Source organism: Glaciimonas sp. CA11.2 (assembly GCF_034314045.1).
Classification (GTDB): Bacteria; Pseudomonadota; Gammaproteobacteria; order Burkholderiales; family Burkholderiaceae_D; genus Glaciimonas.
On sequence record NZ_JAVIWL010000001.1, the window covers coordinates 230,687 to 288,357 of the forward strand.

38 protein-coding genes and 1 pseudogene are annotated in these 57,671 nt (G+C 48.2%); 15 read left to right on the forward strand and 24 right to left on the reverse strand.

Annotated elements, in window-relative coordinates:
* Positions 1–26: 26 nt before the first annotated feature.
* From RGU75_RS00990 to metE, 6 genes are all read right to left on the reverse strand, one after another.
* A complete protein-coding gene (locus RGU75_RS00990; protein ID WP_322232402.1) occupies positions 27–1,163 on the reverse strand; it encodes a DUF6396 domain-containing protein in 1,137 nt (378 codons plus the stop codon).
* Positions 1,163–2,698 (reverse strand): DUF6396 domain-containing protein, encoded by a 1,536-nt coding sequence (locus RGU75_RS00995; protein WP_322232403.1) that lies wholly within the window; start codon positions 2,696–2,698, stop codon positions 1,163–1,165. The genes RGU75_RS00990 and RGU75_RS00995 overlap by 1 nt, the downstream gene beginning before the upstream one ends.
* The gene (locus tag RGU75_RS01000; RefSeq protein ID WP_322232404.1) at positions 2,691–2,843 is read right to left on the reverse strand and encodes a hypothetical protein; all 153 of its coding nucleotides are present in this window, start codon (positions 2,841–2,843) and stop codon (positions 2,691–2,693) included. The genes RGU75_RS00995 and RGU75_RS01000 overlap by 8 nt, the downstream gene beginning before the upstream one ends.
* Before the next feature lie 7 nt (positions 2,844–2,850).
* Entirely contained in the window at positions 2,851–4,923 is a 2,073-nt protein-coding gene (locus RGU75_RS01005) for a phospholipase D-like domain-containing protein (RefSeq protein ID WP_322232405.1), read from the reverse strand.
* Between the two features lie 63 nt (positions 4,924–4,986).
* Positions 4,987–7,803 carry a type VI secretion system Vgr family protein gene (locus RGU75_RS01010; RefSeq protein ID WP_322232406.1) on the reverse strand — a complete coding sequence of 939 codons (2,817 nt, stop codon included), beginning with the start codon at positions 7,801–7,803 and terminating at the stop codon, positions 4,987–4,989.
* Positions 7,804–8,496: 693 nt separating this feature from the next.
* A complete protein-coding gene (gene metE / locus RGU75_RS01015; RefSeq protein WP_322232407.1) occupies positions 8,497–10,818 on the reverse strand; it encodes a 5-methyltetrahydropteroyltriglutamate--homocysteine S-methyltransferase in 2,322 nt (773 codons plus the stop codon).
* Positions 10,819–10,985: 167 nt separating this feature from the next.
* On the opposite strand from metE, the gene RGU75_RS01020 reads away from it, so the two are divergent.
* The 3 genes from RGU75_RS01020 to RGU75_RS01030 all read left to right on the forward strand — a co-directional run bounded on the left by RGU75_RS01020 (position 10,986) and on the right by RGU75_RS01030 (position 13,945).
* Positions 10,986–11,906 carry a LysR family transcriptional regulator gene (locus RGU75_RS01020; RefSeq protein ID WP_322232408.1) on the forward strand — a complete coding sequence of 307 codons (921 nt, stop codon included), beginning with the start codon at positions 10,986–10,988 and terminating at the stop codon, positions 11,904–11,906.
* Positions 11,907–12,062: 156 nt separating this feature from the next.
* Positions 12,063–13,232 (forward strand): elongation factor P maturation arginine rhamnosyltransferase EarP, encoded by a 1,170-nt coding sequence (gene earP, locus RGU75_RS01025; protein ID WP_322232409.1) that lies wholly within the window; start codon positions 12,063–12,065, stop codon positions 13,230–13,232.
* A 137-nt stretch (positions 13,233–13,369) separates the two neighbouring features.
* Complete coding sequence (locus RGU75_RS01030) at positions 13,370–13,945, forward strand: elongation factor P (protein WP_322232410.1); 576 nt, start codon at positions 13,370–13,372, stop codon at positions 13,943–13,945.
* 264 nt (positions 13,946–14,209) lie between these two features.
* On the opposite strand, the gene mmsB is transcribed toward RGU75_RS01030, so the two are convergent.
* The 3 genes and pseudogenes from mmsB to RGU75_RS01045 all read right to left on the reverse strand — a co-directional run.
* A complete protein-coding gene (gene mmsB / locus RGU75_RS01035) occupies positions 14,210–15,103 on the reverse strand; it encodes a 3-hydroxyisobutyrate dehydrogenase (RefSeq protein WP_322232411.1) in 894 nt (297 codons plus the stop codon).
* Positions 15,104–15,281: 178 nt separating this feature from the next.
* A complete protein-coding gene (locus RGU75_RS01040) occupies positions 15,282–16,790 on the reverse strand; it encodes a CoA-acylating methylmalonate-semialdehyde dehydrogenase (protein WP_322232412.1) in 1,509 nt (502 codons plus the stop codon).
* Positions 16,791–16,918: 128 nt separating this feature from the next.
* Positions 16,919–17,182, reverse strand: a pseudogene (locus RGU75_RS01045) (ABC transporter permease); the annotation flags it as partial.
* Between the two features lie 236 nt (positions 17,183–17,418).
* Between RGU75_RS01045 and RGU75_RS01050 the strand changes: the two are divergent.
* Positions 17,419–18,342 carry a LysR family transcriptional regulator gene (locus tag RGU75_RS01050; RefSeq protein WP_322232413.1) on the forward strand — a complete coding sequence of 308 codons (924 nt, stop codon included), beginning with the start codon at positions 17,419–17,421 and terminating at the stop codon, positions 18,340–18,342.
* A gap of 337 nt (positions 18,343–18,679) precedes the next feature.
* Positions 18,680–20,392 carry a peptide chain release factor 3 gene (locus RGU75_RS01055; RefSeq protein WP_322232414.1) on the forward strand — a complete coding sequence of 571 codons (1,713 nt, stop codon included), beginning with the start codon at positions 18,680–18,682 and terminating at the stop codon, positions 20,390–20,392.
* 111 nt (positions 20,393–20,503) lie between these two features.
* On the opposite strand, the gene RGU75_RS01060 is transcribed toward RGU75_RS01055, so the two are convergent.
* The 6 genes from RGU75_RS01060 to hemC form a co-directional block, all read right to left on the reverse strand.
* On the reverse strand, positions 20,504–21,835 hold the full coding sequence (locus RGU75_RS01060; protein WP_322232415.1) for a dicarboxylate/amino acid:cation symporter: 1,332 nt from the start codon (positions 21,833–21,835) through the stop codon (positions 20,504–20,506).
* A 409-nt stretch (positions 21,836–22,244) separates the two neighbouring features.
* Positions 22,245–23,549, reverse strand: coding sequence for a hemolysin family protein (locus RGU75_RS01065; protein WP_322232416.1), 1,305 nt, complete (start codon positions 23,547–23,549; stop codon positions 22,245–22,247).
* 405 nt (positions 23,550–23,954) lie between these two features.
* Positions 23,955–25,151, reverse strand: coding sequence for a heme biosynthesis HemY N-terminal domain-containing protein (locus RGU75_RS01070; protein WP_322232417.1), 1,197 nt, complete (start codon positions 25,149–25,151; stop codon positions 23,955–23,957).
* 4 nt (positions 25,152–25,155) lie between these two features.
* A complete protein-coding gene (locus RGU75_RS01075) occupies positions 25,156–26,424 on the reverse strand; it encodes a uroporphyrinogen-III C-methyltransferase (RefSeq protein ID WP_322232418.1) in 1,269 nt (422 codons plus the stop codon).
* A gap of 2 nt (positions 26,425–26,426) precedes the next feature.
* On the reverse strand, positions 26,427–27,209 hold the full coding sequence (locus RGU75_RS01080) for a uroporphyrinogen-III synthase (RefSeq protein WP_322232419.1): 783 nt from the start codon (positions 27,207–27,209) through the stop codon (positions 26,427–26,429).
* Between the two features lie 166 nt (positions 27,210–27,375).
* Positions 27,376–28,329, reverse strand: coding sequence for a hydroxymethylbilane synthase (gene hemC / locus RGU75_RS01085; RefSeq protein ID WP_322232420.1), 954 nt, complete (start codon positions 28,327–28,329; stop codon positions 27,376–27,378).
* Between the two features lie 359 nt (positions 28,330–28,688).
* Here hemC and ppc point away from each other — a divergent pair, with 359 nt between their 5' ends.
* Entirely contained in the window at positions 28,689–31,571 is a 2,883-nt protein-coding gene (gene ppc / locus RGU75_RS01090) for a phosphoenolpyruvate carboxylase (RefSeq protein WP_322232421.1), read from the forward strand.
* A 298-nt stretch (positions 31,572–31,869) separates the two neighbouring features.
* On the opposite strand, the gene tssM is transcribed toward ppc, so the two are convergent.
* The 8 genes from tssM to tssH all read right to left on the reverse strand — a co-directional run bounded on the left by tssM (position 31,870) and on the right by tssH (position 45,279).
* A complete protein-coding gene (gene tssM / locus RGU75_RS01095) occupies positions 31,870–35,808 on the reverse strand; it encodes a type VI secretion system membrane subunit TssM (RefSeq protein WP_322232422.1) in 3,939 nt (1,312 codons plus the stop codon).
* A 10-nt stretch (positions 35,809–35,818) separates the two neighbouring features.
* Positions 35,819–37,186, reverse strand: coding sequence for a type IVB secretion system protein IcmH/DotU (gene icmH / locus RGU75_RS01100; protein WP_322232423.1), 1,368 nt, complete (start codon positions 37,184–37,186; stop codon positions 35,819–35,821).
* Positions 37,183–38,532, reverse strand: coding sequence for a type VI secretion system baseplate subunit TssK (gene tssK, locus RGU75_RS01105; protein ID WP_322232424.1), 1,350 nt, complete (start codon positions 38,530–38,532; stop codon positions 37,183–37,185). Before tssK ends, icmH begins: the two co-directional genes overlap by 4 nt.
* A gap of 3 nt (positions 38,533–38,535) precedes the next feature.
* On the reverse strand, positions 38,536–39,009 hold the full coding sequence (tssJ, locus tag RGU75_RS01110; protein ID WP_322232425.1) for a type VI secretion system lipoprotein TssJ: 474 nt from the start codon (positions 39,007–39,009) through the stop codon (positions 38,536–38,538).
* Positions 39,010–39,225: 216 nt separating this feature from the next.
* On the reverse strand, positions 39,226–39,708 hold the full coding sequence (locus RGU75_RS01115; protein ID WP_322232426.1) for an Hcp family type VI secretion system effector: 483 nt from the start codon (positions 39,706–39,708) through the stop codon (positions 39,226–39,228).
* Between the two features lie 344 nt (positions 39,709–40,052).
* A complete protein-coding gene (gene tssC / locus RGU75_RS01120; RefSeq protein WP_322232427.1) occupies positions 40,053–41,552 on the reverse strand; it encodes a type VI secretion system contractile sheath large subunit in 1,500 nt (499 codons plus the stop codon).
* Positions 41,553–41,608: 56 nt separating this feature from the next.
* Positions 41,609–42,145, reverse strand: a complete 537-nt coding sequence (gene tssB, locus RGU75_RS01125; protein ID WP_322232428.1) for a type VI secretion system contractile sheath small subunit — start codon at positions 42,143–42,145, stop codon at positions 41,609–41,611.
* A gap of 314 nt (positions 42,146–42,459) precedes the next feature.
* The gene (gene tssH / locus RGU75_RS01130; RefSeq protein WP_322232429.1) at positions 42,460–45,279 is read right to left on the reverse strand and encodes a type VI secretion system ATPase TssH; all 2,820 of its coding nucleotides are present in this window, start codon (positions 45,277–45,279) and stop codon (positions 42,460–42,462) included.
* Between the two features lie 675 nt (positions 45,280–45,954).
* Here tssH and RGU75_RS01135 point away from each other — a divergent pair.
* From RGU75_RS01135 to RGU75_RS01170, 8 genes are all read left to right on the forward strand, one after another.
* A complete protein-coding gene (locus RGU75_RS01135; RefSeq protein ID WP_322232430.1) occupies positions 45,955–46,632 on the forward strand; it encodes a TagK domain-containing protein in 678 nt (225 codons plus the stop codon).
* Between the two features lie 119 nt (positions 46,633–46,751).
* Entirely contained in the window at positions 46,752–47,258 is a 507-nt protein-coding gene (tssE, locus tag RGU75_RS01140; RefSeq protein ID WP_322232431.1) for a type VI secretion system baseplate subunit TssE, read from the forward strand.
* Positions 47,259–47,359: 101 nt separating this feature from the next.
* Complete coding sequence (gene tssF / locus RGU75_RS01145; RefSeq protein ID WP_322232432.1) at positions 47,360–49,240, forward strand: type VI secretion system baseplate subunit TssF; 1,881 nt, start codon at positions 47,360–47,362, stop codon at positions 49,238–49,240.
* Positions 49,237–50,337 (forward strand): type VI secretion system baseplate subunit TssG, encoded by a 1,101-nt coding sequence (tssG, locus tag RGU75_RS01150; protein ID WP_322232433.1) that lies wholly within the window; start codon positions 49,237–49,239, stop codon positions 50,335–50,337. Before tssF ends, tssG begins: the two co-directional genes overlap by 4 nt.
* The gene (locus tag RGU75_RS01155) at positions 50,321–51,433 is read left to right on the forward strand and encodes an ImpA family type VI secretion system protein (RefSeq protein WP_322232434.1); all 1,113 of its coding nucleotides are present in this window, start codon (positions 50,321–50,323) and stop codon (positions 51,431–51,433) included. Before tssG ends, RGU75_RS01155 begins: the two co-directional genes overlap by 17 nt.
* 401 nt (positions 51,434–51,834) lie before the next feature.
* On the forward strand, positions 51,835–52,515 hold the full coding sequence (locus tag RGU75_RS01160; RefSeq protein ID WP_322232435.1) for a DotU/TssL family secretion system protein: 681 nt from the start codon (positions 51,835–51,837) through the stop codon (positions 52,513–52,515).
* A gap of 2 nt (positions 52,516–52,517) precedes the next feature.
* Entirely contained in the window at positions 52,518–54,230 is a 1,713-nt protein-coding gene (locus tag RGU75_RS01165; protein WP_322232436.1) for an OmpA family protein, read from the forward strand.
* Positions 54,231–54,479: 249 nt separating this feature from the next.
* On the forward strand, positions 54,480–55,163 hold the full coding sequence (locus tag RGU75_RS01170; RefSeq protein ID WP_322232437.1) for a response regulator transcription factor: 684 nt from the start codon (positions 54,480–54,482) through the stop codon (positions 55,161–55,163).
* A gap of 556 nt (positions 55,164–55,719) precedes the next feature.
* On the opposite strand, the gene RGU75_RS01175 is transcribed toward RGU75_RS01170, so the two are convergent.
* Positions 55,720–56,202, reverse strand: a complete 483-nt coding sequence (locus tag RGU75_RS01175) for a GNAT family N-acetyltransferase (protein WP_322240143.1) — start codon at positions 56,200–56,202, stop codon at positions 55,720–55,722.
* Between the two features lie 125 nt (positions 56,203–56,327).
* Here RGU75_RS01175 and RGU75_RS01180 point away from each other — a divergent pair, with 125 nt between their 5' ends.
* Complete coding sequence (locus RGU75_RS01180) at positions 56,328–57,383, forward strand: adenosine deaminase (protein ID WP_322232438.1); 1,056 nt, start codon at positions 56,328–56,330, stop codon at positions 57,381–57,383.
* The last annotated feature ends 288 nt before the right edge of the window (positions 57,384–57,671 follow it).

Sequence of the window (57,671 nt, forward strand, 5' to 3'; positions counted from 1 at the left end):
CTACTCCTAATTGTTTCCTCTATCGCTTAGTCCCATGGCACCTTGGGATATTCTGGCAATACCCATCCTTGAGGGATATGTGCACGGCCGGTTAAGTCCGCTCCAGGCGTGGGTGCCGGAGGGGGTGGGATTGGCACCACCTGTTTGGCGGCGTTGATCAGGTCTTCTTTGTTACCGTTCCATTGCGGCAGGTCGGCGGGCGGTAAAGGCAGCACTTTGTCCAGGTTGGGGAAGCGGAGGTCGCGATTGCGGTAAAGTGCATCGGTAAAGACCTCATACCGTTCACTTCGTGTTAAATCAATACCATCAGGCCCAAGCCCTGCAACTTGCTCAAATTCAATACTCAAATAATTTGCCGCACCCCAACTCCCGAATTTGACACCCTCGTGCAGGTAATGAAGTGCGCGCGGTTTGTCTTTTATGAAAAGGCTATATTCCATTCCCAGCGCCTCCGCGGCGTCCCCATTACCCTGTGAGAACGCACATTCGAGCATCTTGAGGGCCATCGGCACATTGCCCCACCGACCACGTTCAGGCGCGTCGCTACCAGAATTCAAACTGCGCCCAATCGTGAACTGGGCATAACTGCTCCCCATCTCGGCGGCCTGCTGCCAGAACGCCCACGCGTTAGTTGGGTCGGGCTTGACGATAAAGCCATCGGCGTAATAATTACCCATCACCGCGTAAGCCAGAGGTACGCCCATCTGCATCGCCTCTTCTGTCAGTGCCATCGCCACCTGCGGTTGTCGTGCCACCAAGAGTTTATCCGAATCGATCAACCCCCACACCCCGGTCTGATACAACGTTGCCAGATTGTTCATCGCCCTCCAGTGCTTGCGCTCCGCTGCTTTGGTGTACAGCGCCAGAATTTGCGGCCAGTCGCGGTCCTCCTTCCAGAGCGTGGGCGTGTCCAGCGCCACCGCCTGTTGATACCAGATTTCTGCCTGCGCATCCACCGGCGGCGTCACCGTCAATTCATGCTTGCAGAGGAACTCTGTACGGTGTGGAAAAAAAAGCGGGGGAATCTGGTGACGGGGAAGTGTGTTATCCATGGAGCACGATGCTACGGACAGCACGAGAAGCGACAGCACCATTGCCGAAGATAGCGTTAATAGTAGTCGATGAATAAAACGTCGCAGGCGATATCGCAGCGTCATACTCATCACCCCATCTCAATCAATCGCCACTTCACCGCATAGTTCGCTACATCCACCAGCCAATCCTGCTGCGGATCGGGAAAAGGTTGTCCCTTGACGGCCCAGGTTTGGCGCCAGCGCCAGTTAACCAGTGCTTTGAGGGGATGTTCGTCCGGCAAGAGCGGTTGCCAGATGCCGGTGTGGGGACAGGTTTCTGCCCCGTCACACTCAGTGCGGACCGGATTGGCCCGCGCTTCGCGCCATTCACCGCTGCTGAGTTGTCCGATACGGGCGGGGACCGGTAACTGCTCGGGATCGCCTCTAAAATGCCACATGATACGGCCGGATTTTGGCCCTAGAAAATGGCGCAGATTGTCGAACCCTTCGTTATCGGTATAGCGTTGCGGGGCCTGCTGGCGATCAAAAAGCATGTCCTCATAGCTGGTCCGCGCCAGTAACTGAGGCAGCCAATAGCCGCTAAAAGGCACTCTGACGCCCTCGTATTCCGATGACACATGATTATGCCCCTCTCTCAACAAAGCATAGGGTACCTTGGGATATTCTGGCAATACCCATCCTTGCGGGATATGTGCACGGCCGGTTAAGTCCGCTCCAGGCGTGGGTGCCGGAGGGGGCGGGATTGGCACAACCTGTTTGGCGGCGTTGATCAGGTCTTCTTTGTTACCGTTCCATTGTGGTAGATCGGCGGGCGGCAAGGGTAAGACTTTGTCCAGGTTGGGGAAGCGGAGATCGCGATTACGTCCGAGGGCATCGCTGAAGACTAGATAGCGATCAGCGCGTGAAGTATCGATCCCGTAAGGATTAAGATCGCCGACTGATTCAAATTCGCTACGTAAATAATTTGTGGCACCCCAACTCCCGAATTTGACGCCTTCGTGCAGGTAATGGAGTGCGCGCGGTTTGTCTTTTATGAAAAGGTCATATTCGATCCCCAGCGCCTGCGCGGCGTCCCCATTGCCCTGTGAAAACGCACATTCGAGCATCTTGAGGGCCATCGGCACATTGGCCCACCGACCACGTTCGGGCGCGTCGCTACCAGAATTCAAACTGCGCCCAATCGTGAACTGAGCATAACTGCTCCCCATCTCGGCGGCCTGCTGCCAGAACGCCCACGCGTTGGTTGGGTCGGGCTTGACGATAAAGCCATCGGCGTAATAATTGCCCATCACCGCGTACGCCAGCGGTACGCCCATCTGCATTGCCTGTTCTGTCAGTGCCATCGCCACCTGCGGTTGTCGTGCCACCAAGAGTTTATCCGAATCGATCAACCCCCACACCCCGGTCTGATACAGCGTAGCCAGATTGTTCATCGCCCTCCAGTGCTTGCGCTCCGCTGCTTTGGTGTACAGCGCCAGAATTTGCGGCCAGTCGCGGTCCTCCTTCCAGAGCGTGGGCGTGTCCAGCGCCACCGCCTGTTGATACCAGATTTCTGCCTGCGGATCCACTGGCGGCGTTACCGTCAATTCATGCTTGCAGAGGAACTCGGTACGGTGCGGAAAAAAGAGAGGGGGAATTTGGTGACGGGGAAGTGTGTTATCCATGGAGCAGGCTGTCAGTGTAAGTGAAATAAAAAGAAAAAGCGCTGATGACCAGCGGCCTAATCCGCATCGGGTCCGGTTTGGCGCGGGTGAAATAACGTTGAGCAAGGTGAGCATCCCATTTTTCCAAACCGGTTGCCCACTGCATTGGACTGTCATGCCAATGCCTCGTTATAGGTAGCGGCAGCAGGGGCTTGCGCCACGCGGACGCCAGTAACGCCAGTTCCCCCTCGCTGGTCGGAGTAGGTGACGATGAAATCCTGAATCCGCCCATTTTGTTTATCAACAAATTTGGCATTTTCTTTCATTTTTTTCACCCAACCTTCGTGAGTTTTTTGAATACTCAATGGGTTTCCATCACCACCATCCCACTCCTCTCCCGCCAAATTTCCCCATACCCTTTCCCGCGCGCCCCGTGCAAATTCCGCATTCACACAACTGATGTTGATTTCGCTATCCACCACCATGCTGCGCACATTCATGTTGGCGCTGCCGAGCGTTAAAAAGACGTCATCGATGATCATCAGTTTGCTGTGGATGTAAATTTCACGACATCGGTTCGAATGCGAATCCTGTGTATACAGCTTGGCGATCAGGACTTTGATGCCCATGTCATCGAGCTCCGCCTCGCTTACCGGTGCACGCGCAGCCGAGTCGACAATATCCGCCTTGGTGATCTCGTCAATTGACGGTATCAGCCTCCCAAGCGACATAAGCTTCTTGAAAGGAGTCGCAATCCATTGATTGAAAAAGCCCAAACTCCATTCACGTTGCTGCCTGACTGCCTCATCGTAGTTCTTCATGGTCTGGGCTTGGCCCAGTTCGGCCACGGTATCGTAGGTGCGCGGGACCATCCCGTGGCGCTCGGCTTCGGGAATGACGATAAAGACATATAAATCGGGGACATTGGTTCCCCATCCACATTCCCGCATACGCTTAACATAACGCTTACGCATGGCTTTCAGATGTTCTGCCCATGGTGTGTACTGAAAGTATTGATTTTCGATATAGAGATAATTGCGCGCCTGACTGGTGGCCAGCCAGTAGGCTTCCTGAATGGTTTTGTCCGACTCTTCGGGTTGCGTACGCACGATCTGCGCCATCTGCCGCGTTGTGCCGGAAGGAAGAAGCCTAAAAGCATCCGGCGTGATCGCCTCTCGCGTGGACTGCAACCGACCCGGTTGACTATCGCCTCTGCCCAGTTTGACAATCGGGCCCTTGAAGGTCTCGTCCAACATGTCTTTAACAAGTTTGGCACGGCTAGTATTGGAATTTTTCTTGCCCGTCTCTCCCTGTATGGCAGACACTTTAGAGGATTCAGGCACAGGGTCCCAGTTCCGTTTGGCCTTGTCCCATGCGGTCACAAAATTCCGGTTCAGGCAATGCAGCGCTTTACCCTTCACCCGAATCGCGTAGTCACGGAATGGTTTAAGTCCGAGCCCAGAATTGCGCTTATTCGCTCCGCCTTCGCGTTGATGCCCGCGTCGCTCATCGTTATAAAGGTGCGCAGGCGTATCCCAATAGTCGGTGGTGGAATTGAGTCCCATCACGTAGCCGACCGCTTCCTCTCGCAGTTCGACATCAATCAGAATCGGCTTTTGGTGATGCGTTGCTACGCGGATCAGGCCTAACACTTCAATATCCGTAAACCCTGGCGTTTCTCCTTTCAGGCTCGCCGTTATCGCTCCAGCATCAGCTGAGCGATAACGCACATGCAGATTGGGAATACGTCCAGCCATCGCATCATCCCACCAGTCTTCACAAAATTTGGCACGCGCATAGTTGGGATCTTTCTTGTCGGCCCGCCCCCATTTAGGATGACCGTAAAGATTGCTTGCCACACGACCAATAGGGCCAAACCATCCATCAGCGAACCACACCAGCAAACGCACCGTCACGCCGCTACTAGCTCTCTCACGCAATAAATCGCCGTAAGTGGTACTACGCGGCCAATCCTTTGCGTTGCGATCTGTCACTTCCATGCCGGGATCAAAACCCCAGCAGATCAGATCCATGCTTTTTATAGCCGCCTTGATATCTTTAACAATGTGGGGAAATGCTTCTGATGCGCAGATATAAAAATCGAGGTGATTGTCGACCGAAATCGGATGCCGACCAACACCATTACGATTCTCCAATAACCATTGCCGACTCATGGTAGCCCGACAGTTGACTTCATCAACATGGGTCGTTTCAGTAAAAAATAGGTCTTTGATATTCGGTGGCATGGAACTCCTGTCTTTTGGCTTTCAGGTAAATCGAAAAAATAGTTTGTGCTTTAGCTGTTGCTATTAGTTCTTGCTATTACGGACTTGCGAATCCCGGCCATCATCTGTTTTGCCCAATTGGCGCAAGCCTTTTCGCGACAGCTGGTGTTGTGCTTCGCCCGGCTGTGCGCTTACGGGCAAGGTGAAACGATTACCGTCTGCCCATTCCACCTCGTAGCGACTAGTCTTGGTATGGTTGTCAATCACGATTCGTCCCCATGCATCAGTGACGCCTTGATTGAGCAAGGCGCCATCGCGATAGAGGGCATAAGGTTCTGGCGCAAGCAGCTTTAGGCCAGCTACAGTGTGAAGATCAAAGACCATTTGCTCTTTCACCATTACCGGCTCTGGCAATATGGGTATCGTCACGTTCTTTGCGCCCATATTTGCGTGACTGGCGGCATGTGCGACCCAACCGCCGTTCGTCCCACTTTCAATTCCGTTGGCGCTCCATTTGGTATAACTGCCACCGCCATTGATTACGACCTCCTCTTTGGCGTTAATAGCGATCCGATTCGCGGTGAGGGTAATATTTAGTTTGGCGAGTAAATTAACGCTGTGTTTAAGCGCCTGAATGTCGATATTCCCATCGGCTGACGTGGCCTTAATACCGCCTTTGCTGGTGAATAGCCGGATGCCATTTTTCACATTCGCGATGAGCCGCTGTCCGACCGACAAACTTATATCCTGTCCGCTGGTGATCGCAACATGTTCACCGCTGGCAATGTGGGTCGATTGCGGCGTCGTGGTAGCGATCCCCGCTGGACTGGCGAGTATCAGATGCGGTGCGGTTAATTCGGGAAAGCTGCCGTCTTTGGCCTCGCCAACGGTCCCTTGAATCGCATCGTTCTGATCGGTGAGTGAAGTGGTGACCGCTTTGTGCTCATCGGCTTCAAGCGCACCATGTTGCTGCGCCAGTTCACCGAGGCTTTTCTGTTGGCCGTGCGCATCGATCAGGCGCTGTGCCGTCTCGCCCAGATCGGTGATGTGACGACTGGCATTGGGGCGACTTTCGGTGCTGATCAGCAGACCGTTTTTAGCGCGGATTGCGCCATGTCCGTCGGTGCGCAATTCAAATCCTTGCCCGCGTGCTTCCTGGCGACCGGTATGGTCTTCGATGCGCGTAATGTGGCCTAAACTTAATTGGCTATGCTGATGATCGCTTTTGAGCTGGCTCTGGATTTTGCCAGCGGTGTCATCCATGACCAGATGGTTGCTGCGTCCGCTGGCGGCATTGCCACCGTCAGGTGTCAGTTCGCGTGAGCGAAAGCCCGATAACGCGCTTTGACTCGGCAATGCCCACGGTGGCGTATTGAGTTGGTTGTACACCCGTCCGGTACATAGCGGCAAGTCGGGATCACCACCGAGAAAGTCGACGATGACTTCCTGACCGATGCGCGGAATATGCATGCCGCCGAGTTGATTGCCAGCCCACGGTGCGACGACGCGGACCCAGCAACTGCTCTGATGATTGTGTTGGCCGAGGCGGTCCCATGGAAACTGGAGCTTGATGCGCCCGAGGGTATCGGTCCAGATGTTTTGTCCCTGCGGACCGACCACGATGGCGGTGGCGGGACCGTGGGTCAACGGTTTGGGTGTAGACCGTTGCGGTCGCACGTTCTCGCTGGCCGGTTGCACCGTAAAGTCGACGTGGACGCGATAACGTTGCCGATGCGCATTGTCGGACGCCTGCGTTTCTTGCGCGGCTTCGTCGATCCTCAGTGTGGTCGATAGGATCACATACTCGGCATTGGCGGCGGTCTGCGGATGACGCGTTAGCGTAAAGATGCAACCGGGCACCATGCCGCGTAGATGGCCTTGGCCTTGCGCTCGTTGGCCGGCGCTGTGTAAGGCTTGCATGCGCAAACGGGCGATGAAATCGCCTTCGGCAAACGGATCATTCTGGCTTTCCGGGTTGGTGCTTGCTGAACCGGAACCCGCCTTCGGCTGGCTATAATGCGCGTCGGCATGCCATTCATAGACCGCTTGCTCACTGTGCGCAGTGGGGCGGGGATCGTAGCGGTTGGCGGTGAGATTGGCCTTGGGGCGCGTGTAGTCATAATCCCGCGTGGTGTACTGGCCGGAGGTAAGTTGATGTACGGGTGAAAAGGCATGAATACACTCTTCATCGATATGTTTGCCTTCCGTATGAAACTGCACCACGTGATAGGCGCTGCTGGGCGAATTCTTATGCGCGCCGATGCTGTCGATTAAGACCAGTCGATGGACGCCATTATCATGCTCGAAGAAATAGTTGATTCCCCATTCTTCGCACAATCGACTAAAGAACGTAAAGTCGCTTTCGTTGTATTGGGTCTGATAGTCGCGTTTGGGATAAGTCTCAATGAGACGCTTGTCGACTGGAAAGGCGTAGTCGGCAAACAGCAGATCGATGATCTCGATCACGCTTTGATCCTGAAATATCTTGCAGTCGGTGGTCAGTGTCGCCAGATGCAACCATGGGCGCAAGGTGACTTCGTACAGCGCGTGACGTCCTTCCTGGCGCAGCATGCTGGCGGCGGTAATCAAGCCGGAGATTTCACGCGTCCCAGCACCGATGTTGCCAAGCAGATTGTCAGCAAATGCGCTGTCGATAAATCCACCGCTGCCATCCAATGCAATCATGATGGTTAACTCGCGACCAATGAAATCGTCAAGATTGACATTGCCGATATCTTCACTCAGATGGATCAAGGATTCGGGTGTCATCAGCACGACGGTGTAATCGAATAATGCGTTCATGCCTTCCGTGCCAGAGAGACTAATCGGCACCAGCGCAGGTTGATTCAGGCGTGTTGGAATAGCGCTGCTAGATGCGCTGAGAGTGCGACTGCTGGACATTGGGGGAAGACCTTCCGCTACGAACGTGAGGACGATTTAATGCAATCTTTATCGCATCTTGCAATCGTGGAGGTGAAAAACTCTATGGCAATATTAAGCGGTAATGATCATCAATAGTGCTAAGAACTTTCTGAAAATGTATGCCATTTTCAAAATTAAGAATAATCCGCGATTATCTATTTCAGGGACAATCTTATCATCTCTATGCCGATACTAATCAACGCCATCCTGCCCGACTAATCTGGTGTAATTTATTGAAATACTATGTCGCATAATTTTTACGTCTCCACATCCGGAGACATTAAAAATGCATCTCAAAAACCACTGTATTAATGCAGTTCGTTCAGGGCGCCAAAATTCAATAGTGCCTGATTTTTTATATGGAATGGGTGGCATGGGGATGAGGCCTTACCAGACTAACGTGGTATAAGTCGCCACGATAGCCTGTAACTATTGATATTTAAATACTTCAATTGTTCACAAAAATACTCGTTGTAGCAGAGCTTATCCGAGCGACTAAAGCTACCTCCGATTTTTGCAATTATTCGCAGTGACTTACTGCGCCTTTACTGTACACTTTTGTGCATAAAAAACCCATGTAATGCACATTCACAAAACGAAATTTCAAATAGACGCTAGTCATAAAATAACTTCAGACATAGATTTATCTCTATTCTTTCCGAATCATCAAATCTAAGCAGCCTTGCGCTCGGCTTCCACCTCGGCCCGCAACCGCCTTGCTGCCGTGACCATGTTTTCCAGCGCGGCATAAGTCTCCGGCCATCCACGCGTTTTTAAACCGCAATCAGGATTAACCCATAGCCGCTGATCAGGAATCACACCGCGGGCTTTGCGTAGCAAACGTTCCATTTCGTAGACTTGCGCCACCCGCGGGGAGTGGATGTCGTAGACGCCGGGACCGATATCATTTGGATAGGAAAATTCACCGAATCCATCCAGCAATTCCATATCAGAACGAGAGGTTTCTATTGTAATGACGTCCGCATCCATGGCGGCGATCCACGGCAAGATATCGTTGAATTCCGAATAGCACATGTGTGTATGAATTTGCGTTTCGTCGGATACGCCAGCGGCGCTGATCTTAAATGCGCGCACAGCCCAATCAAGATAATGCTTCCACTCAGTTGCTTTGAGCGGTAAGCCTTCGCGGAACGCTGGTTCGTCAATCTGAATCATGCCGATACCGGATTTTTCCAGATCGTGCACTTCGTCACGGAGCGCTAAGGCAATCTGTAGCGCGGTGGTTTCGCGCGGTTGATCATCGCGTACAAACGACCATTGCAACATCGTCACGGGGCCGGTTAGCATCCCTTTCATAGGCTTGTCGGTGAGTGTTTGAGCAAACTGGCTCCATCCCACAGTCATCGCTTCTGGACGATACACGTCACCGTAAATGACCGGTGGTTTGACACAGCGCGAACCATAACTTTGCACCCAACCGTTGGCCGTGAATGCGTAACCCCACAACTGTTCACCGAAATACTCCACCATGTCATTGCGTTCGGGTTCGCCGTGTACCAACACATCAAGACCAAGCTCCTCTTGCTTTTGTACCACCAGGCGAATTTCATCGCGCATTTGATCAAGGTAATCCAGATGACCAATATCGCCGCGCTTGTACGCCGCGCGCGACTTGCGTATCTCTTGCGTTTGAGGAAAAGAGCCAATCGTCGTTGTAGGAAATAGCGGAAGCTTCCACTTTTCTTGCTGCTTATCGATACGTGTTTTAAATGCGCTGGTCCGGTGCGCATCGCCTTCCGTTAGTGCTGCCAGACGCTTCTGCACGAGTGGATTGTGAATCCGCGTTGAGTGCCGTCGGCTTGCCAATGCCGTCCTTGATGCAACAAATTGCGCATCGACTTCGCGTGTGCAGTTTGAAAGCTTATCGGTATTCAAGGCCAGTTTTAGAGCGACGATCTCTGATAGTTTTTGTGTCGCAAATGAGAGCCAGCTTTTCAACTCAACGTCGAGTTTATCTTCACATTTGAGATCAACGGGAACGTGCAATAACGAACAACTAGAGCCAATCCATAATCGGTCGCCCAATTGCGCCTGCAACGGTTTGAGTGTGGTCAATACGCTATCGAGATCGCAGCGCCATAGATTGCGCCCATCGACCACACCGAGTGACAATACTTTGTCGTCCGGCCAATCGTGGGTAATGGCATCAAGTTGGCCAGCGCCACGTACCAAATCGAGATGGACGCCCATTACGGGCAACTCGCGCAGCAGTGCGGCATGCTCTTGCACTTCACCGAAATAGGTGGTCAACAATAATGGTGGCGCATCCGGTTCCAGCGCCGCGTATGCCGGAGAGAAAGCCTGAATCCAGGTGCTATCGAGTTCCAACGCCAGAATCGGCTCGTCAATCTGAACGACTTCCACGCCGGATACCTGCAACCGACTGAGCAATTTTTTATAGCCGGCGAGGACGCTGGGTAACAAGTCCAGCTTATTATCGCGCTCAGCATCAACCTTGCGGTCAGACTTCACCTTCCCCACATGCAAAAGCGTCAGCGGTCCGACTAACGCGACTTTGACGCGGTAACCGAGCGCTTGCGCTTCAGCAATCTCATCAAATAACCAGTTAACGCCACCGTCAAACTGGCTATCGGCACTCCACTCTGGCACGAGATAGTGATAGTTGGTATCGAACCATTTGGTCATCTCCATTGCAAAATGCTGCTTGTCGCCTCTTGCCAAAGTAAAATATTCGGCCAATTTCAATTGCTTTGGATCAAACCCGAAGCGCTTGGGAATCGCACCCAGCAATGCCAAAGTACCCAAGACCTGGTCGTACCATGCGAAATCTCCGACGGTGACGAAATCCAGCCCGGCATCGGCTTGCGACCTCCAATGACGGGCGCGTAGTGTTGCCCCGGTCTCACGCAACGCAGTCTCGTCGGTCGTTCCTTGCCAGAACGATTCCTGTGCAAATTTCAACTCACGTTGAGCGCCAATACGGGGAAATCCCAAAACGTGTGCTAGTGCCATTATATTTCCTTAAAAACGATGCGTGGGTGCGCTGGAATGCGATGGCTGGTAGTTTGAGGTAACTTGCCGTATGATTCAAACGACAAATATTAAGAATCAACTTGAATTTTATTCATAGTCAAAATCAAGACTGCCAAAGCTACACAGATCACGAGGACACTTCGTCAATGCAATCTATTCTGGAACTACGTCATTTAAAGACCCTGAACGCCTTGCGAGAGGCTGGCAATCTGCTGCGCGCTGCTACGCTGCTGAATGTCACCCAATCCGCGTTATCTCATCAGATTAAGCAACTTGAAGATCACCACGGCACCAGTTTGTTCGAGCGTAAATCGATTCCAGTCCGATTTACGCCAGCGGGCGAAAGACTACTAAAACTAGCGGATACGGTATTGCCGCAGGTCGCCGAAAGCGAGCGCGATCTGGTCCGGATGGCACAAGGTGTCGCTGGACAATTACGGATAGCGGTTGAGTGTCACACCTGTTTTGACTGGCTGATGCCGGCGATGGATATTTTTCGCAAGCGTTGGCCCGAGGTCGAACTGGATATCGTATCTGGCTTTCAGGCTGATCCGGTCGGTTTGTTGTACGAACATAAAGCTGATGTCGCTATCGTGGCAGAAATCGATCTGGACGAGAAAGTCGATTATCATCCGTTATTCAGTTTTGAAATCGTGGCGCTGGTGGCGCACGATCATCCGTTGGCCGCACACGATTTTCTGGTGGCGGAAGATTTTGCCAGTGATACCTTGATCACCTATCCGGTTCCCGACGACATGCTCGACGTGGTGCGCCAGGTCCTTAAACCTGCTGGTATTAATACGGCTCGCCGCACGACTGAACTGACCGTCGCCATGCTGCAACTAGTGGCAAGTCGACGTGGAATCGCTACCCTGCCGATCTGGGCGGCACAAAATTATTTGAACCGCGACTATGTTTTATCCAAACGCATTACACCCGCGGGGTTGATTGGCAAACTCTATGCCGCTTGTCTGCCGGAAGCGTCGGAAAAGCCTTATTTGGCGGACTTTGTTAACACGACACGCGAAAGTTGTTATTTGAATTTGCTAAATGTCGAGCTGTTATGACGATTGAGAATATGCCGCGGTGGCGGCTGTGCGGCTATTCCCGATTACTTTTGCCCTGCTTGTAGCAACTTGCTATCTGCTCCCAAGATCGTTCGCCTCGCAGTGAAAACCGTTCAGCGAAAAAAATCAATTAATCTATATCGTAAATCATTAAAAATGCATCAAATAAAAACACAACCAACATCGCTGGCACTGTTCTGTAAAGTCGTTGATAACTTTGGCGACATCGGTATTTGCTGGCGTTTGGCCAGGCAGTTAGAGCGCGAGCATGACATCGCCGTCACTTTATGGGTGGATGACTTGCGGAGTTTTCAGCAGATTTGTCCTGAGGTCAGTGTGGAAAGAGAGACGCAGCAGATTGCGAACGTAACGGTGCGCCATTGGCGCGATCAAAGTGCGCCGTTTACGTCGGAAGATGTTGCCGATATAGTCATTGAATTTTTTGCCTGTGACATACCGCCGACCTACATTGTAGCGATGGCGCAGCGTTCGCCTAAACCTGTCTGGCTTAATCTGGAAGGTCTCAGCGCAGAAACCTGGGTAGAAGGCTGTCATAAGCTATCGTCGCTGCCATCGCAATCATTGACCAAGTATTTTTTCTTTCCTGGATTTACGGATAAAACTGGCGGTTTACTGCGCGAGTCAGAACTACAACAACAACGCCATGCCTTTCAACATGATCCTGCCGCAATGTCGGCTTTTCTTGCCCGATTTGGCGTAACACCGGCGGAGATGGCACCTCTCAAAGTCTCGCTATTCTGCTATCCGAATGCCCCCGTTTCGGCGTTGTTTGATAGCTGGAAAAATGGTAATACTGCGGTTACTTGCCTGATACCAGAAGGCGTCGCGGTGGATGCCGTGCAGGCATTTCTTGGACGGGATGCAATTGCGGGTGCCACTACGACCCGCGCCGGTTTAACCGTGCGGGTGCTGCCCTTCATGCCGCAACCAGATTACGACAAACTGTTATGGGCCTGTGATCTGAATTTTGTGCGCGGCGAGGACTCATTCGTCCGTGCCCAATGGGCGGGAAAACCGTTTATCTGGCAAATCTATCCACAAGACAAAGATTTACACCACGTTAAATTGAAGGCATTTCTGCAATGCCATACAGCCGAAACGGAGATTTCAACAGCTTTCTGTCTGGGCTGGAACGGTGCCACCAATGACAACCGTAACTGGACGTCGCATTTGCCCGAGAGTTGGCTTCTATTCGCAGCGGACCTGGAAAAAATTGCCATGTTGTCTATGGATTGGGAGTCTCAAATGATGAAAAATGGTGACTTCACCTCTAATTTACTCAAGTTTGCCGAAACAGTTCGGTAATAGAGGCTGGAAATTAGGTTAAAATGTAGGGCTAATTTTTAACGCATTTCAACATTCAATCAAACGTGGGCACGCGGCTCTTTGCCAGTGATCTACAGATGATTCTTCAGTAACCACCTTTTTTACGACTATTCGCTATGAAACCTGCAAAAGAAATTCGCGTTGGCAACATCATTATGGTTGACAGTAAGCCAATGATCATTTTGCGCTCTGATGTCAACGGTTCGAGCCGTACGGGCTTTACCTATAAGTGGAAGATGAAGAATCTTTTGACAAATAGCCCACAAGAAAACGTCATGCGCGGCGACGATAAGTTTGATGTCGTTGTGCTCGATAAAAAAGCAGTGACGTATTCATATTTCGCCGATCCTTTGTATGTATTCATGGACGCTGACTATGAGCAATATGAAATTGAAGGCGAGAACTTGGGCGATGCTTTGCACTACCTAAAAGACGGCATGGAATGCGAAGCTGTGTTTTACGATGGCAAAGCAATTTCAGTCGAACTGCCAACCACAATCGTGCGTCAAGTTGTGTACTCAGAGCCAGCAATTAAAGGCAATACTTCGGGCAACGTCCTGAAAGAAGCCAAGATTGAAAATGCTGTCGAAGCGCATCGTCACACCGTTCAAGTGCCACTGTTCGTGAGCCAGGAAGACATGATCGAAATCGATACGCGCACTAACGAATACAAAAAAGTTGTTCGTAACTAATGTCAGCTACTGTCAATTAATGCAAATACCGCTTAGCCATCCAAGAGTCTTTAGTAAGGCTGTTAAAAAGCGGTATTAACGTAGATAAAATGCCCCGAAGTCTCAACGACTGTCGGGGCATTTTTTTGTCAGCACTATGCGTGGTCCAATATGATCAACGCGAGTAAATCGATATCGCTTTACAAGCGATCGGCCTGCATCCTTATCGCCATCACCCATCACAAAAGAATGCAAGCGCGCGATCGGATTGGGCGAACCCTGTCCTTATTGCGCCTTGGCAAACATATTGAAAATGCTCGAAAAATCTAAACCGCCCGCTCCGCTCTTGCTGTGAATGTCGTAAAGATTTCGCGCTAACGATCCCAGTGGAATGCTGCTGCTGGTTGACAATGCATTTTCGGTCGCGAGGCCCAAATCCTTCAACATCAGATCGACACCGAAACCACCACTATATTCTTTAGATGCGGGGGCATTTTCCATCACGCCCGGACAGGGATTGTATACCTCGAGCGCCCAATTACGGCCCGAACTTTTTGACATGACTTCCGATAATACGTTGGGGTCCATACCGTTCGCCATACCCAAACGTATCGCTTCGGAGGTGCCGATCATCAATATCCCCAGCAGCATGTTGTTGCACATCTTAACGGTCTGACCAGCCCCGCTTTCGCCAGCATGAAAGATGGCTTTTCCCATGATCTCAAACATTGGTTTGGCGACGTTAAATCCGTCCTCAGAGCCGCCGACCATAAACGTCAACGTCCCCGCAACCGCCCCGCCCGTGCCCCCAGATACTGGCGCATCGACCATTGTGAAGCCCTTTTCGCTCGCGGCCGCGGCTACCTTGCGAGCGCTATCCGGCGCAATAGTCGAGCAGTCAATGAGCAGCGTCCCAGGCTTTGCCTGCGCCAAAATACCATTATCGCCAAAGTACGCAGATTCAACATGGCGACTGGCCGGCAGCATGGTAATAATCGTCTTGGCGACCTTGATTGCAGAAACCAAATCCGGATTGTTGTTGCCACCACCGGCGATAAATTTTTCAACACTGGTGGGTACCAAATCATGGCCGCTAACACGCATCCCGGCACGCACCAAATTCAGCGCCATTGGCAAACCCATATTGCCAAGACCGATAAAGACTACATCGCTATTCATATTCCATCTCCTTAACTACTGAACTCTACATTTAGCAGAACACCTAAATAACTTTAGCGTCGTATTTAGCCCGCGATATTGCTCTGGCAAACGGCTGATCAAAACCTGTCGACCAGAAGAATCCAAATGGTCGATCAGGAGACAGCACGCTGCCTTCGCTAATGATGTGCGTGCAAGCTTATTTCATTGAGATCGTGGTATTGATCTGACCACCATCATCGTCGGGTGCAAACCAGCGTGCCGTCACCGTCTTTGTCTGGGTCCAAAACTGAACGGCTTGTTTGCCGTTTGGCCCCAAATCCCCAAGCTTGGAAGCACGTGATCCAGTGAAGCTAAAGTACGCCACAGGCACCGGAATCGGGACGTTGATACCGATCTGACCAACATCAATTTCATTTTGGAATTTGCGCGCCGACCAACCCGAAGACGTAAAGATTGAAGTGCCGTTGCCATTAGGATTGGCATTGATAAACGCAATCGCATCGTCCAATGTCTCCATTTCGACTACGCACATCGCAGGCCCAAAAATCTCTTGCGTGTAAATATCCATGTCGGCTTTTACGCCGGAGAATATAGTCGGGCCGACGAAATTGCCATCCGGGTAATTAGCGACTTGGCAATTACGACCATCCAACAACAGATTTGCGCCTTGCTCTACGCCGGTCCCTAACAAACGTTCTGTGCGTGCCTTGGCCGCTTTTGACACCATCGGTCCGAGATCAGCAGTCCGGTCACTGCCCGGACCGATTTTCAAGGTGCGGGAGCGTGCCACAATCTCCGGCAACCAATCTCTTGCCTTACCAACCAAAAGAACCACCGAATTCGCCATGCAACGTTGACCAGCAGCACCAAACGCAGCGCCCAGCAAATTATTGATCGCTTGATCTTTATTCGCATCCGGCAGCACGATGCAATGATTCTTCGCACCCATCATGCATTGCGCACGCTTGCCGGACTCGCTGGCGCGGCGATAAATATGGGTACCGACATTGGTGGAGCCGATGAACGACACCGCTTTAATATCAGGGTGATCGCACAACATATTAGCGACATCAGGACCGCCATGGACGACGTTCAATACACCCGGTGGCAGACCGGCTTTTTGCGCCAATTCAACTAAAAACAGCGAGGAAGATGGATCTTGCTCGGAGGGTTTCAATACGAAAGTATTGCCACACGCAACTGCGACCGGAAACATAAAACACGGCAACATAACTGGAAAGTTAAATGCCGTGATTCCTGCACCGACCCCAATTGGTTGATGGATTGTATAAACATCGACGCCTGTCGCCGCATTTTCTGCCAATTCGCCGAGTTGCAACGAAGTAATGGAGCAAGCGTGCTCGACCACTTCCAGGCCGCGCATGATTTCGCCCTCTGCGTCTGGTAAAGTTTTCCCATGTTCACGCGTAATTAATTCAGCGAGCGGTGCAATGTTTTCACGCAATAGCTGCTGAAACTTCAACATGATGCGCATACGCTGACTAAGCGACGTATTGCGCCAAGTGCGGAAGGCTTGTTTGGCGGTAGCAACCGCCTCATCGACTTCGGCTTTGGTCGCAAACGGAACACGGGCGACGACTTCTTGCGTGGCCGGATTGACGACATCACGCCACTCTGTGCTGGTGGACTGAACTGCTTTGCCGTTGATGTACAGCGGCACGTTAGGGATATTTGTTTCAGACATGATTAACTTCCTTCAAATAAATAATAAAAATTAGGCGTGCAGAAATAATTCACATTAAATCGAGAGATAAACTTAATAACGAAAGCGAGAATGCTAATTAAACTCAGGATCACGCTGCGTTCACTTCTTTATTTCACCAGCGAGCAAGAGACATCCATTGGTTTAAATGCCGGATCTGCCGGAATAGTCGATAACAACTTCAAATAGTCCCAAGGTCCTTTCGACTCGGCTAGCGTTTTGACCTGATACAAATACACATCGTGAATCACCCTGCCATCAGGGCGAATTGAGGCGTTCCGCATCACCGCATCATTGATCGGAATTTCACGCATTTTTTTGGAAACAACATTCGCGTCGTGGGATTTTGTAGCAGCTGTTGCCTTGAGATAATGGTTGTCCCCTAATTTTATTGATATAAGATTTACGCAAAATGTTTAAGCAGCCCAACACTTCGTAGCTTTACACTCTCATAAAGTCTTCGTCGGTATGACTGGCCGGGACAATCTTGAATAAATCCTTCGATATTGTGTCGACACATTCTGCCTGTGCATTATTATTGGGACAATAGAAAATAATTCACAATGGCTTTGCATTTTTGCAAAGCAAGTATATTTAAGAAAATACAACGATGGCGGCACTAGATTGGGACAACCTGCGCGTATTTCTGGAGCTGACACGCAGTCAGGGCTTGGTTGACGCAGCAAAAAAACTGGGTGTAGACCATTCGACCGTATCGCGACGAATGCGGCGCTTTGAAGAACAAGTTGGTAGCCAGCTATTTGAGCGCAATAATCAAGGCTATACCTTGACCGCCGAAGGTCATCGCCTGATCGAATACGCAGAGCAGGTAGAAAGCACGGTGTATGCGGCGGCAGAAGAGTTGAGTGGACACAATAGATTGCTGTCGGGACAAGTCCGATTGGGTGCCACCGAAGGTTTTGGTACTTTTGTGCTGGCACCGCATCTGGCGCACTTTTGCGCCCGCCACCCGCATATCAGTGTTGATTTGCTACCGGTGCCACGTTTTGTTAATTTATCTAAACGAGAGGCGGATATCGGCGTCACCCTTGAGCGGCCGCAAAGTGGCAATTATGTCATGACCAAGCTCACCGATTACGTGCTCAAGGTATACGCAACTCCGGCATATCTGGCTAACCACCCCACTATCCGCACAACAGACGATCTGGTAAGCCATCCTTTCATTGGCTACGTGGATGATTTGGTTTTTTCGGAAGAGTTACGCTATAAAGAAAACGTCGCGCCCTCTGCATTTCGCGCTTTTCGCAGTACCAGCGTAATCGCGCAATATACGGCGGCATGCCGCGGCCAAGGCCTGGCGATCCTGCCTTGTTTTCTGGCCCAGCAAAGCAATGATCTGGTACCGGTACTTGACGGCCAAGTCGACATACAGCGCACGTTTTGGCTGGTCGCAGCGGCCGAAACCCGCAATGTAGCCCGCGTCGCCGCTTTGTGGAGCTATCTGCGCGACGTGATGGAACCTAACCGCGCCTACCTGATGGGTGAATCACGTGATATGGTTTGGTTAGAGTGACGAGAAGGTAAAAATCTTCCAGGCATATTGCAGTATTACCGCCCTGAAGTACCAACCAATCCGATGCAAACGTAAGGCTGAGCGAGGTCGACGATTATTGTAATGTCTCCTTGTATTCGCGGCGTGCATACTGTTATTGGTGGAGCACCGGGATAAATAAGGATACCCCAGATCATACGTGCACCGATTCTCGTCAGTCCGACAGGCTCCCGATACGTTATAATCGCGAGTTCCCGGTAATGCCCAATTGCAGCATCCGCTGCAGCAGCCCACGCGCATTTTCCCGTTTTCTGAAATCTATCAAGGCAAGCGACCGTAGTCGTTTGAAGCACGCATCATGCAAGAACCCATTTCCGCGCAACCGTCAGTCGATCAAGCCATCGCTCAGGGGATTGATCACGCCAGCGAGCAAATCAGCGATTCTGCCGAAGTTTCCGCAAATAACGTTTCGCTCGAACAAATCGCCAGCGAAGTTGGACGCCGCCGCACTTTTGGTATTATTTCCCATCCTGATGCCGGTAAAACCACGCTGACCGAAAAACTGTTGCTGTTTTCAGGCGCGATTCAGTTAGCCGGTACCGTTAAGGGCCGCAAGAGCGGACGCCACGCCACCTCTGACTGGATGGAAATTGAAAAGCAGCGCGGCATTTCTGTCGCCAGCTCGGTTATGCAATTCGAATACCGTGACCACGTGGTCAATTTACTCGACACACCCGGTCACCAGGACTTCTCGGAAGATACTTATCGCGTGCTGACTGCCGTAGACTCTGCATTGATGGTGATCGATGCCGCCAAAGGTGTCGAAACACAAACCATCAAGCTGCTCAACGTTTGCCGCATGCGCAACACACCGATCATCACATTGATGAACAAGATGGATCGCGAAACCCGCGATCCGCTAGAGTTGCTCGATGAACTGGAAACAGTATTAAAAATCCAGTGCGCGCCGGTGACATGGCCAATTGGTATGGGTAAATCATTCCGCGGCGTATATCACCTGCTGCGGGACGAAATCTTATTGTTTGCGCCAGGGAGTGAAAAAGCCGATCAGACTTTCGAAGTCATCAAAGGCATCGACAATCCACGTCTCGATGAGATGTTCCCGCGTGAGATTGAACAATTGCGGATGGAAGTCGAACTGGTGCATGGCGCATCCCATCCTTTCGATAAAGAAGCGTTTTTAGCGGGTATTCAGACGCCGGTGTTTTTCGGCTCTGCGATTAACAACTTCGGTATCCGCGAAATTCTTAATGCATTGATCGACTGGGCTCAGCCGCCCGGCGCACGCGATGCCACTATCCGCACTGTCGCACCGACAGAGAAACCATTCTCCGGCTTCGTATTTAAGATTCAGGCCAATATGGATCCGGCGCATCGTGACCGGATTGCCTTCCTGCGGGTCTGTTCTGGCCACTTCGAACGTGGCATGAAAATCAAGCATCTGCGCCTTAATCGAGAAATCAAGGTCTCGAACGTCGTGACCTTCATGGCGTCGAGCCGTGAACAAGTTGAAGAAGCATTCGCTGGCGACATCATCGGCTTACCGAACCACGGCAATATGCAGATTGGCGATAGTTTCTCAGAAGGCGAACTGTTGCAGTTCACTGGAATCCCCTACTTTGCGCCAGATTTTTTCCGCTCAGTACGGATTCGTAATCCACTGAAAATCAAGCAACTGCACAAAGGTTTGCAACAGCTAGGCGAAGAAGGTGCGATTCAGGTTTTCAAACCGGTTTCCAGCAGCGATCTGGTGCTTGGCGGCGTGGGTGTACTGCAATTTGAAGTGGTTGCCAGTCGCTTGATGAATGAATACGGCGTCGATGCCGTGTTTGAAGGCACCAGCATTAGCAGCGCCCGCTGGATTAGCTGCGCCGATAAGAAGATGTTGGCGGATTTTGAAAGATCATCTGCCGGAAACTACCTTGCTCACGATGCCGCCGGCAATCTGGCTTATCTGGCGAGTTCGGGCGTTAACCTGCGTCTGGCGCAAGAGCGTTGGCCGCAAATTACATTCCACGAAACGCGCGAACATGCGGTGAAACTATCCTGATCTGAAAGTGAAGGTTTATTCAGATGTAAAAAAAACGGTCCATTGGACCGTTTTTTTATTTGTCTCAAGACATAACGGCAAATGCCGTATCCCGTTTTACGTCTAGACATCTCAAGCTTTGTAAGCCCCTTTGTTATCGGCAGTGGCCAATTTAGCATTCTGGTACTCAAGTTCCTGCTCCGGATCGACCTTACCATCCAATTGTTGATGCAACCGTACTTCATCCAAATCGCCCGACCATTTTGCGACCACAATCGTCGCAATACCGTTACCGACAGTATTGGTCAAAGCCCGTGCTTCGGACATAAAGCGGTCGATTCCCAGGATCAGCGCTAATCCTGCGACCGGCACATGACCAACCGCGGTCAATGTTGCTGCCAGCACAATGAAGCCACTACCCGTCACGCCAGCTGCACCTTTAGACGTCAATAACAACACCAGCAGCAAGGTAATCTGATGCCAAATCGTCAACGGTGTGTCCGTCGCCTGCGCAATGAATATGGCTGCCATGGTCAGGTAAATCGACGTACCGTCCAAATTAAAAGAGTAGCCTGTTGGGATCACCAGACCAACCACCGATTGCTTGGCACCAAGGTTTTCCATCTTCGCCATCAAGCGCGGCAACACCGTCTCTGATGATGATGTGCCCAAGACGATTAATAACTCTTCCTTGATGTATTTAACAAACTTCCAAATACTAAAACCATGCAATCTGGCAACGGTGCCAAGTACAACGAAAACAAAGATGAGACAAGTTGCGTAAAACAACCCCATCAGTTTTCCCAGTGACAACAGTGAACCGATACCGTATTTACCAATAGTGAATGCCATCGCACCAAAAGCACCGATTGGAGCCACTTTCATGATCAGGCCCACAATGCCGAATAAGACATGTGACAGTTTTTCGATCAAATCAAAAATCAGCGTGCCACGACCGCCAAAACGATGCAGTGCAAAACCAAAAAGTACCGATATCAATAGCACCTGCAAAATGTTGCCTTGCGCAAAAGCATCGACAAAAGTGCTAGGAATAATGTGGAAGAAAAAGTCGCTGGTGGACTCCATTTTGCCAGGCGCTGTGTAGGCGGCGAGGCTTTTGGTATCCAGCGCGGTGACGTCAATATGCATCCCTGCACCCGGCTGAAAAATATTGATCATAATCAAACCGATGACCAAGGCCAGCGTGCTCATGATCTCAAAATAGAGTAAAGCCATCCCGCCGGTTTTGCCGACTTTTTTCATGTCTTCCATACCGGCAATACCAATCACTACGGTACAGAAAATAACCGGTGCGATGATCATCTTGATCAGTTTGATAAAGCCGTCGCCCAACGGCTTCATTGAAGCCCCGGTTTCCGGGTAAAAGTGTCCCACCAATACACCAATGACGATGGCGGTCAATACCTGGACGTACAGTGATTTATACAGCGGCTTTTTTGCCATTTTATCTCTCCATTTACACATATTGTGCTTAGATTTTTTCTGCCTGCGGCAATCTTTGTTAACTCTGCACCACATATCGGCAATAAGTCAACGACAGCCACGCAACAATATTCTTCCCTAATACCCTTTTCCAATTTTTGGTACTGCACTCGTTAATCACGAGCAAGCAAAGTTGCTTGTGACAGTAAAAGCCATAAAAATTAGGAAGTCCGCAACTTTAGCTGAACCAGACAGTATCGTTCAAGCTATTTGCAGAGATATGTGGAAATCACTTAGCCGCGATGAAAGCGAGCAGGAGAGCGTTAAAAAAGGAAAATTGAAGTATTTAGATGGCTGTGGCGCTGGCTGGCCATCGAGAAAGTTTCTGCAGGGACGCGCGCTCTCGTCCCTCGCCCTTTAGCGTTTGAAATTACTGCACGGTTGCCGGATATACTTTCACCAGCACGATACGTGGCCCGTTCATCTTTTTGACGACAATATCAAAACCATCGAACGCGACTTTCTGACCCTCTTGCGGCAGATTACCCAACTTGGCCATAATCAATCCGCCCACCGAGTCAACGTCGTCGATCTCTTCGATATCGCCACCCAAAATTCGCTCCAGTGAGAAGATCGGCAAACTACCTTTACCCACCAACGTACCATCCTCAAGACGCGTCCAATCATTGTCGTTAAGACGGAACTCGTCGCGAATTTCACCCACCAATGCACCCAACAGGTTATCAAGTGTAATAAAACCACGCGGTACCAAGCCTTTTTTGCCGATGATGGCAAAGTGCGGCGCGCCACTGCGTACGAGGCGAAATAAGGCCAAAGCAGACATGCGAGAGGAAATATACTGGACCGGACGCAAATACTCTTTCAAGCTTTCTATCGACTTCCCTTCTTGCTGCGCGAAGAAAAGATCCTTCATATGCACAACACCAAGAACGGTCACCCCATCATCGTCAAAATAAGGATAACGACTAAAGCGATGGCGATAAATAATTTGCAAATTTTCGTGGAGGCTTAAATTGGCATGTAGTGCCGCAACCTCATTAATTGGCCGCATCAGATCCGATACTTCGAGTTCACTGAAATCCAATGTTTGCGCAAGCACATTCCACTCATCCGGCGTGAACCTTTCGCTGGAGCGGCTGCTCCGTAAAATCAATTTCAACTCATCGGCAGAGTATTGCGTATCATGGCCGTGGCCTTGCGCTAAGCCAAATAATTTTAGTAGTCCGTTGGCGCTGGCGTTCAACAACCAGATTGCCGGGTACATCATCCAGTAGAAACCATATAGTGGCAACGCACTCCACATGCCCACTACTTCAGGATTACGAATGGCCATGGTCTTTGGCATAAGTTCACCGACCACGATATGTAGGAATGAAATAACAAAAAATGCGAAGATAAAGGAAGCGCCGTGAATAATCTCGGGAGATGCAATGCCAATCCAGCCAAAAACGGGTTCCAACAATCCGGCAAAAGCCGGTTCACCAATCCAACCTAAACCAAGCGAGGCCAATGTAATGCCTAGCTGACAAGCAGATAAATAAGCGTCTAGCTGGCGGTGCACCGTCGATAAAATGCGTCCGCGTGTCCCGTGTGTTTTGGCAATTGCCCGAATCCGCGTTTGACGCAATTTAACTAAACTAAACTCGGCGGCAACAAAAAAGCCATTGAGCGCAACCAAAAATAGCGCGGCAATGACTAATAACAAGTTATTCAATGCATCTCTTCCATAATATAAACAAGCACTAAGTATAGGCGAACGAACACAGTGCGGTGTGATGCGTTTTTATGGGATGCAAGAAATAAGCCGCAAAACAAGCGATTTAACGGGCACAAAGGGTGAAACCAAGAATAAATAAAACTTTGACCTGATGGTCAAAGAAATATATTCATTTTTTTGGATAGAATCTGGAAGAGATTAATATCTAAAATTTCTCCATAAATTATTAATTTAATAATTTAATATTTAATAATTTATGGAGGATTTCGATTCCGGATTGATTCAGGATTGATTCAGGATTGAAAATTCAGAATTTATCATCCGACTTGCTAGCAAGATGATTTTTAGTCCGGTTTAAAAATGGCAACAGAGTGTGGCTAATGTGTACATAAAACCTACAAACTACATCATCGTTGCTAACGCACATTGTCGATAATGCTCTGCTGCCTTTTCAGCGTTTTCCAAACCCTCGTGCAATTGCGCCAGTTTAAGGTGCGCTTCGCGCACGGTACGTGGTTCAGTGGCATTCGATAACGCCTGCTGTAAATGGCGCTGCGCCTTGCCCCACAACTTTTGTTTAAGGCAAAAGGTGCCAAGCGTCAGGGCTAATTCAGGGTCCTGCGGCTCTATAGCCGTCCAAGCCTCACATCGTTCAATTTGCGTCCGCAGCGCCGGTGTCCCTTCGCCCGCGACCGAGTCACGGTATACGCGCATCAATCGCACATCCCACTCAACCATCAAAGACTTCTCGATCATATTCCGCGCTTCATCCTGCATTTCGCGCTGCGTAAAGGCGCTAGCGGCGCGAATGACAAGGGACGGCTTGACACGATCCTCTGCCGGAATCGTCAACCATAGACGTTGAAGTGACTCCGCATCATGCGAAGCATCCTTCAACAAATCGTCATATGCCAACTCACGCAGCCGGCTCGACAGCACGGGATTCAATGCATCATGCTTATCGAGTGTTTTCACCAGGCGTAGGACTTCAGGCCAGTTCTTGGCTTGCTGGTTTGCTTTTAATGCCAGACGCAAAGCTTGAATATGGCGAATGCCGCTCGCATTAAGCTCACTCACCGCGACCAGCGCGGCTTGCGGCTTATGTTCGTCCACCAGCAAGTTCAGCGTCGTCATCAGGCGCGCCGTCTTCATCGCTTCTTTGTCTTCGATACTTGAGAGCCAGATATCGCGACGGTCAAACTGTCCCATGCGATGCGCGGCACGAGCGGCGATCAACGCTGCAACGCCCAAATTGTCGTTCAATTCGGCGGCACGCGTGGCGGCCTTTTCGGCTTGGCCAAAACGTCCCTCAAACAAAGACTTAAGAGCGTCACGAAGTGCTTTATTGGATCGCTCTTCACGCTTTTGACGGCGATAAGAGATCACTTTTCCTGGTAATTTTTGTGTAGTCCGAATGGCGCGGACCAATATATATAAGGCAATGAAGAACAACGCTTGCAATAACAGGAAAAAATTCAGCGACAAATCTATGCGCTTAAACGAATAAAACAACGCGACGTTACCAACGTTATAACGGGCAGCGACAGCCAAGCCAATGGCGGCGGCAAACAGGGCAATGAGCCAAAGAAAAAATCGCATAAACCTATCGCTTGTTTTTGTAAGTACGAATCGCAGCCAGACTGTCCAACGCTGGCATATTGATTGACAAATTATTACCTTGTATCTGCTTTAACAGGGCCTGCGCGGTCTGCGTCTGCTTGGCACGGGTATCAAAATATTTCGTGATAGTTTCTTGCGCTGCGATCAAATCACTGCGGAAAGCCGACTCATTATGTGACAACAAACCAAGCCTTGCATTGAGCAAGCGTAATTTCAGATTCTCGCGTGCGTAGTATGCTTGCGTGGGCGACAAGAGCAACGCATCGGGCGAATTGACCGTCCGTACTCGTATAAGCTGGCCAATTTCTACCCACATTTCGGCAGTCCAGCTTTGCCACGTCTGCTTAATTACGTCGCCCCAATTGGTGCGAAGCTGACCATTTATTGATGTTGTGTTATCAAAAGCGGTCTTACCAACCAAATTAGCATCATTAGCCTTAGACCCTTTCGATCCTACCGGATGCGATCCTTTGTTGCTCAGCTTCTCGACGGACTGATTGATAGGTGGACTGGCTGGCGCGTTAATTGGCTGACTGGCCACGGCTACCGGTTGCACGTCTGATAACAAGGGAAGACTGTCTATTTGACTAATTAAACTATCCAGGCGCACTGCAATGCCAGTGGTATCAAGCGTCGGTAGTGCCTTCAGTCTATCGATATCGTGCGCAATAGCACTACGAATGATGACGAATTGCGGCTTGTCGGATCGCGCCAAATTCTTATCGGCATTTTCCAAGGCGATCAATGCCCCCGACACGTTACCCGCTAATTGCAATTGCTGGCTGGCGGTAGACAAAACATCCTCGACTTCAGATAACGCCCAATCATCGCCATTTTTTGAAAGATCCTGATATAACTGCGCCAACGCAAGCTGCTGACTTTGAGACTCAACTTGCTTGTTTTCCAACACAGCAACTTTCGCCTGAAGCTCTTTAGTCCCGTCCTGAACCGATTTAACTACAACTTTAGTGTCGTTATTACTACTATCGCCCACTTGCAAACGTCGCGCCATCTCAGTGCGCAACTTCACATTTTCGTTGTGAGAACTCCACCATTGCGCGGCCAGCAAGACTGCAAGTATCAGCACGAGAACATAGACCGTGCGTAACTGCTTATTAGCACTTTTGCCATTATTCAATGCGTATGGCTGCAACACGGAAGTATGCGGCGGCGAAGACGACGCGTTAATTTGTGGACCAGCTGTAGGGCCAGCGGGCTGGTGTGAGTGGGGAGTGGATTGCGGTTCAGTCATAGTTAGAATTGTAACGCGTCGAGTAGTCGTTCGTCCCCTGAGCCTGTCAGGGTTACTGCAGTAAATCCTAGCGCATGTGCAGTATCGGCAATGCGGGCGTGGGGAACTAGTAAATTTTTCTGTTGCATTTTTACAACATTAGGATCATCTTGTGCAACGTTTTCCATGGTTTGCACCATCTGCATCAATATTCTAAGGGCTTCTGAACTTGTGACTATCCAGTCATTTTGAGTCATCAGCAATTCCTGCAATTGGGTCGCCACAGCAGGCGTCATCGCAGGAGCCTGACGGCGGTATGACGAGAGCGACAACACCTCAGCGCCAGCAGCGCGCAAACTATCGGCTAACAACTCACGTCCACTGTCACCACGTACGATCAATACGTGTCGCCCTGATAAGCCAGGTAAATCTAACGCCTCCAGCAATCCTTCTGAGTCCGTTTTTGCAGCGTCAGGTGGGCTAAAAATAATCGCATTTTGTGCGCTGACGCCGTGGCGTCCCAACGCCAGTCGGCTACCTTCACCAACAATGCCAATTGCCACGCCGGGCGGCCACTGCGCTATATACTTGAAAGCCGCATCAATGGCATTAGGGCTGACAAACGCGACCATTGCAAAGCGATCAAGCGTTACCAACGTTGCTTGTAATTCAGCATCATCGGTCAGCGGTAGAATTTCCAATAATGGAAAGATAACCGGTTCTCCACCTCGGGCCGTAATCTCTTGCGCCAGCAGTACCGCTTGCGCTCGCGGACGTGTAATCACGATCGGTCGCCGTCTACTCATGCAGATCAAACTCCTAAAATGGTTGCCCTGTTGCTTTGCTGCGTCGCTTTACTAGGTTTCTTGGGCTTCTCGCAAAACATCAAAAAGCCATTAAAACCGCTAAAACTATTAGCAGAAGCACCGACTCCTTCATATATCGCGTTAGAACCTTATTGGAATCCTCTGATTAAGCATCTTCCGCGAAATCCTCTTTACATGCAGCCAGAATCGCAGCAGCACCTTGCTGTTCGAGTAATTCGGCAATCTGCATGCCCAGCGCTTCGGGCGCGTCAGCAGCTCCTATGATATCGGCGGTCACTGATCGTAAACCATCAGGTGTACCGATCATTGCGCGCAAACGCATATTGGGACCTTCTATAGTTGCAAATGCCGCCAGAGGAATCTGACAACTCCCTCCAAAAACCCGCGACAAAGTGCGTTCGGCGGTAACCGCCCGAGCACTGGCTAAATGATTTAAAGGAGCGAGTGCTTGCTGCAGATCATCGCGACCCTCACAAATTTCGATGGCCATCGCGCCCTGCCCCGGTGCTGGCAGACTTTGTTCTGGCGCGATCACCGCCCTTATCCGTTCAGCTAATCCCAGCCGTTTCAAACCTGCTGCAGCGAGAATAATAGCCGCATATTCGCCCTTATCCAATTTACCCAAACGCGTATCCAAATTACCGCGCAAAGGTTTGATCACCAAATGCGGAAAGCGCGCAGCGATCAACGCCTGACGTCGAAGACTACTCGTTCCGACAATCGCGCCCGTTGGCAGTGTCTCAATAGATGCGTAATCGTTAGATACAAAAGCATCACGCGGATCTTCGCGCTCCAACACGGCCGCCAGCGCAAAACCTTCGGGCAATTCCATTGGCATATCCTTCAATGAATGCACCGCCAAATCAGCGCGGCCTTCAGCCATTGCCACTTCCAGCTCTTTAACGAAAAGACCTTTACCACCTACCTTGGACAACGTTCGGTCAAGTATTTGATCCCCGCGCGTAGTCATACCGAGAATTTCAACGACGCAGTCCGGATATAATTCCATTAATCTAGCACGCACGTGTTCGGCCTGCCACATGGCTAAGCGACTTTCGCGGGATGCAATTATTAACTTGGAGGGAGGAAATATTTTCAACACACGCTCTTTCATGTTTTATCAAAGTAGCCCAATACGGCCACACCCGCGTCGCAACGACGCAGGCTGTCAGGCCAAATTCTAGCATGCGCCCCTTCAGCGTCTGTACTAACAATCAATGGAAACCGTACTTAACATCCGGTTATTGGTAATTTTCGCGTTGTTTACTTGCGCTCCTGTCGTCGTTAAAGAGCATCTCAGAATACGAACACCACATTATTGCACCTTGGCATTGTCGATTGAACTGCTATTCCATCCCTATTTGAGTTAATGTCTTAGTCTTTGGTTGTAATCGGGCTAGCAAGTTATCGTTGGCCAATTTCTATCTTTCATTCAGAAAAGCAGACAGCACGTCCACCATGGCAAAAAAACTGATCCCCTCGACATCTCCCGCTCGCACCAAGAGTCCCCTTCCTAATAAAGACGCTCCGCTCAAAGAAGATATCCGGCTGTTAGGACGTCTGTTAGGCGACGTCTTGCGCGATCAGGAGGGTGATGCCGTATTTGACGTAGTCGAAACGATACGCCAGACTGCCGTGCGTTTTCGTCGCGAATCAGATCAACAGGCCGGCGCTGACCTTGATAAGTTATTGAAAAAACTAACACGCGACCAGACCAATTCTGTTGTGCGTGCATTTTCGTATTTCTCGCATTTGGCCAATATCGCTGAAGATCAGCATCACAATCGTCGCCGTCGCGCGCATTTGCTGGCTGGTTCAGCTGCGCAGCCGGGCAGCGTTGCACATGCGCTGACCAAGCTTGATGACGCTGGCGTATCCGGTGCGACGGTGCGTAACTTTCTAAAAGATGCCCTGATTTCGCCCGTACTTACCGCACATCCAACGGAAGTACAGCGCAAGAGTATTCTAGATGCTGAGCGGGAAATAGCCCGTCTGTTAGCCGAGCGTGACAAGCCGCATACACCAAAAGAGTTGCGTGACAATAGCGAACTTTTACGTGGTCGCATCGCCACCTTGTGGCAAACACGTATGTTGCGCTATTCGAAGTTGACGGTCGCGGACGAAATAGAAAATGCTCTGTCCTACCACCGCATCACTTTTTTACGTGAATTACCTGCGCTTTACGACGATATCGAATCTGAAATCGCCACCCAGTTCCCGACCCGCGCCCGCCAATCAGGTGCCGTCGCACCTTTGGCTCCCTTTGTGCAAATGGGAAGCTGGATCGGCGGCGATCGCGACGGTAATCCGAATGTCAACGCTGATACCATGAAGCACGCATTGCAACGGCAATCGACCACCATCCTCGATTTCTATCTGGAAGAAGTTCATCTATTAGGCGCAGAACTTTCGGTATCGACGCTGATGGTTGGCGTCAACCCAGAGTTAGAGGCATTGGCTCAGTGCTCGCCTGACATGTCAGACCATCGTTCCGATGAGCCGTACCGACGCGCCTTAATCGGCATTTATGCGCGACTCGCTGCGACCGCCCGCGATCTTGGTGCGACCAATATTTTGCGTAATGAAGTTGGCGCCGCGTCACACTACGTCACCGTGTCTGAGTTTACGCAAGAACTGCAAATCATCGAAGACTCGCTGGTCGCCAACCACGGCGGCGCACTGGTTAAGCCGCGCTTATCTACTCTAAAGCGCGCTAGCCAAATTTTTGGATTTCATCTGGCCTCGCTGGACATGCGTCAAAGTTCCGACGTGCATGAACGCGTACTCACCGAGTTATTTGTCCGCTCAGGCGTAGAACCGAAATACAACCAACTCAGCGAAGAGCAAAAAATTGCCCTGCTTTTAGCTGAATTGCATAATCCACGTCCGCTTTTCTCGCAATATATAAGCTATACGGACGAGACCAACTCAGAGCTTAGCATTATGCGGATGGCACGCGAAATCCGTCAACGCTACGGTGCACGTGCGATTCGTAACTACATCATCTCGCATACTGAAACCGTCTCTGACTTGCTAGAGGTCATGGTCCTTCAACAGGAAACCGGATTGCTACGCATCCAGCTGGACACTACCGACAACAGCGCTAAGGCAGTCGTCAACAGTGAGCCTGAGTTGATGGTCATTCCGTTGTTTGAAACGATTCCCGACCTGCGCGCTGCAGCCGACATTATGCAGCGCTGGATGTCCCTACCACCCGTCGCGAAGCTGATTGTAGAACAAGGCCGCTTGCAAGAAGTCATGCTGGGATATTCCGATTCCAATAAAGATGGCGGTTTCCTGACCTCAAATTGGGAATTATATAAAGCAGAAGTCGAACTGGTTCGCGTCTTCGATGCTGCGGGTGTCAAACTTCGCTTGTTCCATGGACGGGGCGGCACAGTTGGTCGTGGCGGCGGCCCAAGCTATCAAGCTATCCTGGCGCAACCACCAGGCACGGTGAATGGTCAAATTCGGCTAACCGAACAAGGCGAAATTATTGCGTCAAAATTCTCAAACCCAGAGATTGGTCGCCGTAATCTGGAGCTGCTGGTGGCAGCAACACTAGAAGCCAGTCTGATGCCGCATACCGCTGTCGGTAAGCAAGCCAAAAAATTGAGCGAATTTGAACAATTAATGGATGGCTTATCCGACCGTGCCTATCAGGCTTACCGCCACCTCGTTTATGAAACCCCCGGATTTACGGATTATTTCTTTGAAGCGACACCCATTGCAGAAATCGCAGAACTAAATATTGGCTCGCGTCCAGCTTCCCGCAAGTCGACCCGTCGGATTGAAGATTTGCGTGCCATTCCGTGGGGATTCTCTTGGGGTCAATGTCGCTTGTTGCTGCCGGGCTGGTATGGATTCGGCAGTGCATTATCAGGATGGTTGAACGATGCCGATGCGAGAACCAAAACGCAAAAAATGACACTGTTGCGTACCATGTATAAAGAATGGCCGTTCTTCGCCACACTACTCTCAAACATGGATATGGTGCTATCTAAAACAGACTTGGCTGTTGCATCACGTTACGCAGCATTAGTAACTGACCGGAAATTGCGGAACAGTATTTTTAAGCGGATTGTGCAAGAACATGAACTCACCAGCAGCTTGCTGTCATCGATTACCGGTGCCAAGGAGCGACTGGCGAATAACCCATTGTTGGCACGCTCAATAAAAAATCGGTTCGCTTATCTCGATCCGCTCAATCACTTGCAGGTGGAATTAATCAAACGTCACCGTAGTGTCACGGCATCGGGCAAGACAACTGAAGAACGGGTCAAACGCGGAATACATTTAAGCATTAATGGTATTGCAGCAGGATTACGGAATACGGGTTAAACAAAATACTTCTGTTTGTCGTAGACAATATTCAATACAAATAAAAAGTAGGCTGAATCAATGCATTGATTCAGCCTACTTTTTTATTCCAAGCAAATTGGAAGCGTAAAGGTATGCTCTCGATGGTTCAATGACGTGTTACTCATCATCCGGTCAAATGATCTCAAAATCCACCACATCAGATTATGTTAACTGCGGATTCAGAGTCGAATTCTGTCAACCTTTCACGCAAAAATAAACTCCCATGGCTTTGCATTACTGAGCCATAGTGAAGCCGCCTTACTACAATTTACCGCGCTCATATGATTCCGGTTGGGCAATGAAAGCCATCAAATAACTTACCAGTCAGGGGATTCGGCAAACTGTCAGTTTGTAAGTCAAGCACGACCTGCCGACCATCAAATGTGTATTCCACTGCAACCCGATTGGAAGAGGCCGTCTCAATTGCGCGACCACGCGCCACCAAGTGAAATAGTGCCCATGGTCCATCAGTCCGATCGGATGAAGTATCAGGACGCACCCGTGGGTTAGCCGAGATCTCCGCCATTGCGCCACCGCGTGGACCCGGCCAACTCACCCTAAAAGGTAATATTGGTCCGTGTGAATATCGAAATGCCTGCCCGTCAATATCCACCAACAGTTGTGTAATTGCTGGATCAATCGAGGCTACTTTTACATTCATTTTCCATGACATTCGTTTCGAGCCTGGATCGCGGAAAAACACTTCGCGGATCGCCGCTGCTCGCTCAAATGGTGCTAAATCGGGACCACTCACCACCGGCAGCGCCGAATCGACTACTTTATAACGCCAAGGTTTTATACTGCTATCAACAAGTCCCGTGAGATGTTTCTGAAAGAAGTCGTCAATCAGACCACCGCTAGAAAAGACACGAATAAAGTCCTCAATATCAACCTCCTGATTACTTGTCACGAAAGGATATTTCCCCTCGATCGCAGTCCGGCAAGCGTGCCCTACCCCTGTTTCTATTTGCATTGACAACAATGCCACGGCTTCCTTCAATTTGGCAGTTTGTAATCGTTTAATGTCATGCCGAACCGTTTCGGAAGCATGTTCGGCAACACCGTACAATACCGCTTGGAAAGGCTGCGGGAGGCGTGCCGACTCCATCCGCAGCTTGTCACCAATATCATTAACCAACGGCAACTCACTATTGGCGAGTGCATTGTCAGCGACTACCAATAGTGTGTATTGCTCGTTAAGCAAACCGACAATGGCGTCTAATTGTAACGCTCTTTCAACCACGGGAATAACCCGCAAAGCTGGTCCACTTCCGGTATCTGCCTGACCAGTCACTACCTCACGCAGCGCGGCGAATCGATTGTCCACCAATTCTTTTTCCAACTTTAGATTTCCCCTCCCATTAGCATTCAATGTATTAGGAAGTGAACTTGGGGTTCTAACGCCTTCTGATGTTTTACCAATAATTGCCAAAGCTTTATCGGTCAAGGATTCATCCGCAGACGAAGCGAGAAAGGACAGCGAAGTTTCACTGGTTGCAGCACGTGCAAGTCGGACCAACGGTGAATCGGGGGCTGCCAAAATACGCAGAGCCTGAACGTCAAGAGCCAACGAACCGGTCGTGACATTTGCAATGCTGGAAAGTGGCCGAATATCGTCCAAAAATTGATACCAGTAATTCCCGTAATCCGTCAGGTACTGGCGGCGGATATCATTAATGGTCCGAGTAGTTAGCGCATGAACCCCATTTCCCTGAGCCAAATAAGCCTGCTTGACATCCCCGCGTCGCCCCATCACCCATGCGTCCGCTATTTGTGCATGACTCACAAATTCTGGCAAACGCTTATTAAAAACATGATGGTACCCGTGATAAGAATACAAGCCAGGCACTCCGCGTTCCAGCGACGAACCATTTTTCATCGTCAGGATAACGTTCGCCTGCGGACCAAGTACCCGCAACAACGTAAAATTGTCGGGAGCCTCTTTTTCCATTGCAGCGATAGCACGCTTATAAAGTCGAGTCGTAATGGGATTATTATCCAAAAAAGTACGCGCAACTCTAATAAGATCCTCATTTTTTGGTGACAAAGATTGTACTTGCTGCCCTTCTGCAAAAAGTGCAGTCAAATGAGGCATCAAAGCCGTCTGACCACCAAGTTCCTCGGCACTATCAAAGCGCTCCCAGTCATGTAATACCCAACTTTTAATCGTCTGTCCATTGAAATGGTCTTTATCGAACAGCATCAGGTAAGCCGCAAGCGTGTCATAAACGGCGTCCGCGTCCCTTGCCTTGATATTAGCAGCCAGAGCGGTATCAATACGTCTGACGATTTGTGGCAATAGCAATTGTTGCTGTAGAGACGCGTAAGTTTTTTGTCCTGAATGTTCAATCGCGGGCGCGGCATAGAGGCCGTAACGATAGGCACCGCCTGGGCTCTCTACATTGAGGTCTTTATAGCGCGACAAATCACGGGCCGAATCAAGCACTGTTGAAATCTCCCATAGATTTGGGTTTTTTCGGTAAGACATCACAAGCTCTTCCAGCGCAAGAGTCTTGCCTTTAATTGTTTGCAAATATCTGTGGTTATTGCCGAAACTTCCCACTAGTGCACTTCCGAACCAGACAAAAAGTGTTATCGTTAAAAAATGCCCTACCATTCGTATCAGTCGAAAACGCCATTCCCAACGTAAGTTGGGCCGAACCAGATGTGCCTCCGGAATGATAACGTGTCGAAATAAGTTATTCAGAAAAAAACTGCGATTGTTTGTTCGACTGCTGCCTTGCGAGTTGTTACCAGGTTGATCACCGCCGAGCGTCTTCAACTCTTCAAAACCACGCCGAAACCGCTGAAATAATGTTGCGCGATCTACAGCCAAAATTTCACCTGTTTGCGCTGTGCTGGTAAAGTAGACACCACGTAACCCACTGCGAAGTTGCGTATCGTCATAGAGAGAGTCGAGGAAAACCTGTCCGAGGAATTCTGTTAACAGGACAGACAAACTCCGAAATTCCTGAGGTAGGGCATACAGCTTCTTACGTCGGACGAGATCATATTCCTCTTGTAGACGACTATCGACACCCGCCTCAAGGCGTAGTCCCAGCAACGCAAGCTCCTGCTCGTAGTTAGCACCGGTTTTTTGAAATACGGTCGTTACACTTTCTTTATGATAAGGAAGCGTGAAACCCCATATTTGGGCACGCTGCTCTACTGTCAACGATTGAAAATACTCAGAAAATCCAGGCAAGAAATCCAACTTGGTGATAACGACATAAACAGGAAAGCGAATCCCAAGATTACTGCGCAGTTCAGTGAGTCTCGCACGCATCGTTGTTCCTAAGATGGCACGGGATTCAGATGTTCTTTTGAGTAAGTCAGGAACGCTTACCGTCAGCAGCACGCCATTGAGCGGTGCACGCGGTCGATATTTACGTAATTGCCCTAACAAGCCAGTCCATTCGGCGGCATTCACATTCTTAGTTTTTCCACTCTTTTGATCGTCCTGCTCAACGTAGCGCCCTGCGGTGTCAATCAGCACAGAGTCGTTCGCATACCAATAGTCACAATTATGTGTGCCGTTTTGCTCCGTCAAAGCGGCCTCACTCGCCTCGTTGACCAGGGGAAACTCAAGACCAGAGTTACGTATAACTGTGGTTTTTCCCGCTCCGGTGGTACCAATTATCATGTACCAGGGAAGTGCATACAAATATCGCTTTCCCTCAAGCAGTCCAGTTATTCCACTAAGGCCACGCATCATCTTCAATTGCCGAATAGCCTTCGAGACAACTGACCTAACCGCATGTATCTCAACACGGGCAACGTCTGATGACTGATTTTTTATGGGATGAAAGACTTTCCGCAATAAATCATCGTCACTACGCATTGCCTGTACTAATTTATAAAGCCAATACGTTCCATAACCAATCACTACCATCGATACAATGAGCACCCGCAGCCATTCGGATGCTAGCGGTTGCACATCACCTAATACCAGCAGTGGTCCGGCATTCCAAATTAGTAAACAAAATGCAGCAACGCCAACGATACTTGCGGGCAAATGCATTAGTCTGCCAAGCAAGGCTGCCAGTAATAAAACAATCAGCGTCACGCGCATAGCAGTGCCAACCATCGGGTAAAGCCCGCCGAATCCAAATAACGGGCCCACAAACCAAATAGCCAGGGCGATTAACAATAAGGCGACAAATACAAATACTTGTCGTGAAAAAATCAAATCAACTATTCTTTTAAGAGAAGACATTGCGTTCCTGTTACTGCTTAACTACGATATCTACGCGGCGGTTGCGCGCGCGTTCTGCTGCGGTTGCATTACCAACAATGGGCTCTGACGCACCCCTCCCAATGGTCACTATAAGGTCTCCGGAAATCCCGTGAGTTTTAAAATATTGACCAACGAACCCGGCACGCTTTTCAGATAGCACCTGATTATCAGGAAATTCAGCGGTGTGAATACGTTGACTGTCGGTATGACCGATGATGGTTACCTGTCCACCCATACGGATAATTTCACTCGCCACTTTGTCTAAAGTCGGTCTGATATTATTCTGCACCGAACTCTTCCCTTGAACAAACATCGTATCTCCCTGGAATGTGACGATACTACGATCGGCCTCGTCAGATACACTTACCAAGCCAGCCGAAATTTCAGATTTCAATAAAGCAGATAGACGTAAAGGAATCACCTTGGCTGGTGTCGGCGACACCCGAGACGGTTGTAGTGACTGTTTAGCGATAGCAATAATATGCCGTTCGATTTCGACGCTTTTTTCAAGTAAATGGTATTTGTACCAAAAAAATAATCCAAACAGGACCAGGCCCAGTAGCGATGCCATAGTCCATACCGGCAAACTACGTAAGAGCGACATTCGACCTGCTGGTTCACCCTGCCAATGCTGCGACAATCCCGGTTTGAGTGGGTCGCGCGCGCTATTAAGTAGGGTCAGAAGTCGCTGACGAATATTGTCAATATGACGTCGTCCATCGGCTATAACGCTATAGCGCCCCTCAAAACCAAGTCCGAGAATATGCAATAAAATCTCGATGACACTTTCGTATTGCTGCGGGTCACTTGCCAGACGTCCAAGGAGTAAAAAAAACTTCTCCCCGCCATCATTTTCACCCTCAAAGGTGACTAACAAACTTTTCAGTGCCCATTCGCCTCCAGCCCATTCAGTGCGATTGGCGCTTTCATCCAAGGCAGTACAAATACAATACCGCACTACCGTCACGTGCTTCCATGGAAGATTTGCGGTATCGCACAAAGTCTGAAAATCAACAATTTCGCGCACTAACAACAAATAGAGTGCATCGACTTTTTCCCTCTCTGTGAGCTTTTCAGGCATGTCGGCTAATGCGCGTAACAAAGGTCCGGCGGCTTCTAGCAACGGATTTATGGCCGCCTTTACTTTGATTAGTCGACTCTGAAGACTATTCGCCAGATCAAATTCATTGGAAACCTCTGCAACCGATTCGGATCTTTTTAGTTCCGACTCTTCGGCATTCCACAATAATGTAGCGGATAAACCAGCTTGTTTTACGCCCCGCGCTGGATTGATAGTTTCTCCGCTTGACGCATCTTCACGTTGGTCGCCGCCATCACTTTCGGCTGACGTACTCATTTATTTCGCACTCCCCATAATTCAATTTGAAGCTCTGGGAAAACTCCTGCAACATGCATAGCAAGTCCACCATGCTTCGCTATCTGCTCCCAGAGCGGCCCGCTACGTGCCAGCTCAAAATATACATACCCGGCATTGAATGGAATTTGCCGCGGCGGAACGGGTAATGGGATAAGCGACAAACCAGGCAAGTGCGAGCGGACCAGTTCCGGTAAGCGTTGCGGTGGACCAATTTTTGTTTGTGCAGCAAAATGCATTTTTAATGTATCGGCTGGCATTTGCGCGCTAACGGCCAGTACCAAACTGGTGAAACCAGCCAATTCTGTGGGCAACATCGCAGCATTCCGAATTCCATGCGCCTGGTCAGTCAAAGGAATGGGTTGTGCACTTCGGATGAGTACCTGGCTCAGTAGATCGTATATATTGTCAACGAGCGGCTTAATACTTCCGTATATGGACATGTGGTTGTAACCAGGTGCGACAACAGGTCGACGGGTCTGCGGACGCACAAACGTTGACAGCTCGCCTGACAGCATGATGAGTTGACGGTACAGTTCAACCGGGGCAATTTCGCCGATCTGGCACATGTGCTCCAGCAATGGTTCATACCGGTTTAAAATTTGCAATAAAAGGTAATCAGAAACCTCAGCACCAGCTCCGGCCTTACCATCACTACCGGAAAGGCGAGCCGAAAGTGCATCAGCCCGTAATTTAGACAAACCGTGCAATTGCAATATCCACTCGCGAAGTAAGCTATTCGCGGAGCAACCCGTCACAGGAGGAATATGATCGTTGTCATGCAGAGTAACAGCACCATCCGACTTTAACGACTTGATGCGAGTTAACGCGATGCCAATCCACGACTCAGTTAGCTCGCTCTCGGGAAGGAGACGTAAGCGCAAATGACATAACTGAACGGGTTTTGGTCCTTGCCCAATTGCGTTACTGTCGCGCAGTTCATCGTCGAATGCGAGGTAACGAGCCAATGATCCTCCTCGATCATCAAAAGTCGTCTCTTCTGCATTCGGTAAGCGCAATGGAACGGCCAGATAGATCGTCTGATTTTGATGTTCAGGAACAATCGTCAATGGCGGCGGTGGCGGTGTATGAATGGGAACATCAAACGGTGTGCCGTCTGAAAAAATACCGGAGCCACTTTTAAATACTAACTTTCCAAACAGTAAGGTTTCTCTATCAATTTCATACTGATTGAATCCCCAAAAAAATGGACTTAGCGACGCCGTCCTTTTATGAGAAAAATGTTCGAAATAACGTTCCTGCTGCTGAAACAATTGTGGTCGTAAAAAAAGTCCTTCGCTCCACACTACTTTGTTATACCAACTCATTTTTTAATCCAGTTCAGTGATCGAAACAGTCTGCTCATCGAGATAGATCTTGAGCCTCGCCTTGTCAGCGGGAATTGCGGCTCTGTACCATGCCGCATCCGGCGCAACGTCCAACGTATGAATCACTCTCCACACAGATTTCCCCAAATCACGAAAGCCTGCCAATACAGCAATAGAAGTGGTTTCTGGATGTGTTTTTCGCTGGATTATCTGCTTGTTACCGGGACGCAGAATGAACTCATCCATGTGAAGCAAGTCCGATCCGATTACATTTTTTCCATTATTTTGTAAAGAAATAAAATCCGCATCGTCAAAACTTGCAGCCGACTTAAGTTCGTACACTCTCACCATAACCGGCGCAGATCGACCTCGGTCGTCTTGATTAACATGTCTACTTGCCTCAATCTGAAGGTCCAGTTTAGTTTGCTCTTTAATAGGTGATCCGCTACTACATGCCATCAGCGTCGATATCAGCAAGAGTGCTCCAAAGTGCCTTAACACAATAAATTGAAATTGGTGTTTAGGAAATAAATCTGAATACATTTGTAGTAAGAAAAATAGGGCAAAAAATGGTTGCCCACAATGCCCTGAAAAAACAGAACACTCTGCCCAACCTTCTCAAAAAAATCCGCCAGAAAATTCTCCGGCGAAAAAAATCTGCATCACCAATTGGAAAATGCAATAAATTTAATTTTAGGCCACGTTCTTTTTAATATCGAACGTTGCGGTGATTGCGCCTCCGCTGCCACCTTGTGCATTCTGAACCACATATTCGTGCTTCAATCTAGAGAACGACAAACGCACCGTTTCTTTCGGGCGCGTCTCATCAATGCTGGTGCCCGAAGCCGCAACACGCGTAACCAAAACGTCGTTCATGGTCAGCTTAAGATATTCCAGTGGATTGCCGCCTGCTTTACGCACGACAAGAACTGACTCATCAATATGTTTACCGCTCAGGCAATATTGAATTAAGTTAGGACTAGCACGATCGATATAGTGTTGAAACTCCAAATCGTCAACGGTCGCTTTACCAGCACCGCCGCCGGAACCTGCATGCATATTTGACTGTTGGGAAACACTCCACGACCAACTTAAGACTTCAATTTCCGCTTTATGACTTTTGTCAGACGATTCGCCGTCAATGCCGTTAATCTTAAGAAACATATCCTGTGCCATGCGCGTTATTCCTTTTTTCTTTGGTTAAAAAAACTTCTAGGTGAGTGATTTGAAAAATTCCGTCATACCAATTACTGGAATTATTTTTTTTTAGGCGAGCGCCGCATCGCTCCGTTTCTTTAACGATGTGTCTAAATAGAAACCACCGCTTCGCTCATCAAAAATATTACTATTTATTTAGCGCTAAATAGGTTGTAGCGCTTCTCCGCTCCATAGCTTTTAAACTGGTTTGAAAGCTGGCCACGATTAACCAGGTATTCCAGAATCGGAGTTGGTATGTTCAAACCAAATTCGTCATGAGGCCCTTATATATATGGAAATCCACGCCATGTATCCTGAGTTGGTTATGGCGCCTCCTTAATTAAAGGTAACTTTGCCACCAGGCGTAGAGAAACCGTCAAACCCTCTAACTGAAAGTGCGGCCTCAAGAAAAATTTAGCTTGGTAGTAACCAGGGTTGCCCTCGACATCTTCTACAACCACTTCGGCGGCCGCTAATGGACGGCGGGCCTTGGTTTCTTGAGACGAGTTGGCAGGATCTGCGTCAACATAATTCATTACCCACCCGTTCAACCATTGCTGCATTTCTTCACGCTCTTTGAACGAACCAATTTTGTCCCGAACGATGCACTTAAGATAGTGAGCGAAGCGAGAGCAAGCAAACAAATATGGAAGACGCGCCGAAAGATTCGCGTTCGCGGTAGCATCGGCATCATGATACTCAACAGCTTTTTGGAGTGATTGCGCCCCGATAAAGGCTGCATAATCTGTATTCTTTCGATGGATCAATGGAATGAAGCCATTTTTTGCCAGTTCCGCTTCACGACGATCCGAAATCGCAATTTCGGTAGGGCACTTAATGTCGACTCCGCCATCATCGGTAGGAAAGGTATGGCAGGGCAAATTTTCTACAACGCCACCGCTTTCAACGCCACGAATTAATGTGCACCAGCCATAACGCTTGAATGAACGATTAATGTTCACTGCCATTGCATAGGCCGCATTTGCCCAAACATATTTCAGGTGATCAGCGCCATCTGTGGTTTCTTCAAAATCGAATTCGTCCACCGGATTGGTATTAATACCGTATGGCAGACGCGCTAAAAACCGCGGCATAGTCATCCCGATATAGCGCGCATCTTCTGAATTACGCAACGCATTCCAGGATGCATATTCCAGATTCTGAGTAAATATCTTCGTCAGATCGCGCGGGTTAGCCAGCTCTTGCCAGGAATCCATTTGCAGCACAGACGGCGACGCCCCTTTAATAAATGGCGAATGTGATGCAGCGGCGACCTTGGCAACAGAGGCTAAGAGATCGACATCCGCCGGCGTATGATCAAAGTAATAATCGGCAACGAGACAACCATATGGCTCACCGCCAAGTTGCCCATATTCTTCTTCGTAAATCTGCTTGAAGAAAGGACTTTGATCCCATGCCACGCCTTTATAACGTGTCATGGTACGCCGTAATTCGTCCTTCGAAACATCCATGAATCGAATTTTTAGATTCTCATCTGTTTCGGTATTGGTGACCAAATGATGCAAACCTCTCCATGCACTTTCGACCTGTTGAAATTTAACATGATGCAAAATCAGATTGATTTGCTCCGATAGTTTATGGTCAATTTCTGCAATGATTGTCTGAATGTTTTTGTAAGCATCATCGCCTATCGTGATCGCATTTGCGAGCGCTTGCTCGGCGAGTGTTTTGACGGCACTCTCTACCGCCTCACGCGCCTGCTCGGTTTTTGGTTTGAACTCTCGTGACAGTAAGGCACTGAAATCAGATTGCGACACTGCAGCATCCACTGCAGGTCGAGCTAACGTTTCACGTACAGCCATATTTTCCTCTTTGAATTAATTAATCACTACAATTTGGCGGCCGAATAACTTTGTTGCTATTTGGAATCTGGCGTCTTTGGAGATGCTTTCTGGGATTCCGGTTTTGGGGCATTTGCCAATATGTTGAGTAATGCAGGATCCTTCAGCACACTAGTGACAAGACTTTCTGCGCCGGCCTTTCCATCCATGTATGTCTGTAGGTTTGCTAGTTGGGTCCTGGCTTCTAAAAGCTGTGACAACGCCGAAACCTTTCTGGCGATGGCTGCAGGAGAAAAATCTTCCATATTTTCGAATGTCATATCCACCAGGAGTTGGCCATTACCGGTAAGGGTATTAGGTACTGAAAATGCCACACGCGGGTTCATCGCTTTCATACGTTCATCGAAATTATCCGTATCAATACTAAAAAATTTTCGATCGCCAATTGGTGGCAAGGCGTCAATTGGCATCCCAGATAAGTCGGCGACAACGCCCATCACAAAGGGAAGTTCAACTTTTTTTTCCGAACCATAAATTTCGACGTCATATTCAATTTGTACTCGAGGGGCACGATTACGTGCCATAAATTTCTGCGAACTATTAGATTCAGACATAGGACCTTTAAATGACGTTGATAAATAAATAAACGTGTTACTCGTAAAATTTCTGGAATTAGTAATGAAAAAATCTGCTTGATTCGATTAATTCGATTAATTCGATTAATTCGATTAATTCGATTACTTTCTGTTGCGCCATACGAACTAATTAATATAAAAAATAGTTAACATGAATTTAGCGCGCTATCCGGCTAGCGCGAGAAAAATTCCTGCGCCAGGATTGCACTGTAAAAGGCATTGGTATATAGGGAGTCAATCAAGCTATTTCAGAGAAATCGAGTCTGTAAAAAAGCCAAGCTTGATAGTCCTAATCATTCCGGATGATAGACAATTTTCCCCGACTCCATATCGATTCGAAGCCGCTTTATTGGCAGACCTTTGCCTTGCATATCCAACCAATATCGACTGATACCAGGTAAAATTTTTTGCTCAATAAAACTAATCAACGTACGAGCGCCGGTTTCTTCAGTGGGGCAGTGAGCGACAATATAGCTCACCACTTGCGAACTATATTCCAACGTAATCTGATGAGTTCGTTTCATACGAGCGCAAACACGATCTAGTTGCAGACTCACAATATGAGCAATGCTGTCGTCCATTAACGGAAGATAAGGAACGATACAAACACGGCCGATAAATGCAGATGGAAAAATACTTAACAACTCCGGCTGCAAAGCATCCAGCAAATCCTGAACTTCAGGAAGTTGATCCAAGTTTTCGCATACATTGGAAAGCAATTCGCCACCGACGTTGCTGGTAAGTAGCAGCACGGTGTTTCTAAAGTCGATGACACGACCTTCGCCGTCCTCCATCCAACCCTTGTCAAAAACTTGATAAAAAACTTCATGCACGTCTGGATGCGCTTTCTCTATTTCATCGAGTAAGACAACGCTGTATGGCCGTCGACGGACCGCTTCAGTTAACACTCCCCCATCACCGTAACCCACGTATCCTGGAGGTGCCCCTTTTAACGACGAGACCGTGTGCGCCTCCTGATATTCACTCATATTGATCGTAATTAGATTCTGCTCGCCTCCATAGAGCATCTCCGAGATGGCAAACGCGGTCTCAGTTTTCCCAACACCCGATGGTCCCACCAACAAAAACACACCAATTGGTTTTCCTGGGTCGCTCATGCCAGCGCTTGCGGTCTGGAGCCGTTCGCTGATTAACGCCAAGGCTGCAGACTGACCAATCACCCGCTGCGCCAATTGATCAGGCAACTTCAATACGGCATCAATCTTATCTTGCAACATTCGCCCAACTGGAATACCCGTCCAATCAGCAACGATAGAAGCAATTACTGACGCATTAACCTCAGAATGGACCATCGGCGTATCTTGTTGAAGCTCTCTTAGTTCAGCTTCCAATTTACGCAATGCCTCTTGAAGGTCCGCCTCTTCTGGCTGATCCGACGGTTCGTCCGTCTTAACGGCAGCGTCGAATCCATGAATCGGCCATCTCGCTTCTGAAAGTTCCTGCACTCCTGCAAGTGTGGATACGGATATTTTTTCCTTTATCGAACCTATCGACGCTTTTGGTAGGGACTCGACAATATCCGGATTTGACTTAACTTCTTGAGTTAAAGTGCTTCCGGCTAACTTCTGGCGTATCAGGAGCAGACGTTCTGTTAACGCTTTTTCGGCTTCCCAACGGAATTCTTGCGTTTTGGCGTCCTGCTGAAGCTTAACTATTTTTATGTGTAATTTCGCGATTTTTTCTTGATTCGGCCTACCAAGACTTTGTTCTTTTTTTAGCATACCGGCTTCAATCTCAGCCGCAAGCAATTGGAAGCGCAACATCTGCAGGGCTGCTGGTGGAGCATGAAAGGTGATCGCAACGCGCGCGCAAGCAGTGTCTAGCAGTCTAATTGCCTTGTCGGGTAATTGGCTAGCGGGAATGTAACGATGCGAAAGATTAACGGCCGCCAGAATCGCCTCATCCAATATCCAGACGCCGTGATGTTTTTCCAATGTACTCACCAAGCCTCGCAACATCGTTATGGCGCTCGCTATCGCCGGCTCCGGAATTTGTACTACCTGAAAACGACGCGCTAGCGCTGGGTCCTTCTCAATGTGACGCTTATACTCACTCCATGTAGTGGCACCGATAGTGCGTAAAATCCCGCGTGCGAGCGATGGCTTCAATAGGTTGGCAGCATCGCCGGTACCCGCAGTGCCGCCAGCGCCAACAAGTGTATGAATTTCGTCAATAAACAAGATCACCGGAGACGTGGCAACGATCACCTCTTCCAACACGCCTTTCAACCTTAATTCGAATTCACCCTTCATGCTCGCACCAGCTAATAATGCCGCAACATCAAGTGATAATAATCTTGTGTCAGCAAGGGACGGCGGCACTTCCCCTCTCGATATGGCAAGCGCAAAACCTTCAACCACTGCGGTTTTTCCGACCCCGGCATCGCCAGTCAGAAGAGGATTGTTCTGCCTCCGTCTTAATAAGATATCGATGATGGTACGGATTTCATGCTCACGTCCAATCACCGGATCAATTTTTCCTTCACGCGCCTGCTGAGTCAAATCCGTACAGTAAAGCGCCAAACTATTTTGCGTGGGTATTCGCTGGACCATTGCGTTGTTGACTTCACCCGGTAACGCGCAAGGAAATCCGCCGCCATCGAACGAAGTTTCCCCTTCTTCAATTGATCCTTGGGTAATGACAGGAAGCATGTCAATCAGCTCCTGAATTGGAATATTTTTGAATCCAATAAAAATGCCCGTTAACACCCTACGCAGCTCGGGTGTAGATAACAATGCCACCAGGAGATGACTACTACGTATCTTTCTTTCTTCGAACTCTAATGACGCATGAATCCAGGCTCGCTCAATCACCAACTCTATGTGATGTGAAAAATCAATTATTGAACTAGCATCGGTAGGAAGATGACTCAACGCCTTTTCCAATCCGATTTCCAAGCAATCCGCATCGATTTGAAAATGTTTAACAATCCGTCTTAAATCCGAATCTTTAGCTTTAACAATATGGCATAGCCAGTGTGCAATTTCTACGTATGGATTACCACGAAGCTTGCAAAAAGTGGTTGCACTTTCAATGCTTTTGAAAAGCGTTAGATCAAGTTTTCCGAACAATAATTGACGAGATAAAGTCATATATTTTTGTATTGTATAAATGAGATTTGAAGAAAAAAATTTACGTCATCAACTTTAGCGGCGCTATGGTTTGACGTATTCAAGTTCGAGCATAGTACACACATGCTGATACTTTTTGAGCTAAGAAAATTCTAGTTCTTTAATTTGATGAACAGAAAATATTTACGAAATACTTAATTTTTGTGCGCCGTTGAACACTATTTTTTACCTATGAAAATCACTCTTTATAATTAAATTTTTTTATATTTTTTCTTCATATATTTTATGAAATATAAAAAATAATTCTGAATTTTCAGAATCTTCTTACATATAAATAACGATAAATTAGTCATAATTGCGGAAAGCAACTTTGAACGAATATCTTTTTGGAAAAAATTCGACTGAAATGTGATTGATATTTATTTATTCTTGCAATCACATGTTGTGTCGACACATTGAGCTGGCTTGAAGATTGCAACACGCGGGCTATCACATGTTGCAAACACTATTTGAGAGAGGGTTTAGTGAAGCGAGTATCAATCAAATTTTCGGGCATTAAATTGTTTGATGACGGATCACTTTGCTAAGTGGCCGACTATCCGACTAAAAAAATTAGCACTCGTAGCGCATGACGATCTCTGTCTGAAGAAAAATGAGATTGATAGCGTAAAACTTACTATTGAAAGACCGTATTAGATGCTGATAAAAACTGAAAAATCATCCGATAATTTTGATACTAAAAATGATTATGTAGACGCTCTACGCAACGAAGAAGACTTCGCACTTGTATTAAATACGACTGTAATCGACGATCAAAGTTTCAGCGATTTGATTGTCTCGAACGGTTCAAATCTAGAGTTAAAACAAAGGCCGTCGTTTCATTCAACGCTAAGAACTCCAGGCTGGATGATAAACAAGGAAGGTGCTGCTGCAGCTATTCTTTCGCAAACCGGCCTCGGGAATCCAGATGATCTTTTAGCATCTTTAGCAGCGGAATATGGGCGTGCATTGTTAGGGCATGAAACCGATAATACATTTGACCTCGCAATCCACGGAGTGCCAAGTCGTAGTTTAGCTCCGGTGGACCCTTTTTTAGACAGTTCACCAGACTTTTTAGACGGCTCATTGCTGCAAGATCTGCTGGGAGAAGATTTGGCGATTAATACAATTCTCTCAGACCTGGATCAATTCAATACTGAAGCTTTATTTGCCGAGGTTGAACCACAAGAAATACTTCGCCTGCTTGCTCCAGGTGACACAGCAATCCTTCCTGATCGAAAAACGGGGCTATTAACCCAGCGCGAACATCACATGATTAGTCTTGATAGTTATTTACCTATTTTGGGAACGACATTGGACAAAAAAAAGGATTAAGCATGATGCATGCTACGACGAAAAGAACTCCTGGCAATACAAAAAATATCGACAGCAAGGAATTTTTATTTTAAAAAAAATTTTCAAAATACGGATTAAAACGTGGAAAGAAATCGCCCATGAGCCAAGCAGATAAACTGCATGCAAGTACGTATCTTCCAACGTTGATTGATCGCCTGCAAGATGATGCTCCGAACATCCATACGGAGCCTCCCCATAAATACTTATTTGGGACACAGGCCATGCGTAGCGTTATTAAGCGAGATCTCACGCTATTGCTTAACACCACCAATCTTAGTAATGCGATCGATGAGAAAACGCTCTCCGCCGTAGCGAGTTCGGTGATGAATTATGGCATCCCTGCCCTATCAGGCGAATACATCGCAGATCGCAATTGGATTAAAGTAGAAAGAATGATACGTAAAGCGATTGTCGATTTTGAGCCGCGTCTACTACCAGATTCGCTTTCCCTCAGGCCGCTAACCGACAATGCGAATTCCAATCATTACAACATATTGTTCTTTGAATTAAATGCATTGATTCATTGGTCTCCGTATCCTCTTGAGTTTCGTATTCAGAGCGCATTTGATCTCGAGACCGCTAAAGTAAATTTTCTACAAATCTAAAATCTGCATGGCTACTTGTCCGTAAAAAAAATGTCGAATTCGTTTGTGACGCGTTCGACACACATATATCAACCCAGAAGGCGTTACGCCTGAGAGCTTTAATGGACCCCAAATTTCTTGAGTACTATAGTCGTGAATTAACTTACATGCGAGAGATGGCATGTGAATTTTCAGCGCAACATCCAAAGATCGCAAGCCGACTGGGAATGCAAGGCATTGAGGTAGCAGATCCTTATGTGGAGCGATTAATCGAATCGTTTTGCTTTTTATCTGCACGCACGCAGTTAAAGCTGGACGCTGAATTTCCACGCTTTACGCAGCGCCTTCTGGAGGTTGTTTATCCCAACTATGTCGCGCCAACTCCATCTATGTCTGTAGCACGTCTGCGGCCAAGCCTCAAGGAAGGAGACTTTACCAGTGGGTTTAAGGTCCCTCGTCACAGCGCTCTTACAGCCGCTATTCCAGCGGGAGAAAAAACCGCTTGTGAATTTCGCAGTGGACAGGATGTCACGCTCTGGCCAATCGAAATTATAGAAGCCAAACTAGCAGCAGTCCCTCCGGATATTCCGGATGTAGAACGTCATTTGGTTTCCAACGTACGTTTGCGAGGGGCGCTTCGCATAAAATTACGTACCACGGGCGAGGTCAATTTTTCCGAACTAAAAGAATTGGATCGATTACCAATATTCATTAATGGAGACGAACGTATTGCTTCGCATTTATTTGAAATGGTGCATGCTGGAACCATCGCATCGGTAATACGTCAATATGGCGCGGCACATGGCGAGGGCCATATAGTAAATAAAGGTGCCGTCGAATTTGAGGGTTTACGTCCAGATCAAGGATTACTTCCACTACCGTGGAATACTTTTCATGGCCATAATCTTCTCCATGAATATTTTGCCTGTCGTAGTCGATTCTATTTTTTTGCAGCAACCCAACTCGCTCCCGGCCTCGCTCAAATTCACGGTCGTGAAGCTGAAATTGTCATTTTATTGGATCGGCTACCTCTCGCATTAGCGACCCACGTTGAGGCATCACGTTTCCAGTTATTTTGCACACCCATCGTCAATCTATTTCCAAAGCGTTCTGATCGCATAGAAGTCGATCGCGGCTTAACCGATTTTCATTTGATACCCGACCGTAGTAAACCGCTAGACTACGAGGTATTTTCGGCATCGCGGGTGCTGGGACAACAAGGACAGGACGCCAACGAGATTACCTTTAATCCTCTCTATCAAACATTGCACAGCGACGCCGGTAACAACGGTCGCTATTTCTCGATCCGGCGCGAACAACGGCTGACGTCAGTCAATACACGTAAGCAAAAAGCTGGCACATCCTATATCGGCACCGAAGTTTTCGTGTCGTTGGTTGATCAGGCTGAGGCGCCTTACTCGAATGATATAAAGTATTTATCTGTGGACGCACTTGTAACCAATCGGGATTTACCTCTCCTTATATCCAAAAATGGTATTAACGAGCTGAATATGGCCGAATCTATTCCGGTAGATGGCGTTAGTCTGATTTTCCCACCCAGTGCACCGCGCGCACCATTCGCCCAAGGAGAAACTGCATGGCGGTTGATTCGCCAGCTAAGTTTTAACTACATGCCACTTTCAGACCTCGATCATGCCGATGGTGGACAAGCAATGCGTAATATGTTGCGCCTCTTCGTTGCCTCGGGAGAACGCGAACAAAATGTTCAAATTGATAGCTTAATCAGCACCAAGACCGAACCGGTAGTGCGGCGCCTCCCGGGAAATGGATTACTCGTTTACGGTCGCGGAGTAAGTTGCAGCTTGACTGTCGATGAAACCGGATTTTCGGGTATCAGTCCGTACCTTCTCGGATTGATCCTGGAACACTATCTGGCCCGTCATGTCGCTATCAATGTGTTCACTGAAACCGAACTGCACTCTCTTCAAAGGGGGCTGATTACAAGATGGCCGGAGCGTATGGGCGGACGAGGCAACGTATGACGTTCCCAATAAAAGAGTATAGCGAGACGAAAAATTCGTCGTCAAGCGATAGCGTCACACCATTACCGCTGGAAACATTAAAAGCGTGGTTCAATGAAGCAACCCCGTGGAAATCAGGCTTTCTGAGTTTGTTGCGAGCTGTTGCTGCCCGTGACCCTATGGCGCCTTTACCAGGGACCGCCCACCTTCCTGACGAAGAGTTGTATCGCCTTGGCCAGCAGCCAACAATGATCTTTGCGCCCCGTGAAATTGCATCCATTCAGGTTCGTCATGGCCGACTTGGTATCCGCTTATATGGCCTTGGTATATGGGGTGCACAAGGGCCACTACCGCTCCATCTGACCGAGCTCGCCTACACGCGAATTGTTGGCCATCATGACGACACTTTGATGCGCTTCGCCGACCTATTTCATCACCGGGCACTTTCGCAATTCTATCGGGCCTGGGCATCCTCTCAAGCCACTGCATCACTTGATCGTCGGGGCGAGGAAACCTTCTCCCTTTATGTTGGAAGCTTGGGGGGAATTGATCCAAAGGAAGCTGAAGACTCCTGTCTTCCGGTGCATGCAAGGCTGGCGAGCGTCGCCCATTTGGTCCGCGAAGCGCGCAATCCCGATGGAATCTCGGCAACACTCTCCTATTATTTTGGCGTGCCGGTATTGATCCAAGAGTTTATCCCGCATTGGATAGACATTCCCACGTCTGACTACAGCCGATTAGGCCATCCTGGAACGCCCTCAGTCCTTGGCGAAGGCGCTCTGCTCGGTACCACGATTGCTGATAGTCAACACAAATTTCGTTTAGTCCTGGGTCCGCTTGAACTTGATCAATATTTACGATTCACGCCACAAGGCAACGATTTACAGGCACTTATCGAATGGGTACGTGCCTTTATCGGCTATGAGTATGCCTGGGATGTAAAACTATTAATAAAGAAAAATCAAGCACCTTCTGCATGCGCCGATACGGTCCATAAATTAGGCTATTCCACTTGGCTTGGTAAGTCTCAAGATCACCAGCCTATTACGGGGATGGTGTTTGAGCCTGAACAATACAATATTCGAACTCAGAAGACTAAACATGAATCCAGGCAATGACACATCTCTTATTCGTTATGGAGAACTATTAGCGCCAATTTGCGTTGACCAGCCTTGCGGTCCTAATTTGGAATACGATCCTACATTTTTCTTACTCCAAAACGCGACAGCGACAAAATCGGATGCGCAGTTCGGCGACTTCGTCGGCACTCCAGACCCGATCAACTGGTCCGACGTCGAGCGAAATACGCACGCCCTTCTTTTACGCACCAAGGACATACGCCTGATCATCCTATTGATGCGAAGTCGAATCAATCTTGACGGCGCAGAAGGATTAAGGGATGGCCTAGCACTGCTAAAGTCTATGTTGGAATGTTATTCAGAGCAAATTCATCCTTCATTTACTTTTGAGGATCAGCGCGATCCGGTCATGCGAGCCAACGCACTGGCTGCACTGGCTGAGCAAAATGGCGTGTTATCTGATCTACGCAATATTGCGCTGCCTAAAGTCGCCGGTGTGCAACTACAACTACGCGATATTGAAAAATCATCTGCGATGCCGCGTATCAAAAATGCGTTAATGCCGGAGGCAATTAACCGCATTCTAAAAGAGCTATCCGCCAAACGCGACAGACATGTTTTGGCGCTGGCAGATGCTATGCAACTGGGTGAAAAATTGATCGAGAAGATCAACGTCACCCTTGGTGATGCCGCCCCCAATCTTGACCCCTTGCGCGCGTTGCTACAACCGTTTGGATGGGTAATTAATCAGCAACAAACAAACACCCCAAAAGCAATGATGGTTAAAGACGAACAGCCGACTTTGTTGTCGCATGGATCAGTACAGTGTCCACAACCTGATTCCACTTTGATAGGGCCTGATCAACTCGGACAGTTGCCACCAACATGTACGGTGACTAGAAGTGCTAATAATAGTGGGAGCTTTATTGATAATGCTTTACAGCCAACCACTGACCGGTGGTCTGCTCTTGCAAAGTTGCAAGACGTACGTAATTGGTTTGAAGAAAACGAGCCAAGTAGTCCCGTGATTGTTTTATTACGTCAAGGAGAGCGAATGGTAGGGAAAAGATTTTCTGAGCTAGTCGATATTATTCCATCTGATTTGTTGGCAAAGTGGGATGAGACGGATATTTAATCCCTCGCTTAAATTATTTAGTTCGACAAAATAACTTGAAATGAATACTCACCATATGCAAAATTAATTTTTCGTGCGTGACTGATCAACACCAAGAAAATCAATTTTCGGCTTCTGAATAGGAAGTTGACGAATAATAGTATTTTCAATACTGACCTATAAGTTGATAGATCAGATAGACAAGTAAAAATAAATTCCGACATCGTGATATCCGGTCATTTACTTTTTGTCAAATATTGACTAACAGGTTTGAGTAAACATCCGAAATCGGTCCGGTTTTACTTATTCTCATGGACGTGTCCAAATCACACAAAAAAAGGCAAAGTTTAACGCCACCGATCACATGCAAGAAACCATTCTATTTTCAATAACCTACAATGACCCACGCCGTTAGGATAACTTTGTCACGTTCACATCAATTGTTTCAAGTCTTGCTGCTTGACATCTGGCTTCAGGTAAGCGTGTTGGCACAGCAGACCGAGATTTTTTCAAGCGATACTTTGCGATCGCGCTGTGCTGGGTTGATTGAACAACTGCGTAATAAAATGCGCGACGCCGACTACGATCAGGAAATCATAGAAGAGGCCAGTTACGCACTATGCGGACTTTTGGACGACGTAACGGTTCGCTATTTGTCCGACTTCCAAAAATCAGAATGGCAAAGCGCATCTTTAAAGAGTCATTTTTTTAGTAGTAATAACGCTGGTGACAATATCTTTGAGCGCATCAATCAATTACTGCTTCAGACTAACCCCTCGTTGGACCGAATCGCTCTTTACGATTTAGCACTCAGACTAGGTTTTAGGGGGCGTTATGCTAGCGAAGAAGAGCCAGAACGACAGCGGTTCATTTTACTACTTGGTCGTTATTCGCATTCGACTGTGCAGTCCGCTGATACTACTAAAGCCAAGATAAGGAACCATTTCTTAAGCGCTGCAGCTTTCTCCTTATTGTGCAAGACTACGCTCGGTATTGTATTTGGCGTAGCGTTATGGTGTACTTTTTCCTATCAATTAACGCGAAGCGCTGATCGGTTACAGATGTTAAAGCCGGTGGATTCCATTATGTCCAAGGAAGATTAAACGTGTATTACTCCCGCCCTCGTTTCGCATTATTAATATGGTCCACAGTCTTAATTTTCAGCATTATTCAACTCTTCTTTATGCTCGCATCGCAATTCCAATGGCTTGGCATTATTGCGATTTTCATTCTTTCCGTTGTTCTCGGTGCATCGCTATCATTAACAAAAATAACTTCCAGGTCAGGATTGCTGACAGATACTTTAGATTTATCGCCCCCGTCAAAATTGCCTGTGATTGTAGTAATTGGACCGCATGCATCGGCCCTCTTTTCAAGTAACGGCGCGTCTGAAAAAATAAGGGAGGATGCACATGCAGTCTGGCTATATGCTGAAACGCCCGCACAATTAAAAGTGGTGATTGCTTCGTCATATGCCATTCATCAGCGTTTTCCTCAAGCTGTGTTACTACCTCTCCTAACTGACTACAGTATTGATGAAACTGCACTACGTACCGAATTCTCTCATTGGCAGTGCGCCTTACGTGCAATAGAGAGAGAAAAAACAGGCGTTACATTAAAAGCGGAAACGACCATTCCTGAATATACGCTGCCATGCTATGTGGCGGTATACGCAAAGCTGATTGGCCATCATGGTCTGTACGCATCCACCACCGCTACCTGGATTAGCCAGACAACTCATCCCGGCAAACTTCAGCGCGGTAAATACTATTTACGAAAAAATCTTGATCTAATCCGCCAACAACTTGAGAGCATCCCCACTTCCTCTCTTCCTTGCGATACAAGACGAAGCGTTTTAGCCTTGGCTTTAATCCAATGGCTGAATGACACTACGATGATAACGACGCTGTCCTCGCTGACAGATACTACGCCGCTCATGCCAGCAGGTATATTTTTAGCAGATGTCGAGCGAACCCCATCACGTGCAGGTGCATGGTCAAGATGGTTAACTACAAAAACCGGTTTACCAACGGTACCAGCCAAAGCGAGTACAGAACCGTTTCCTTTACCCGACTTTTTACCATTGCTGCTCACGAACCAAAAAGACCTCAAAGGGCACAATATTTCTCCATTATGGACCAACTTCTGCCATGCGTTATGGATAGCCATAGCGGCCTTGTGTATCGCGTTCGCTGCATCCGCATGGAATAACTATCAGTTCATTCAACGTCTGGCGGGTAATCTTAATACTTACCTAAAAATACCAGACATCATGCATGATAAAAAACGTAATTCCTTACATAGTTTGATACAAGATCGCACAAGATTACAGGCGCATGCTCAATTCGGAATTCCGTTCGGAATGCGTTGGGGATTTTATCGCGGAACGTCTTTTCTGCCATTGATTGATGTTGCCATAGCCAGTTATCACCCTATGGACTTAAGTACGATTACCTTCAACTCAGTACTACTTTTTGATACGGGGAAAGCGACCCTCAAAGCTGGAGCTGCGCCGTTATTAAATCAGACGTTATCGCAGTTAAAGGCAAATCCAAAAAAAATTGTCCTAATCGCCGGTCATACCGACAACGTCGGCAGTCCCAACCAAAACCTCTTGCTGTCTGAGGCCCGTGCCCGTGCGATACGCAATTGGCTGATTGAAATGTCTGCATTTCCGATCACACAATTTGCGATTCAGGGATACGGCGATACCCGTCCGCTAAACAACAATATTGATGAATTGGAGCGATCACGCAATCGCCGCGTCGATATTACTTTGATCCCACAACCAATACAAACTGAAAATAAAATACCTTGATGCAGTTTTTTATATCCAGTTACCAATCAAAGAAAAAGAAAAAATCAAATTAAAAAGAACACTCAAAGATTTAAAAAAGATACTTTCAATCACTAAATTATGAATAGTCTTAAGACTTTCAATGTCTTCTAAGTTTATTCTCGAAAAAAATAGATGACACGACATCGTTTCAAGAATTCTCTCGTATCGAGACAATGATGCGCGCTATACAGTTCAGTCCATATATAAATATTTATAAATGGAGCAAAAATGTATCATACGAACTTTTCTTTAGGAAACAGAATTCGGGTTGTCATCGCAGATGATCACCCCGTCACTCTTTCAGGTCTTAATGCATTGGTACGGCAATGCAAAAATATGGTTGTAATAGGTTTTGCCGTTGGCCCTAGTTCTCTCTTTGATCTGCTAGCCAAAGCGGACTGTAATGTTGCAGTGATCGACCTTTCAATGCCAGTGGGAAATGAAGTCGATGGGCTGGAAATGATACGGCAGATACGGCAGCGATTCTCGAACGTGGCTGTTGTAGTGCTGACGGCAACCAAAAAAACCTCGCTCTATCATGCTTTACTGACATTGGGAGTCAGCGCGATTCTGCATAAAGGAGGTGAAATTGCAGAGATCGCGGAAGCGATCAATCACGCATGCGACGGGCAAATATTTTTAGGCAAAAGTAGCGCAGAATTAATGAAGATGCGACAGTTGATCACCGTTGAAGATCGAGATCCCAGAAACAGTTTAAGTCCACGCGAGATTGAGATATTACGTTTTTTCTCAAGAGGCGTCTCTGCTGTTGAAATATCCCAACAGCTCCATCGCAGTATTAAAACGATTAGTCATCATAAGCGATCGGCTATGGAAAAATTACAACTGGATACCGATCTTCAACTTATGCGCTATTTTGCAGAGAATGGGTTTGATGATCATCAAGATTAATCGGACGTGAAATATCGATCTGGTAAGTCAGCAGCGTGGCATCGGCAACGCTGACTTAAATGTAGATAGAATTTGGGGAACTCTGACGACAAGGCATCTTATTATGATCGTAATAGATACCTTGTTACGTCATTTGCAGGATCGAACAAAATTTCTACGCTGCGCGCCCTTTTCTTCGCCAGAAATGCGTTATAAAAAGTCCAGAAACGTACAAAATTCGCTCCTGGCCTAATAATATCCAGATTTCCCAAGCGCTTTTGACGCACATCAACGTTTAAAATTGATGAGGCTAAATCATTCACGACTGCTAGAAACTGAATACCGTCTCATGACAAATTTGATGGGGACAGAGAAAGACCTTTGGATATACTTGAACGGGAACACGATGCGGTCATGCTAATGCTAGATAAATATTAAGTTCAAACCCGTTAAACAATAAACGCTATTGGACATGAAGCCGATCTGAAGCTCACGGTTGCTAATCTACATAAAATCAACTCGCATCTTGGTACGCTGAACCAGACGATCGTTAAATAGAAATAGGTTGGCTCTCCATTTACGAAAGCATCCGCTGCATAAACATCGCTGTACCCATTTCAGGGCTCAAGGCATAGTTTGCAAAGCCGCAGGATTTATAAAGATCGCTTGCACGCGTATTTCCATCTAAAACTTCCAATGTTACTTTACAGCAGCCCAGTTCTTTTGCAAGATTCGCGACGTGCTCGACCAACTTCCGGCCAATACCTCGCCCCTGAAACGCATGCGCCACCGCGAGATCATGAATATTTAATAGAGGCTGGCAAGAAAACGTTGAAAAACCTTCTATACAAATCGCCAGACCGGCCGGCCGACTTCCCACAAAAGCGAGCAATATTTGAATAGTGCTCCTTTTTTTGAATTCGCCGATCAAGTTCTCTTTTACGTAATCGGTAAGAGGATGATTTCCACCCATCTGACCCGATGCATATGCATTTAGCAAGTCAATGATGGCATGCGTGTGCTGGAGGCTATTTAAATCGGCTTTTACTATTTTAATTATTTCTGTCATGAGATGGTCTTGTTTGAAGTTGTCTGCGTGTAATTTACCACCATCACTCATTGAGTTGCTGTGATTCTGTAGAATCATGGGATCATCTGATTCTAGACTGCACATTTAAGACAACCATGACTATTTCCAAGCATATCCCAGCCCTCAGCGCCGATCTCAAATCGTTTATCGAAGGTTTACCAAAAGCCGAACTACATTTACATATCGAGGGCACGTTGGAGCCCGAATTGCTATTTGCGTTAGCGCAACGCAATCAAGTTACATTAGCGTACGCAACTATTGAAGAATTACAGGCCGCTTATGCTTTTAGCGATCTGCAGTCATTTCTGGACTTGTATTATGCCGGTGCGGCTGTGCTCCAAACGGAGCAAGATTTTTATGAAATGACAGCGGCTTACATTGATCGCTGCCGCGCTGATAACGTGCGCCATGCTGAAATTTTCTTCGATCCACAGACCCATACCGAGCGCGGCATTGGAATTGACGTTGTTTTCTCCGGCATTGCGCGCGCTTTACGTGAGGCGCGTGACGCGCATGGTTTTAGTAGTGCGATGATCATGTCGTTTTTGCGCCATCTATCGGAAGAAGATGCATTTTCTACGCTAGAAGCTGCGCTTCCGTTGCGTGAACAATATCTTGATTTGTGGATCGGCATTGGCCTTGACTCTGCCGAGCGCGGCAATCCGCCAGAAAAATTTGAGAAGGTATTTGCGCGCTGCGGGCAACTTGGGTTCCGCCTGGTCGCTCATGCTGGTGAAGAAGGTCCACCAGAATATGTCCGTGACGCACTGGATGTTCTTCACGTTGAGCGTATCGACCATGGCGTGCGCAGCGAAGAAGATCCAGCATTGATGGAACGACTCGCGAAACAACGCACGCCGCTAACAGTCTGTCCGTTGTCAAACCTGAAGCTGTGCGTGGTAAATGACATGGCTGAACACAATCTCGCTCGCTTGCTACACGCCGGTCTGGCCGTAACTATCAACTCAGATGATCCTGCATATTTTGGCGGCTACATGAACGCTAATTATCTGGCAGTTGCCGAGTCGCTTCAGCTTGGCCGAACGGATTTGGTCGAACTTACCCGAAATAGCTTCGAGGCCAGCTTTTTGCCAGCGGTAGAGAAACAACGTTTACTGCAGGAATTGGATGCGTACTGTATGTCGCATTAACACGCCCGCAACAGTCATACTGCTCCACAGGATCACTTTGTTGAAAATAAGCGCCTGTACGAGCAGTGAAAACCTTCCTCTGACTACCTCTTCGCGCTACCAATACTCTCCCAAACTCATCACAGCGAAGTATTTCATTTTTTGCTTCTTGAGTTTGGTTTAGCACAAAGTTGGAGCATCCACAAAACCATCCACTACCAAACGACATATTTGAGCGACAACGGGAGATCCGCAGTCGAAAGACAAAAAAAAGCCCGCATGACCTTTCGGTTGCGGGCTGAATCCAAA

What these genes read in the sequence shown, in the direction of transcription:
- RGU75_RS00990 (WP_322232402.1), bottom strand. Translation starts at nt 1,163, where the DNA reads ATGAGTATGACGCTGCGATATCGCCTGCGACGTTTTATTCATCGACTA.
- RGU75_RS00995 (WP_322232403.1), bottom strand. Translation starts at nt 2,698, where the DNA reads ATGGATAACACACTTCCCCGTCACCAAATTCCCCCTCTCTTTTTTCCG.
- RGU75_RS01000 (WP_322232404.1), bottom strand. Translation starts at nt 2,843, where the DNA reads ATGCAGTGGGCAACCGGTTTGGAAAAATGGGATGCTCACCTTGCTCAA.
- RGU75_RS01005 (WP_322232405.1), bottom strand. Translation starts at nt 4,923, where the DNA reads ATGCCACCGAATATCAAAGACCTATTTTTTACTGAAACGACCCATGTT.
- RGU75_RS01010 (WP_322232406.1), bottom strand. Translation starts at nt 7,803, where the DNA reads ATGTCCAGCAGTCGCACTCTCAGCGCATCTAGCAGCGCTATTCCAACA.
- metE (WP_322232407.1), bottom strand. Translation starts at nt 10,818, where the DNA reads ATGGCACTAGCACACGTTTTGGGATTTCCCCGTATTGGCGCTCAACGT.
- RGU75_RS01020 (WP_322232408.1), top strand. Translation starts at nt 10,986, where the DNA reads ATGCAATCTATTCTGGAACTACGTCATTTAAAGACCCTGAACGCCTTG.
- earP (WP_322232409.1), top strand. Translation starts at nt 12,063, where the DNA reads ATGCATCAAATAAAAACACAACCAACATCGCTGGCACTGTTCTGTAAA.
- RGU75_RS01030 (WP_322232410.1), top strand. Translation starts at nt 13,370, where the DNA reads ATGAAACCTGCAAAAGAAATTCGCGTTGGCAACATCATTATGGTTGAC.
- mmsB (WP_322232411.1), bottom strand. Translation starts at nt 15,103, where the DNA reads ATGAATAGCGATGTAGTCTTTATCGGTCTTGGCAATATGGGTTTGCCA.
- RGU75_RS01040 (WP_322232412.1), bottom strand. Translation starts at nt 16,790, where the DNA reads ATGTCTGAAACAAATATCCCTAACGTGCCGCTGTACATCAACGGCAAA.
- RGU75_RS01050 (WP_322232413.1), top strand. Translation starts at nt 17,419, where the DNA reads ATGGCGGCACTAGATTGGGACAACCTGCGCGTATTTCTGGAGCTGACA.
- RGU75_RS01055 (WP_322232414.1), top strand. Translation starts at nt 18,680, where the DNA reads ATGCAAGAACCCATTTCCGCGCAACCGTCAGTCGATCAAGCCATCGCT.
- RGU75_RS01060 (WP_322232415.1), bottom strand. Translation starts at nt 21,835, where the DNA reads ATGGCAAAAAAGCCGCTGTATAAATCACTGTACGTCCAGGTATTGACC.
- RGU75_RS01070 (WP_322232417.1), bottom strand. Translation starts at nt 25,151, where the DNA reads ATGCGATTTTTTCTTTGGCTCATTGCCCTGTTTGCCGCCGCCATTGGC.
- RGU75_RS01075 (WP_322232418.1), bottom strand. Translation starts at nt 26,424, where the DNA reads ATGACTGAACCGCAATCCACTCCCCACTCACACCAGCCCGCTGGCCCT.
- RGU75_RS01080 (WP_322232419.1), bottom strand. Translation starts at nt 27,209, where the DNA reads ATGAGTAGACGGCGACCGATCGTGATTACACGTCCGCGAGCGCAAGCG.
- ppc (WP_322232421.1), top strand. Translation starts at nt 28,689, where the DNA reads ATGGCAAAAAAACTGATCCCCTCGACATCTCCCGCTCGCACCAAGAGT.
- tssM (WP_322232422.1), bottom strand. Translation starts at nt 35,808, where the DNA reads ATGTCTTCTCTTAAAAGAATAGTTGATTTGATTTTTTCACGACAAGTA.
- icmH (WP_322232423.1), bottom strand. Translation starts at nt 37,186, where the DNA reads ATGAGTACGTCAGCCGAAAGTGATGGCGGCGACCAACGTGAAGATGCG.
- tssK (WP_322232424.1), bottom strand. Translation starts at nt 38,532, where the DNA reads ATGAGTTGGTATAACAAAGTAGTGTGGAGCGAAGGACTTTTTTTACGA.
- RGU75_RS01115 (WP_322232426.1), bottom strand. Translation starts at nt 39,708, where the DNA reads ATGGCACAGGATATGTTTCTTAAGATTAACGGCATTGACGGCGAATCG.
- tssC (WP_322232427.1), bottom strand. Translation starts at nt 41,552, where the DNA reads ATGGCTGTACGTGAAACGTTAGCTCGACCTGCAGTGGATGCTGCAGTG.
- tssB (WP_322232428.1), bottom strand. Translation starts at nt 42,145, where the DNA reads ATGTCTGAATCTAATAGTTCGCAGAAATTTATGGCACGTAATCGTGCC.
- tssH (WP_322232429.1), bottom strand. Translation starts at nt 45,279, where the DNA reads ATGACTTTATCTCGTCAATTATTGTTCGGAAAACTTGATCTAACGCTT.
- RGU75_RS01135 (WP_322232430.1), top strand. Translation starts at nt 45,955, where the DNA reads ATGCTGATAAAAACTGAAAAATCATCCGATAATTTTGATACTAAAAAT.
- tssE (WP_322232431.1), top strand. Translation starts at nt 46,752, where the DNA reads ATGAGCCAAGCAGATAAACTGCATGCAAGTACGTATCTTCCAACGTTG.
- tssF (WP_322232432.1), top strand. Translation starts at nt 47,360, where the DNA reads ATGGACCCCAAATTTCTTGAGTACTATAGTCGTGAATTAACTTACATG.
- tssG (WP_322232433.1), top strand. Translation starts at nt 49,237, where the DNA reads ATGACGTTCCCAATAAAAGAGTATAGCGAGACGAAAAATTCGTCGTCA.
- RGU75_RS01155 (WP_322232434.1), top strand. Translation starts at nt 50,321, where the DNA reads ATGAATCCAGGCAATGACACATCTCTTATTCGTTATGGAGAACTATTA.
- RGU75_RS01170 (WP_322232437.1), top strand. Translation starts at nt 54,480, where the DNA reads ATGTATCATACGAACTTTTCTTTAGGAAACAGAATTCGGGTTGTCATC.
- RGU75_RS01180 (WP_322232438.1), top strand. Translation starts at nt 56,328, where the DNA reads ATGACTATTTCCAAGCATATCCCAGCCCTCAGCGCCGATCTCAAATCG.